Genomic DNA, 57,671 nt, shown 5'->3' on the forward strand with positions numbered 1-57,671 from the left:
CGGCGCGGCAGACATCGGTGGACCCGGAGTGCAATGTAAGGAGGCGGCATCATCTCCACGCGCAGGTCTATAGTGATGCGATTAAGCGGGCGGCGGCGGAGGTGGGAATCGAGAAGTGGGTAACGAGTCACGCGCTGAGGCATTCGTTTGCGACGCATCTCTTGGAGGCGGGGGTGGATTTGAGGAGGATCCAGGAGTTGTTGGGCCATCAGGACATTACCACCACAGAAATCTATCTGCATGTGGCGATGGGGGTGAGCGGTTTGGGCGTGACGAGTCCGCTGGATGGGTTCGAGGCCGCTGTGCGGCAGTGACGAGTGAGAAGTGAGAAGTGAGAAGTGAGAAGTGAGAAGTGAGAAGTGAGAAGTGAGAAGTGAGAAGTGAGATCTTGGTCCGATTCCTTCCTCGCGCCTTTTCCTCAAGCAACGGTGACTCGGCGATAAGTTCGAAGACATCTGAGAATCACTCTCGGTGATGGAGGCGGATGAGGAGACAGCCAAAGTCGATGGATTGGCGGTCATCGGAAAGCAGGCCAGAGGCGATCACGTAGCGGCCATGCTTGAAACTCACGACGCGCTGCCGATAGAGAACACTGAAGTGCTTGGAAATGGCGGAGGGGGTGGTGCGCAGCCTCCTAGCAAGCTCGACATTTGGCAGTGATTCTCCCTTTGCAAGCTCGCGCAGGATGGCGCAACGGACGGGACTGGAGATCGCGGGCAGGACTTGAGCGAGGGGAAGCCCCTTGGAGGGAGTTGGTGAAGATGCGGAAGCGCTCATTGGCTTATCTGGGAGGAGGGTTGGCGATTTAGGGATGGTTTTTCGTTCGGGGAAAGGAACCGGATCTCCTGTCTCAGGAGTGAGTTCTCTTGTAAGAGGAGTAATGACTCCCGTGCGGAGAATGAAAGCACTCGTAAGAGGAGGCAATCCTCCCGTATAGGGAGCCATTCCTCCAGTAAGAGGAACTTGGTCTCTCGTCTAGGGAGTAGGAACTCTTGAAATTCTTGTCAGGACACTTGGAAATCGTGGCGGGCACTGCCAAAAACTCGTTGCTTTGTGTAAAAGGCTGCGTCTCACGCGGTTCCCGCGTAAAAGGCTGTGCCTCACGCGGTTTCCCGCGGTTCGATCTGAATATTTTCGGACCAAGATGGATGGGATGGATGGGATGGATGGGATGGATGGGATGGATGGGATGGATGGGATGGATCGGATTCTCCGCCGCTAAGGCTGTGGAGGGACAGGCGGATCGGATTTTGGAGCCGTTGAGCTCGGCTTCAGGAGGGAATTGAGGTCGACCATGATGATCATTGCGATCGTTGGATTTCGTTGCCTTTATCCTATCGATCTCATTCATCCTGGTCCCATTCCTTCTCTTGCTTGATCGCTTGAGGGAAAGGCACGGGATTGGGGGGGCTTGGTTTTACATGCCGACTGAAGTCGTCGGTCCGTTTGGGCGGTCGCTTCTGGGGCTGCGCGGAAAGGCACGGGGTTGGCCAGCGACAGTCAGGTTGCTGCTCCGGAAGGGCTGCTCCTCATGGGGTTTCCGCGCGAAGGGCTTTGACTTCCTTGATCGTAGGGAGCTTGGGTCCATGCGATTCATTTGCGGGAGATGCGGGAGGCTGTCTGGGACGGGCTTTAGTCGAGCCTCGGTGCGGTGTGGTCGCTGGCGCGGATCTCTTTGAGTCTGGCTTGGAGTTGGGCGACCTTTTCGGGGTGTTTGGCGGCGAGGTTGTGGCGCTGGCCGAGGTCTTCCTTGAGGTTGTAGAGTCCGACAGGTTGATCTTCGGCGGGGGTGTTGTGCTTCTCCAGCCAGGCTTTAGGAGTCTTTTTCTGGGCACCGGACTTGGCGTCGATCAGGACCCAATCGCCTTGTCTGAGAGCATAGGCGTTTTTGTAGGTGTTGTGGACCATGGTGGTGCGAGGTCCGCTGGCTGTGTCTCCTTTAAGGTAGGGGAGGAAGTCGAAGGAGTCGGCGGCGGAATTACTAGGGAGATCGTAGTTCAACTCGGAGGCGAGGGTGGCCATGATGTCGGTTTGGGAGATGAGGGCACTGGAGGCGCTGCCGGGTTTGATGAGGCCGGGCCACTTGATGATGAAGGGGACGTGGTGGCCGCCTTCGAAGATATCGCGCTTGGAGCCACGGAGGGGGGCGGATGACCAGTGGTCGTATTTTTCATCGCGCGCGTAGGCGTACTGTTCGGGGCCGTTGTCGGCGGTGAAGATGACGATGGTGTTGTCGGCCTTTCCGGCTTTCTCCAGGGCTTCGAGGATGCGGCCGCAGATGTGGTCGGTCTGATAGACGAAGTCGCCGTAGGGGCCGGCCTGGGATTTGCCGTCGAATTCGTCGGTGGGGATGATCGGGGCGTGAGGCGAGGGGAAGGGGAAGTAGAGGAAGAAGGGTTGCGCGGAGTCCTTGCGGGCTTCGATCCAGGCGACGCCCTTGTCGGCGAGGGTGGGGAGGGCTTGATAGAAGTCCCAATCGGAGCGGGCGGGGCCGGGGCGGACCTCCCAGTTTCCTTCCTTGGTGGTGGCGGTGATTTCTCCGGGGAGCAGGGTGGTGTCGGGGACTTGGGTGACTCTATTGTCCTCGATCCAGCAGTAGGGGGGGAAGTTGATGACGGAGTCGCCGAAGTAGTGGTCGAATCCTCGGTCGAGGGGGCCGCCGGGGATGGGCTTGGACCAGTCGAAATCCTCGTGGCCCCAGACCGGGGTCTTTTTTCCCCATTGCTGGGTGCTGCTGGTTTGGGCGTCGGGGCGTTTGATGGCATCCCAGTCCCAGCCGAGGTGCCACTTGCCGATGCAGGCGGTGGTGTAGCCATTTTTCTGCAGCATGGCGGGGAGGGTGAGTTGGCCAGGTTTGAAGACAGGGCCTCCCATGGCGTTGACGATGCCGTGGAAGTCGCGCCAGTGATGTCTGCCGGTGAGGAGGGCGTAGCGGGAGGGGGTGCAGATGCCGGACGATGAGTGACCGTCGGTGAAGCGCATGCCTTCGGCGGCGAGGCGGTCGAGATTGGGGGTGGGGATCTTCGATGAGGGGTTATTCGCGCGGAGGTCTCCGTAGCCCATATCGTCGGCATAGAGGATGACGATGTTAGGCTGGGCGGCGTGGAGCAGGGGGGCGGCGAGCAGGGCTGGCAAGACGAGGAGGGCGAGCATGGTCGGACGATACTGGCGCTCCGAGTCGGAGTTTACAGGGTGATTGCATCGATGACACCTTACTCTCGTGTTTTGGAATGAAGAGGGCATTTTTTTCGAAACCTGTGAGTTCTCTATTTCTAGTGGGGCTCTTGACTGATAGATAAATCCACCGATGAATAAGTTGTTTTTTTGGTCTCTGACGTCTGCGCTGGCGGGCTTTCTTTTTGGTTTCGATACGGTGGTGATTTCCGGGGCGGAGCAGAAGATCCAGAAGCTGTGGGGATTGAGCGAGTATGCGCATGGTTTGGCGATCTCGGCGGCCTTGTGGGGAACGGTTCTCGGGTCGTTGATCGGGGGGATTCCTACGGACGCCTTCGGACGGAAGAAGACGCTGATTTCGGTTGGAGCGCTTTACCTGATTTCGGCCCTTTGGTCGGCGTTGGCGAATGATCCCTACTCGTTTTTTATCGCGCGCTTCATCGGTGGGGTGGGGGTCGGGATTTCGACGGTGGCAGCACCGCTGTATATCTCGGAGATTTCGCCTCCGGGGAGGCGCGGTCAGCTGACGGGTCTGTTCCAGTTCAACATTGTTTTCGGGATTCTCGTGGCGTTTTTGTCGAACACCCTGATTGGAGGTCTGGGTGAGAATGCGTGGCGCTGGATGCTGGGCGTGGAAGCGATTCCGGCGCTGATTTACGCGGCGCTGTGCTTTACGATTCCGGAAAGCCCCCGCTGGCTGATTGGCAAGAAGGGTGATCGGGCGGCGGGAACGGCGGTGCTTGGGATGGTGAATCCGGAGAGCAGCCGTGCGGATCTGGAGAAAACGGCGGATGAGATTGAGGCGGCGGTGGCGAAGGAGTCGAAGGTTCAGGGCTTCTGGAGTGCCCAGCTCAAGACGCCGATCTCGCTGGCCTTTCTGATTGCGTTCTTCAATCAGCTTTCGGGAATCAATGCGGTGCTGTATTTTGCTCCGCGGATTTTTCAGATGACTGGGCTTGGTGAGCAGGCGGCTCTGCTGCAGTCGGTGGGGATTGGGGTCACCAACCTGGTGTTCACCTTTGTCGGTCTGTGGTTGATTGACCGTCTGGGGCGCCGGACGCTTCTTTATATCGGCTCGGCCGGATATATTCTCTCGCTCGGGCTATGCTCGTGGGCCTTTCAGACGGAGAATTTCACGATCGTTCCCTACTGCATTTTTGCCTTCATCGCGGCGCATGCGGTGGGGCAGGGGGCGGTGATCTGGGTGTTCATTTCCGAGATCTTCCCGAACCGATTCCGGGCGACGGGTCAGGCCTTTGGCTGCGGGACGCACTGGGTTTTCGCGGCGCTGCTGACCCTGTTCTTTCCGAAGATGGTGGAGGCTTTTTCTGGCGCTACCGTGTTCGGGTTCTTCGCGGGAATGATGGTGCTCCAGCTGATCTGGGTGAAGCTGATGGTGCCGGAGACCAAAGGGGTGCCGCTCGAGGAGCTGGAAGCGCGGCTGATGAAGTGAGGAGGCGATGGCGACTGAAGTCGCCGCTCCTTGTGCTAAATCAGATGCGCGCCGCGGGATGGGCGTGAGGCGAAGATGTCGGGCTGGATGCCGGTGGCGGCTTCGTATTCGGCAGCGAGGGTGGCAGCGATGGCTTCAGCCTTGCCGGACTCGCAGAGAGTGACGGTGGAACCACCGAATCCTCCGCCGGTCATGCGGGCGCCGATGACGCCGCCGGCGCGGCCGATCTTGTGGGCGATTTCGACCATCAGATCGAGTTCCTTGCAGGACACCTCGAAGTCGTGACGAAGTGATGCGTGGCTGGCAGCCATCAGTGGGCCGAGGGCTTCGAAATCGTTCGCGGCGAGGGCTTTCGAGGCGGAAATGGTGCGCTCGATCTCGCCGACGACGTGGCGCGCCCGGCGGTTCACCGGATCACCGAGTTTGTCCCAGGCGGCTTCGACATCGGCTGCGGTGACATCGCGCCACGACTTCTTTCCGATGATGGCGAGGCCGTCTTCGGTGTTTTTTCGGCGGGCGGCGTAGCCACCGTCGGAGAGTTCGTGGCTCACCTTGGTATTGGAAACGAGGATGGTGAGATCCGGGTTTTCAAAGGGGACGAGCTCGGGCTCGCCGGTCTGGCAATCGATGAGAACGAGGCGGTTTGCCTGTCCGAAGGCGGAGGCGAACTGGTCCATGATGCCGCAGGGGACCATGGCAAAATCGTGTTCGGCTTTCTGGCAGAGCAGTCCCTTTTCTCGGGTTTCGAGAACGGTGTCGAGGAGGCCTTCGAGAACCGTGGCCATGGCGCACTCGAGTGCGGCGGAAGAGGAAAGGCCGGCACCGAGAGGGACGGATGAGACGATGAAGGCATCGAATCCCGGGATGTGGTGGCCGCGGTCCTGGAAGCCACGGATGACGCCTCGGATGTAGTTGGCCCACTTCGGTTGTCCGGGCTCCTTGCGTTTGTTGAGATCGAGGGTGACGGCTTCGTCGAAGGTGGTGCCGATGCGGCCCTCGCGCGAGTCATTGCTCGTGGCGGCGATCACCACGTAGCGATCGATGGCGAAAGGCAGGACGAAGCCATCGCAGTAGTCGATGTGTTCGCCGATGAGGTTGACGCGACCGGGGGCGGCGGCGGTGACGCTTGCTTCGGCCTGGAAGTTCTCCCTGAGGAGGGTGGCGGCGTCGTTGGCGAGATCGGCGAGAGGTGGATTGAGTTGCAGAGACATGGGTTTCTGGGGCTAGGGGATCAGAAATCAATTTGCTGGGGAAGAAGAAGGCGGGGCATCCGGTGTCTTTGGCTGCGGGAGGGTGCCGGGACGGCGGGGAATCTGCCGCGGGATGGGGCTGATCGGCCGGCTGGCAGGTTTGGCGGTGACTTCGCTGCTCAGCAGGAAGGACCACTGATATCGGCCCTTTGGTTTGATCTGATACTTTTCGAGTGGCTTCTGGCCCCACGAGTTGGTGCCGCCGACACCCATGTTCTTGTGATCGATTCGAAGGGTGATTTCCTCGTGGTTGAGGAGGTCGATGCCGTGTCGGGCGAGTTCGATATCGAGGGGGTCATAGGGGATGGCTGCGATGTCGAGAAGGGAGTCTCCGGTGGCATCGACGCGCCATCCGGCACCGCCCATGGGTGAGGTGAAAGTTGCCCAGCGGACCTCGGTGCGGATGCCTGCTTCCTGAGGGTCGAGGTAGCGATTGAAGAGGGTGGAGACGGGGCCGGAGTGGACGGCGGTCCATGCGCCACTACGACGGTCCTCGTAGTTCTCCTGGGGACCTTTTCCAAACCAGGTCCACTTGAGGTTTTTCTGACTGATGCCGCAGCGCATGCCGATGCGGGGGATGATCGGGAGCTGCCCCTTCGGTTCGAATGTGGCATCGACGGCAATTTGTCCGGAGGGAAAAATGGTCCATTTGACGGTGGCGGTGCTGGAGCCGGCGGGGATGCGGAGCTCCGAGGTGACCACGACACTTGACCCCTGCTGGCTGACCTGCACCGAGGTGGCGTGGGCATGGGCTCCGGCATTTCGCCAGACCTTGAGATTCCGCTGGAAGCCGGCCCCTTCGTCATTGTTGGTCATGGGTCTCCAGAAATCGAATCGCATCGGCGAAAGCATGAGTGACTCGTCTCCCAGGTTCCAGCGACTCAACATTCCGGTTTGCTTGTCGATCGTGGCGCTGAAGGTTTTGTTTTCGAGCATCACCTCGGTGTCGGTCTCGTTGACAACGACCGCCTCCCCATCGCTCCTGGGGGTGGGAGGAGTGCGCTTGCCCCAGGGAAGTTCCAGTTCGTTCCAGGCCATCGGGTAGCCGGCGGGGTGCCACTCGGTCTTGTCCTTGAGGTCGAAACGGACGCGGATGAGGTATTCGGAAGTTGAGTCCGGGGTGACTCCGGTGGCGATGGTGACCTGGTGTTTCTGCTGGGGAGCGATGGCGGGGAAGTCGATCACGCCTTGGGCGATCTCCTGGTCATCCTTGAGCAATTTCCATGATCCCTTGAAATCGTTGAGAACCTTGAAGAAGCGTTCGTTGAAAATGCTGAGCTTGATGTCAGGCGTGCTGAGATCGACCGGGGAGACATGGATGTCCTGATGGACTTTCTTCACTTCATCGAACTGCGGTCCGGGAGCGTTGTTCGGGAGTACGATGCCGTTCAGGCAGAATGAACGCTGATTCGGGCGGTCATTGAAGTCGCCGCCGTAGGCAAAGTAGGGACGTCTTTTGGGCTTCGCGGCATCCTTGGTGAAATCGAGTTCGAGCACGGGGGCGGGGTGGGCATCTGATTCGGCTGCGGTGTTGAATGCCTCGGCATAAATGGCGACCTGTTGGATCGATCCGTCGAAACGGCGGGTGGGTTCTTCGGTGTTGAGGCCGACAGCGACAGCGTGGCTGTTACGATTGATTTTTCCGCTGGCAGCTTTGGAAGCGACTTTCTCGCCATTGATGTAGATGGCGATTTCCTTGCCGTCATAGCTGCCGGCGAGGTGGTGAAATTCCGACCGCCAGTTCTCGGGGAGGGGTGCGCTGACGGTCTGCCACTTGTCGGTGTAGATGAAGAACTCCAGGCCGGTGCCGGAAGCGTTGATCTTCAGCGAATAGGAGGTGTCGCCCTTGGTGAGGATCGGGTAGCCGTCCGAGGCGTTGCGGTTGTTGTCGCCTCCTCCATTCGCCTTGTTGCCGCCAAAATTCCCGCGCACGACGGCGCTCAATGTTAGAGAGCTCTCGAGTTCGAGTTTGTCGCTGTTTTCCACAATGAGTCCACCGCCGAAAAGTCCTTCGCTGGGGGAAAGGGAGCCCATCAGGCTGGTGGTGAGTTTGTTAGAAGAGCGGTCCTCCACGCAATCGGATGGGTGGCTGAGGGTGAGGATTCCCTGGTCTTTCCAGTCCCAGATGAAGCCGCCCTGAAGGAGTCTTTCGGAGCGGAAGAGCTCCCAGTAATCGGCGAGGTTGCCGGACGAGTTGCCCATGGCATGGCTGTATTCGCACTGGATCATCGGACGTTGCTGATCCGCAGGTTTCTTCTCCTCCTTCTGGGCATATTGGCGGGAATGATGAATGGGCGCGTACATCGGCACGAAGAGGTCGACGTGGGGGCGCTGTTGCGCTTGTTCGTAGTGCACCGGTCGTGATGGGTCGCGTTCGCGGAGGTATTTCGACATCTCCTGGAAGTTGATGCCGTCACCCGCTTCGTTGCCCATCGACCACATGATGATGCATGGGTGGTTCTTGTCTCGTTCGAGGCAGTTTTTCATGCGGTCCATGTGGGCGGGTCCCCAAGCGGGATCTTTGGCCATGGAGTTGGCATTTGGTCCCCAGCCCATGCCGTGGGACTCGATGTTGGCTTCATCGACGACGTAGAAGCCAAGTTCGTCGCACAGTTCGAGGAGGCGGGGATCGTTCGGGTAATGCGAGCAACGGACGGCGTTGATGTTACCGCGCTTCATTTGAAGGAGGTCGGCGCGCATGTCCTGCTCGGTGACGTAGTGACCGGTGGTCGGGTGGTGGTCGTGACGATTGACCCCTTTGATGAGGATTGGCTTTCCGTTGTGCAGGAAGTTGCCGTTTTTGATTTCGTTTCGGCGGAAGCCGGTCTTGCCGGAGTGGACGGCGAGGGTTTTGCCGCTGCGATCGCTGAGGGTGAGGATATAAGTATAGAGTGTCGGGATTTCCGCGGACCATGCGTCGACTCCGGGGAGATCGGGAAGGGAGAGCTTGAGTGTGGGGCCGGAAATGTCGCTGGAGGTTTCGCTGACCTTCTTGCCTGCTGGATCGAGCAGCTCGAAGCTGAGTTTTCCCTTGGCGTCTTCGCCGGAAAGGTCGCGGAGATGGGCTTCGACTTCGAGGGTGCCGGTCGTGTAGTCATCGGCGAGTCCGGCCTTGACCCAGAAGTCGCGGAGCTGGAGCGGGGCGGAGGACCAGAGATAGACATCGCGGAAGATGCCGCTGAGGCGCCACATGTCCTGGTCTTCGAGGTAGGAGCCATCGGAGTGCTGATAGACTTCGACTGCCAGCAGGTTCTCGCCGTCCTTGAGGTACTTGGTGAGCTCGAACTCGGCCTGGGTGCGTGAGTCCTGGGAGTAGCCGACTTTTTGGCCGTTGAGCCAGATGTAGAAGGCGGAGTCGACACCGCCGAAGTTGATGAAGGTGTGGCGATCCTTCCAGTCGGCGGGAATGGTGAAGTGGCGACGGTAGCTGCCGACGGGGTTGCGATCGGCTTCGGGAAAGTTGGTGAAGTGGCCGGGAGGCGTGTCCATCACCGAGGGTGGATTCTTTTCGAAGGGGTATTCGGAATTGGTATAGATGGGGAGGCCGTAGCCGTGGATCTGCCAGTTCGAGGGGACGGGGATGCTTTTCCAGCCGGAGGCATCGAAGTCGGGTTTGTAGAAATCGACCGGGCGGCTGGATGGGTTTCCGCTGTAGTGGAATTTCCATGGGCCATCATCGTCATCCAACAGGACGGGCACCGCGCTCATGCCTTGGGTCTCGGGGCGATGATTGAGGGATTGGAACCAGGGGGATTCGCTGCGGGATTTGGCAAGCGCTGTGTCCCGATCGGGAAAGGGAAGACTGGTGGCTCGGGGAGCCTCCTTATTGATACGGAAAACGGCGGGGTTCTGCCAATCCAGGGATTCGGCGGAAGTCAGGCCCGTGAGAAGGATGGCGAGGGCTGGAAAAGTTGGGTGGGTCATGGGTTGTTCGGAACGTCAGCAAACTGAAGGAATGCGTAGGCGAGGCAAAGGGAAAAGCGGCTTGAAACGGGCAGATTGACAGCGGCTTGCTCGCTGCGGAAGGGAGAGTTGCGGGCAAATCGAACTTGATCGTTCTTGCGGATCGGAAAAGCTGCGCGGGTGGACGGCGCACTGGACGGCAGAAGATTCGAGGAGCTGGGCGAAATGCTTGCAGCGGACGGGGTGAATCATAGCCACACGCTGCCGCTCTTCCGCTGGCTCCAGCGGGATATCGAAAAGGACATGCGCCCGCCGCTGATGCGCTGGATCGAGGCCTGGAAGGGAGATCTGAGGACGGCGGTGGAGCGGGTCGCCGAGACGCCGAGCGGTGATGGATGGACCAACAAGTTCCTGCTGAGGCTGCCGGACGGAGCCGAGGTGGAATCGGTGCTGATGGGATTTCCAGGACGCTTCACGGCCTGCCTGAGCACCCAGGTGGGGTGCGCGATGGGATGCGTGTTCTGCGCGACCGGGCAGATGGGTTTTTCCAGACACCTGACGGCGGGCGAGATCGTGGCTCAGGCGAAGCATGTGGCGGCTGAGGTGGAGGTGAAGCATGGTGAGAAGATCCGCAATCTGGTGATGATGGGGATGGGTGAACCGTTGCACAATTTCGACGAAACGATGCGCGCGCTGGACATTCTAACCGACACTCGCGGGATGGGGATCGGTGCGACGAAGGTCACGGTTAGCACCGTTGGTCACATTCCCGGCATCCTCAAGCTGGCGCGTCATCCGCAGAAATATTCGCTGGCTGTTAGTTTGCATGGGGCGACGGATGAGGAACGCGGAAAGCTCATTCCCGTGAACCGGCGCTGGCCGCTGGCGGATTTGATGGCGGCGTGTCGCGAGTACACCGAGATCAAGGGGCTTGAGGTCTTCATTGCGTGGACGCTGATCGGGGGCGTGAATGATAGTCTGGAGCAGGCCGAAAAGCTGGCGAAGCTGCTGAAGGGGATGACGGTCCACGTGAACCTGATTCCTCTGAATCCCACCGATGGCTACGGCGGCGCGGCTCCGGAATGGGACAAGGTGGAGGCATTTCAGAAAGTGCTGCTCGACTCGGGCCTGCCGGTGACGGTCAGGCAAAGACGCGGGATCGATGTGGGTGCGGGTTGCGGGCAGCTGAGCACGACGAGGAAGCGGCGGGCTTCGGAGGTCTAGCAGCCACTTCGAATGGCTTCAGACAATCCGTGAATGCGGCGGCATTCAGCAGGGGATGAAGAAGTCAACATTTGCAGGGCTTGGTGCGTTCTCATGTGGGGCTGCAATGGTGAGCGTGATCTACTATAGCGGAGTGATGTCGCCGGTCAGTGGCACCGTGCATCGCCGGATCCCAAGCGACTGGATTTCCATTGGTGCCGCGCTTCGGATGTTTGAAATCAACATGGGGCGATTCCCGGAAACGGCGGAGGGGCTTTCGGTATTGGTGAACAGGCCCGCAGGCATGGCGGCCAGTGATCGCTGGGTAAGGCTGATGGATCGGATTCCGCTTGATCCGTGGCAGAAAGAATATCGCTACATCAATCGAAGCAAAACGAGTGTCGAGAAACCCTTTGAACTCCGGTCGTCGGGACCTGATGGGGTGTTTGATACGGAGGACGATATCAGCTCACTGGAGGATTGAACCCCGGATGTGATGACTTGAACTCAGGTCGATGATGCGCGATCAATGGGGCGTGGAATCGGTGCGACTCGACAAGTGGCTTTGGGCGGTGCGTTTGTTTAAAACGCGCTCGCTCGCCGCTCAGGCCTGCGAGAGTGGTCGGGTGAAATCGAGTGGCCGAATCCTCAAGGCCGCCAGTCCGATTCGTGGGGGAGAGTTGATTGAACTTCCCTTTCAGGAAGGACCAGGAACCCGGGTGGTGCGGGTCTTGGGACTGATCGAGCGCAGGGTTGGCGCTGCTGATGCACGCATGAATTGCGAAGATCTGACGTCCGAGGACGTGATGGAGCTTCGGCGTTTGTGGTCCGTGGATCGAACGAGTCGGAAGGAAGGATCACAGGGGCGGCCCACCAAGAAAGACCGTCGCGATATCGATCGGCATCGATTTTTCGAATAAGTGGCCGGATTGGAATCGATGGAAAGCGGGCCCCACCTCGCGATCGGACGATCCTCAGAGTTCAGATTTCCGAGAACGATAAAATAGTGGGGTGGAAAGATGGGATGGTGATGGATCTCAAGCGAGTTCTCCGATGATTTTTAAATAATTGGATCGATCAGATGAGACTCTCAACAATGCCTAACCATTCGTCATCCAGCGAGGCGTCGGCGGCGGGCGCAGGTTTTCCTGCGCGGGAATACCAGTAACATGCGTTCCCATAATCGCCTTCCTGACGGTGGAGCCAGGCGTGGATCCAGGAGCCGGCGCTGCCGGGGATCTTCTGGCAAAGGTCGTGGGCCTTGTCCCATTGTCCGTTTCTAGCAAGCCACATGGCATGGAGTTCCGGAGCGATATCATCGGGCGCTTGGCGGTCGTTGTCAGCTGAGTGAGCTAGTTTTTCGGCATTCATGTAAGGAAACCACTGGCAAAGATTGAAGTCCGAGTCTTGACTACAGCACGTCATGAAAAAGTCAATTGCTCTACTTCTGCTGACATCCGCCTCCGTTTTTGCCGGAGAACTTCCTGAACTCTTCGAGAAGCCGTGGACTGCATGGTATTCCGGTTATGAAGGGAAGAAGTTCCATTTCGGGGTGAATCCCGACGGCGAGGCTTCGTTGATTCCGATTGATAACAAGAGCAAGGAGCGGGTTTCCCAGCATGGCTGGATTTCGATCAAGCCGGTGATCCTGGAAACGAGCTCGAGTGGTCGGGATATTGTCAAAAAGCCGCTGGAAGACGGCTGGGAGGCCATTACTCCCGAGTCGAATGAAGCAGAAAAAGTCTCATTCCGTGGCACGGTGACCGGTGGTGCAAAGTATGAAGTGCACATCGAGATCGATGGCGATGAAGTCTACTGCAGTGGCCAGCTACTTGATAAGGGCGAGTTGACCGAGAATCCGATCCGCTTTGCCGTTCGCGTCACGGTGCCGAACTCCTATCGCCACACCAAGGATGAGGAGGAACTTATGGAGCGGGTCGAGGATGACCGTTTCGAATTTGTGATGGTGGACAAGACGAAGGCCAAATTCAAAGGGGAAGTCCCCGAAGACGTCGTGGCGAAGCAATGTCAGGCGATTCGCTGGGCGGAAGCGGACATCAGTTACTACAAAGGTGACAAGTTTGAGTTTGATGCCGGAGATATCGGATCTTTTGAGATTGAGAATCCCAAGACGAATCCGATTGCCCAGGGTTTTACACTGGTTTGGACCCCGGACCCTGCAAAGAACGCGGGCGGCAAGGGCAAGTTGATGATCCAGTATAAGTGAATTCTCCCGGAGCAATGTTTGATGCTTCAGGGAAAATATCTTCGATATGTAAAAAAAACATTGCTTGAGTTCATCTCTTACCCGTAACAGCTTTGGCCATGGCTAATAAGAAAAGCACCAAGGGCAAGCGCTACACCGACGAGGAGAAGCAGGAGATCATTGATTTCGTCAATGAGTACAATGCGGCTAACGGACGTGGCGGCGCTGCTAATGCATCAAAGAAATTCGGAGTAAGCCAACTGACGGTTGGTGCGTGGCTGAAAGGCGGCGCCAAGAAAGTCGGCAAGGCTTCTTCGAAGGTCTCCAAGAAAGCCGGTAAGGTTGCCCGTCGTGGACGCCCTCCAGGTAGCAAGGCCAAGGCCTCGGCTACTGGATCAGGTGGACGTTCCGAAGTGCTCGCCGCCATGGCCCAGGCTGACAAGGAAATCGCAGCTGCCCGCAAGGAGCTCGCGGCCCTCGAAGCCAAGTTTGAGCAGCTCAAGGGAAGCCTCTAACTGATATTTCAATGGCCGCCGCGGGACCTCTGGTCCTGCGGCGGCTTTTTTTGTGTCCGGATGTCATGTGCGCGGGGTTGCATGCGGCGATAGCTTGGCTAGGGTCCGCCCCCTCATGAAGATCACCCGTATCCTGACTCACCCCGGCGGCGCCCATAAGGACGAATTTCTTGCCTGCTGCGTGCTCGCATCCGTCCATGGATGCGAAATCGTAAGAAAAGAGCCGGAGCAGGCGGAGCTTGATGATATCTCGACGGCGGTGATCGATGTCGGCGGAGAACACGATCCAACACGATCGAATTTCGATCACCATCAGTTCCCGAAGGATCATGAACCGATTTGTGCACTGAGTCTGGTGCTGATGGATCTCGGGGTCTACGAAGATGCACGTAGTTTCTGTGAGTGGTTGGAAACTGCGGAGCGTTTTGATGTCACAGGACCGATCTCGACGGCGAAGTGGCTGGGCGTGGAGCGCGAGGTTCTTTCCCGGCTGATTTCCCCCATTGATATCACGCTGCTGCGGCGCTTCGCCAAGTCATCAAAACTTCAGGCTGGCGATCCCCTTTATGAAGTCATGCGCTGGATCGGAGAGGACCTTCTGGACTTTGTTCGGTCTCTGCGTGAGCGTCTTGAGTTTGTCGCTGGCAATGCATCGATCTGGGAAGTGGGCGGATTGAAGATCTTGTTCATGCCTCGCACGGACCCGATGCCGGAGGAGGCATCCGCCGGACTTGGTCGCTACATTGAGTCGATCGGGTTGAAGGACGAGGTGGCCGGCATGGTTTATCCTGATCGGCGTGGATCAGGTTATGGCATGTCTCGATTCAATGATGATCCCCGTTTCGATTTCACCCGGATCGAGACTCAGGATGATGTGCATTTTGCGCATGCGCGCGGATTCGTGGCGAAGACTTCAGCCAGCGAGGAGACGAGATTGAGAGAGTTGCTACTGCTGGCAAAGGTGTCTCAAGGCTGAGACAGGAGGCCGAGCAGTGATCAGTCGACTGGGATCAAACGAAGGATCTCCGCAGGGTTCCAAACGATCTGATCCGGCTTCAGGTCATCACCGTCGAAGCTGGCGAAGACGGCCAGAGCCAGTGTCGCACAGCCCATCGGGGTGGGGTGAAGTCGGTCGGCTTGAAGGAGTTCTCGGGTGCTGCCTTGCTTCAAGCTGAGCGGTCCAACGGTGATCGCGGCGTTGGCTTCGCAGGACCGGAGGAAGGAGCTGAGGGAGATGACTGAAACCTGAGGTCGCTTGGCGGCCCACGCCGCCAGCCGGCGATTCGCCTCAGATCTGGTCTCGGCATCCGGGACCATGGCGCGGGCAAGCATGTGGCCGATCGAGGCCGAGGCGTCGGGGATGTCCCCGATGATCAATGGCACTTCGATTTTCGAAAGCGACTCCAGGCCGCGATCGAAGAGCTCGAGCCGGTCGCCGGTGTTCTCCGGGTATCCGTAGAGATACCAGAAGAGGTAATCGATGCCGATGACGAGCGTAGGTTTCCGGTGCCTGAGCCGCTCGAGTTGCTTCGCCGATTCCTTCTCAGGTGAGACAAAGAAGAGGTGATTGGAGTCGTTGACGATCTTGCCGTGTGGAGCCCTCAGGGCGGCGTCAAGATAGCGATCGAAGCGCAGGAGCTTCGACTTCTCACCACCGAATGGTTCGCTCTCGGTAAAGCCACGTGAGACGCTGGCGCCGATGACGACGATGCGATCGAGGGACAGCGGATCCTTTGCCTTGAGGGGCGAATAGGGAAGGACGATCAGAAGGAGGCAGAGCGCTCGGATCAGCATGGATATCCGGCCGGTTTCCTTCATCGGTTCCGATTGGCTACTGAGGTTTCGAATGGGTGGCAAAAATCGCAAAGGTCTTTTTCTGAAGTTTGCTCGCAGCGGCGTCAGCCATCCCGAAGAGGGTGTCGTGAAGCGGGCAGGGGTCGCCGACACCGCACCATCCTGGACCAAAAGGACAGGCGCTCGGATCGCGGTGGCCTTCGAAAAGCTCGACCACATCGTGAACGGTGATCTGGGAAGGGGGCCTGGCGAGCCGATAGCCACCACCGGGACCGCGCGTTCCTACCACGAAGTCCGCTTGAGAAAGCACCGTCAGGACCTTGGCCACCAGGGGCTGCGAGAGGTTTCTCGATTCCGCAATCTGCTGCGAACTCAGCCGCTCACCATTCTGGTGATGCTCGGCCAATGCGCTCATCGCCGCGACGGCACAGCCGCTCATTTTTCCGTATCCAAACATTGCATCGGCCCGGTTCGAGGGCCTTTCAGGATGATGCATCACCACCAAAGGTCCACAATTTTCCCCAAAAAAGAAAAATCTTTCTTGAATAGGGGGCAGGTTCTTTCTATGAGCGGTCTGGCTGGGTAACTTGGACTCGAGTTTCGAATGATGAGCAGGACTGATATTCTCGGACGCGATGAGATCGTCCGCCTTGTGGATCGCTTTTACGAAAATGTCAGGAGCGACGAAAAGCTTGGCTTCATTTTCGACAAGGTGGCAGGCGTCGACTGGGACGCGCATTTGCCCAGGATGTATGCCTTCTGGCAGACGGTGCTTTTCCGCGATGGCGGATTTCGTGGGGATCCGATTGGCAAGCATGCACGGCTCGTCCTTCTAACCATGATGGGACGCGAGCAGTTCGATCGCTGGTTGGAGATCTTCGAGTCGACCGTCGATGAGCTCTTTGTCGGCGAGAACGCGACCCACATCAAGGCCTGCGCTGCTGACATGGCGAATGTGATTCACTCGAAGATCAACGGCCTTCCCAACGAGAAATTCGATCCCGCGAAGCTGAGTGATGAGCAGCGTGCGAGGTATGCGGCCTACCGAAAGTCAGCTGACTGAAGTCTGTCCGGCTTGCACGGCTGTTAGGGCGATGGTGTAGAGGATGTCATCGACGGAGGCACCGCGACTGAGGTCGTTGACCGGTTTGCGCAGACCTTGGAGCATGGGGCCCATGGAGACGACGTTGGCGGAGCGTTGGACGGCTTTGTAAGTGGTGTTGCCGGTATTGAGGTCGGGGAAGATGAAGACGTTGGCGCGGCCGGCGACCTTGCTGTCAGGTGCCTTGGTCCGGGCAACTTCGCGGATGCTGGCGGCGTCATACTGAAGCGGGCCATCGATCACGAGTGAAGGGTCGCGCTGACGGACGATTTCGGTGGCTTCCTTGACCTTGTCGACATTGCTGCCGCTGCCGGATCCGAGGGTCGAGTAGCTGATCATGGCGATGACGGGTTCGATGCCGAAGGCTTTGGCGGAGGCGGCGCTCTGAATCGCAATGTCGGCGAGCAGTTCGGCGTCGGGATCGGGATTCACGGCGCAGTCGCCATAGACGAGCACCTGATCGGGAAGGCACATGAAGAAGACCGAGGAGACGGCTCGCGCGTCGGGGCGGGTCTTGATGAGTTGCAGCGCCGGACGGATGGTGTTGGCGGTGCTCTGGACAGCACCTGCGACCAGTCCATCGACCTCGCCGAGCTCGAGCATGATGGTGCCGAGCACGGTGTTGTCGCGGAGGCTTTCGACGGCGTCCTTTTCGGTCATGCCTTTATGGCGGCGTCGTTCCAGGAGGGGTTCGAGGTAGCGGTCGCGGACGGTGGCGGGATCGATGATGCCGACCTCGGGGTGAAGGCTGAGGTTGTTGACCCGGGCGACTTCGGCGATCTGGGCGGGATCGCCGATGAGTTGGCAGATGGCGATGCTTCTCTCCGCGCAGCGGATGGCGGCCTGGATGGTGCGGGGCTCCTCGCCCTCGGGCAGAATGATGCGCTTCGGGGAGCGCCGGGCGATGGTGGTGACGCGATGGCGGAAGGCGGGCGGCGATAGTCTTTTTTCAACGGTCGTCGAGCACCGCTTGCGGAGCCAGGAGGTGTCCATGCCGAGAGCCACGGTTTCCATGACGAGGTTGACGCGCTCGATGTCTTCGACGGGAAGTTCGGGGTTGAGATTGAAGAGACTGCGCGCGGTTTCGTAGGAGGAGCTTTCCACCTGAATGACCGGCAAGCCGCCGTCGAGGGCGAAGGCATCGCGGCAGAAGGCGATCGTCGCTTCGTCCGGCTTGCATCCACCTGTTAGAATCAAGCCGGCGAGCTGGATGGATCGGGTGGCGGCGAGGGCGGCGGCGGTGATGATGTCGGAGCGGTCGGATGGCGTGACGATCAAGGTTCCGGTCTTGAGCGCGCCGAGCATGTTCGGCACGGTGCGCGCGCAGAGGGTGATTTCCCGGATTCGGCGGGATTTCATGTCGCCGGGGAAAATGATCCGGCCGTCCAGCTGGGAGACGATGTCAGCGACGCGGGTGGCCGCGAGGTCGGGGCTGGAGGGGACGAGTCCGATGAGGTCGTAGGGAAGGTGGTCGGATGAGATTTCCTCCTGAAGGGCGAGGAGGGCCTGGTGGGCCGTGGCCAACTCGAGATTGAGCCTTTTTCTCAGGGCAGGAAGGTTGACGTGATTGAGCACCACGGCGGGTCGCACTTCCAGAATGGCGGGAGGAAGGGTGTTGAGTATCTCATTGAGCTGTCGGATAAGCGCTTCCGGTCCGTTCTCGTGAGGGCGGGTGACCAGAATGACTTCGGCATTCAGGGCCCGGGCGAGGGCGGCATTGATCGCCTGGGCATTGGGAAGGTCCGGCGTGGCCACGAGGCCCTCGACGATGATGGATTCCTGCTCTGCGGGAATTTTTTCGAAGTGGCTGATGACTTCCTCCATCAGGTCATCGAGGCGACCGCTGGCGGTGGCGTCCTTGACTCGCTCGTAGGAGATGGCGGCGCTTGGTTCGAGGGTGTTGGTGACCTCGAGGTAGGCGGACGAGCGGTCGAAATCCTCCCCGGCATGCGGTTGGCTCAGTGCCTTGAAGAAACCAACAGGGGCTCCGAGCCGGTCGAAGGTGCGGACGAGGCCGATGCTGACGGAGGTGAGGCCGACGCAGTTGCCAACGGGGATGGTGAGGAAGGTGTGACGGGGCATGGTGCTGGTCAGAATGGGCAGAGGGCTGCGGTGGCGTGGGCGATGGCAAATTCCTCGTTGGTAGGTACGACGATTGCCGTAGGTCCGGAGCCCGAGGAAATGATGCCATTGGTATCCGCGCCTGCGGTTTTGTTTCGTTCTGGATCGAGTTCGAAGTTGAAGGCGGAGAGGTGAGAAAGGGTCAGACCACGGACCAGGCAGGAGTTCTCTCCGATGCCACCGGTGAAGATCAGGGCATCCGGCATGCCTCCGAGGGCCACGGTGAGGCCGGCGAGTTCGCGGGCAAGGCGGAAGCAGAAGACATCGACGGCGAGTTTCGCGGACTTGTTTCCCGCGTGATACTCATCGGTCAGCACTCGAAGATCGTTGGAGATGCCGCTCAGGCCTGTTAGACCCGACTTCCGATTGAGGAGATCGGTGATTTCATCGAGGCTGAGACCCGCCTGCTGGGCGAGGAAGTTGTGCAGGTTGGGGTCGACGTTGCCGCTGCGCGTTCCCATCACGAGGCCTTCGAGCGGGGTGAGGCCCATGCTGGTGTCGACCGACTCGCCATTGAGCACGGCGGTGGCGCTGCAGCCGTTTCCGAGGTGGGCGGAGATCAATCGACAGTTCTTGAAATCCAGTCCGAGGCGGCGAGCGGCCTCTTCCGCGACGTAGGCGTGGCTGGTTCCGTGGAATCCATAACGACGAATCTGGAAGCGCTCATAAAGATCGTCGGGAATGGCGTAGCGGTAAACCTCCGGCGCGATGCTCTGATGGAAGGCGGTATCAAAAACGGCAACCTGAGGGACTCCAGGGAAGAGCCGGGTGGCGGCTTCGATGCCGAGCGCATTGGGAATGGCGTGGACCGGTGCAAGCGGTGCCAGCGCCCGGATCTCGGCGAGTACTTCGGGATCGACAAGGGCGGGTGCCGAGAACTTTTGTCCGCCGTGAACGATACGATGGCCGACAGCGCTGACCCTTAGATCGTGCAATGCGGGTTCGGAGCGGAGTCCGCTGAGAGCGGCGTCGAGCGCGGCGGCATGATCACCATATGCCGGGCAGCTGAGGGCTTGTCGTGGTCCGTCTCCGATGCGGTAGCTGCCTTCGATGGCATCCGTGGCGACGCGGTCGACCATCGCGGTGGCGACCGGCTCAGATCTGTCTCGTTCGAAGAGGGCGAGCTTCACGGATGAGCTACCGCAATTGATGATGAGAGTCAGCATGGTGGGTGGGGCGACGCTAGCTCATATGAGCGCAAAGAAGGAGTCTCGATTGCATCATTTTTCCGCCATCAGTCGGTAAGGGGGGGCAGGTCGCGACGCCGATGTTCAAAGCTCGGATCACGAGTTGATTGATACTTCTCCAAGCGGGAAAGTCATCGCGACGTACTCCGCTTAGAGGGATCATGAAATAAAAAGAAAAAAACTTCTTTAAATATTGCGGGGCCGGGGATTTGGGGGCATGGTTCATTTGCCATGAGTCATCATACGATTACGAAATCGCCAGCAGGGACGCCTTTACTCGATCGGACGGTGGGAGAGATCGTCGCCGAGCGGCCGGCGCAGTCGCGGATATTTCAATCCTACGGAATTGATTTCTGCTGTCAGGGAGGGAAGACCCTGCGGGAGGCCTGTGAGAAGAAAGGGGTGTCCAGTGAGTCGGTGGTGGAGCAACTGGAGGCTGAGTTGCGCGACAAGCCGGAGCCGGGGGTGAATCCGGCGAGTTTTCCGCCAGGCGAATTGGTCGATCACATCGTCAGCACTCATCACCGTTTTCTTCGGGATGAGCTGCCGCGGATTCACCAAATGGCGGAGCGGGTGGCTCAGGTGCATGGGCCTCGCCATCGATCCTTGGTCGCGGTCTTTGAAACTTTCGAAGCGATGGCGATGGAGCTGGCCGATCACATGATGAAGGAGGAACAGATTCTCTTTCCTGCAATCAAATCGATGGCTGGTGGTCAGCGAGTAGAGATGCCGCTGGACGGTCCGATTGCCTGCATGCTGCACGAGCATGATGATGCCGGTGCTGCCTTGGCAAAGCTACGGGAGCTGACGCACGATTTCGAGCCCCCTGCGGAGGCCTGCAACACCTACCGGGCCCTGTTCGCAGGGTTGGCGGATCTCGAGGCGGACCTTCATGTGCATATCCATCTGGAAAATTCGGTGCTCTTCCCAGCGGCTAGAGCGATGCAGGAAGCGTGATCTCCATGGATGGGTTTCCGGTGGATTCCCATCGACATCGATGAGATGATACCAGGGATGTGCCGGGAGGCGCGCCCATGGCATGGGTGAGAACGTGATGCTTTGCCGACGAACTTCGATTATCCGATCGGTTCAATATGATAGCGATTGGAAATGCCCTCGATGTCGTGATGGAACCAGAAGGCATCCGGTGACCGGCTGCGGATCGCATCGAGGACCTGGGGAAGCTCCTCGTGGGTGACGATGGTCCGCACCAGTTGGACGGGTTCCTCGCTGAACCCGCCGACGGCATCCTGGACCGTATAGGTGCGGTGGGGCGTCGATTCGACGATGGCATCGCCGATCGGTTTGTAGTCCTTGGCGAAAGCCGTTAGAACGACGAGTTTGAACTTGCGGAAGAAGTTGTTGAGGGTTTCTGCTGAGGCAAAGATGAAGATCGCGGTGTACATCAGGGTGTTGACCGCTTGTTCGATTTCGCCGGATTTGATGAGTTCCAAGGCGACGCCGTAGGTGGTGGAGACGGCACCCGCAGCGATGCCGATGCGGCCGACGGGTTTGAGATACTTCATCGCGAACCAGGCTGCGAGGATGTCCTCATCACCGACGGAGCCTCTGAGGCGAAGCGCCATGGCTTTGGAAAGTCCGGCGAGAATTCCGCCGAAGAGCACCAAAATGATCCGCTCGTTCTGAGGCTCCGGGCTGGCGAATTCCATTTCGGGAAGAAAAACCAGAGCGGCGGTGACGGTGCCGACGGTGAGAAAGGTGCGAAAGGCGAAGGTTTTGCTGATCTTGAGAAAGGCGAAGATCAGCAGCAGGGTCTGGGCGATCGCGTAGATCCAGAGGAACAGCGAGGGGTCGTCGAAATAATAGGAAGAGGCGGCGGCGATCCCTTCGAAGCCCGTCAGAATGACCGTCGAGGGAAAGACGAAATATTTCAGGGTGATGGCGTACATCAACCCCGCACCAATGATTCCTAGGCACTGAAGGGTGGGGAGGAGGCGATTGATCAGGCTGGATTTTGGCATCGTATGCTGGCGGGCACTACGTCGTCTTTAATGAGTCCACTTTCAATGATTTCCTCGGATTTATCGGGAAATTCCCTTTTCAGGTGCTGTTGGATGGCCGGCTTTTCCCGAACGGGTCGCTGCCTGTCTGCGCCTCGGACACCTGGATTTGATCACGCCTTCTTCGAACGGGGGTTGCTTGAGCTCGCGACGGATCTTCCATGACCAGAAGGCGAGAATGAGGACCCACAGAATTGCAGCGTAGATGAAATGGGTGATGCGGACTTCCAAAACGAAGTCCGAGGTGAGTCGGGTGGCGGCCGTAAAGATCAGTAAACCCCAGACCCAGTGAAACCATTTCAAGGGGGAGGCCAGGCGATCGTGGCGGTCGTGGTGACCGAGAATCACGCGGCTGGCGACGGCGAGCATGAGGAGACCGGCGCTGCCGATGAACATCAGATGGAGCATTCCGATGCGGAGTGGCGGGAAGACCACGGCGAGCAGCCATCCGCCGACGGCGCAGGGCAGGACCCAGCGGACGGCAAGACCCAGCGCATTGACCTTGCTCCAGGCGACGAGCCCGGGGACGGAGCGAGTGAGGTGAAGCGCGACCACCACGCTGCGCAGGATCATGCCGAAGGGGCCGGGCCTCCAGGCTTCCAGTGCGAAGCTGGCGATCAGCAGGAGACCGGCCACGATGGACTCGATGAAGGGGCGCATCCAACCATCCGGAATGGTCGTGCTTTCGGGAAAAGAGTGAGGCGATGACCGGCCGAAGAAGCGGGGCAGGAGATAGGGAGCCACAGCAAGGATGGGTAGCCAGAGGAGACCCTGGAAATAGAGCAGGCGGAGGAAGAGGTAGGTCGGAAGCGAAAAGTTGAGGGCGCTTCCCATGCTGAGGGCGATACCTGATAGACCCGCACCTGCGATGCCGAGGACCGCCAGCGGAAGTCCCGGTGGCGGGATGTCTTCACGCCCGAAGAATGTACGAACCAGCAAGCTGCTCAGCACGCCGAGCAGCCAAAGGCCGGCGAGCAGGTCGGCGGTCGGAATGAGGTTGAAGAGAAGACTGCCCATCATGGCGAGGGCCATGATGCTGTGGAGGACGAGTTCAGGAACACTCCACGGTTTGGTTCCTAACAGGCGAGGGCCTGCCGTGCCGAGGAAGCCCACGATGAAGCTGCCAGCAAAGCCGAGCACCATCCAGCGGGCGTGGGCCTCGAGCGGATAGTAGTCGATCCAGCCCTGAAAGGTCGCAGGCCAGAGCAGCACGCCGATCATCGAGGCGATGATGCCGAGCGGGAAGAACAGCCGGAACGGTTCGGTGGCAATGCGATCGAGTTTCTCGGTGACGTTCATGTCTCGGGTGCGCGACCGGAGTCACGCGGACCATGTCTTAACAGAGCAGAGCTTCGGTGCCGATCTCTTGATCGCTGAGGTAGCAGGCGGGATCGCTGCCCCAGAGGTCACCATTGGCGAAGGCGGCACGGGTGCGGAATCCGCCACCGCAGGAGCTGAACCATTGGCAGCCGGCGCAGCGTCCATGCATCAGGCTCTGCCGCTGGTCGGGGGTGAGGTCGCCGACGGAGCGGATTTCATCGAGTAGCGGCGCGGAGAGCGGGTTGCCGCCTTCCCAGATGGCGGAAAAAGGCGTTTTCTTGACGTTGCCGAGCTGGACGTCCTGCCAGAACTGGTCGGGGTGGACGTTGCCTTGGGTATCGATGTTGGAAACGGCGCGGCCGGAGCTGTTGGCACCGCCACCATTCCATTTGAGGAGCTGACGGGCTTGTTTCAGGTTCGGATGGTTTTCCTGATCCATGCGGTGGAGAAGGTAGGCTCCGTCGGCGGGCTGGGTGACGGTGAGGACTTCGCGGTTCTGATGGCTGGCCTGCCAGTGCTCGACACGGCGGATGATGGTGTCGATGGCGTGACGGGACTCGGCGGGATCGAGCACTTGAAGCTCGCTGCCACGTCCGGCGGGCACGAGGTGATAGAAGCAGGTGCGCTGGATGCCCTGCTCTTCGATGAAATCGAGGATGCGGTCGATGTTGGCGACGTTGTGTCTTGTTAGAGTCATCCGCAGTCCGGTTTTCTGGCCCACATCTTCGCAGTTTCGGAAGCCCTTCACGGCGGCATCGAAGGCGCCCTTTTTTCCGCGGAACTCGTCGTGGACCGCCCCGATGCCATCGAGGGAGATTCCGACGTAGGCGACGTTGGCTGCCTTCAAACGAGCTGCCTTTTCCGGAGTGATGAGCGTGCCGTTGGTTGAGATAGTGAGCTTCAGTCCTTGTTCTGTGGCGTAATCGACGAGGTCGAAGAAACGTGGGTGAATGAGCGGTTCGCCACCGGAGAGGAGCAGTGAGGGGATCTTGTAAGCGGCGAGGTCATCGACAACAGCGCGCATCTGATCCCAGTTCAGCTCGCCAGGATATTGCTGGGCCATCGAGTCCGAATAGCAGTGTACGCAGCGCAGGTTGCAGGTGCGGGTGATGTTCCAGACGACGATCGGCTTGCGAGCACGGGAGTTTGGCGCGGCGCCGTGTCCTTGGCCGTAGCGGAGGTCGTCGGCGGGTTGTGCTTCTCCCGTCCAGAGTCGGGTGATGTTGATCATTTGCTGAGCGTGGTGATTTAGTGAAAGACTTGCGGACTAAAGTCCGCGCTCCGATCGGAGGGTTGGTAGGAGCAGGAGGGATCCTCGGCGAAGGCATCCCCGAAGACGCCATAGGCGCGTGCGCGGGAACCGCCGCAGATGTTGCGGAATTCGCAGCGGCCGCATTTGCCGCCGAGGGCATCGGAATCGCGCAGGCTGACGAAGAGCGGATGCTTGCGGTAGATCCAGGCAGGGTGGCGTTGCCGCACATTGCCGCAATGGAAGGGGAGAAATCCGCTTGGGCTGACGACGCCGGTGTGGGAAATGAACATCACCCCACGGCCATCGCGGATGCCAAGTGGCGAGCGCATGCCTTGCCGGCCTTTCCTGCCGCCCTTGCCTCGCTGGGCGAGGACTCGGCGGAAGTGATGGCCCTCGGTGGTCTTGATGGTGAAAGGTGCTTTGCCCACCAAGTCGGCCAGGCGTTCAAAGACTCCCTCGAGATCTTCAGGATCAGGGACGTCGGCAGCTTGGGCTCGGCCGGTGGGAACGAGGACAAAGACGCTCCACATCGCCGGTCTGAGCTCGAACATGAGATCGCGAAAAGCATCGAACTCGTGAAGGTTGGAACGTGTTAGAGTGCTGTTGATCTGGACCGAGAGTCCGGCTAGATGAGCCATCTCCACAGCCGCGATGGTGCGATCAAAAGTTCCGCCGACGCCACGAAAGGCGTCGTGGGTTTGCCTGGACGCACCGTCGAGACTCAGGGAAATACGCTCGATTCCGGCTTCGCGAATCGCATTGAAATCGAAGTGCATCAGGCGGGCGGTGCCTGAAGGACTGAGGCCGACACGCATGCCGGCATCACTGGCCCGGCGGGCGATGGCGAGCACGTCGCGCCGCATCAGCGGATCTCCGCCGGTGAGGATCAGCATGGGGGGCTTGAGCTCGGCAAGTTGATCGACGAGCCTGAAGGCTTCTTGTTCGCTCAGTTCGTCAGGGTGCCGCTGGGGCTGGGCTTCTGCTCGGCAGTGCCGACAGGCCAGGGCGCAGGCTCTGGTGACTTCCCAGAAGACAAGAAAGGGGCGCTCCGCGAAGGGATCATTGGCAGGCGTCGGTGATGGAAGGGCTCCGACCATGGGATTGCATGAATATAGGACTCTATCGGCCTTCTGGCTCAACGCTCGCGGTGTGACTCACTCCGCATTTCCTGCTTTTCCTGCTTTTTCATAAGGAGGCAGCATCTGGCGGATGGCTGCGATCATTTCCTTGGGATCGGTGCCGAGGCCTTCCTGATTGTGAAGGATCACACCGTCCGGGGAGAGCAGGGTGAGGCGATTCGAGTGGGCGAAGTCGTTGTGATCGATCTTCCGGTAGCGGGTTCCGAGGGCGACGGAGAGCTCAAGTACGGCGTCTTCCGTACCACGCAGGCCGGACCAGCGGGTTTGGTCGAGATTGTATTGTTTGAAGAAAGCCGCGAGTTTTTCAGGCGTATCACGCTGTGGGTCGATGGACACGAAGACGATACGAATGGCCTTTTTCTGCTCGGCGGTAAGACCGCGTTCAATGGCCATCAGGTCGGCGACGAGGCGGGGGCAGGCGAACTGGCAACTGGCGTAGCCCATCGTTAGAAGCACAGGTTGGTCTTTGAAGTCGGCGAGGCGGACCTGCTTGTGATGTTGATTCGTCCATGTCGCATCGAGTTCATAGACCGAGCCTTCGGCCTCGCCTGCGCTCTCTTTCTCGGCGCAACAAGGAGGGAGAGCTTCTTCGGCCTTCACGGCAGCAGATGCTGTTAGAAGGAAGAGAAGCGTGAGAGCGAGTCGTGCGCCAAGGGGCGGGACGACGATCAGACCAGGGCGGACTTTCATGGTTTGTTTGGGTTTCTTTCGACATCGCGCGCGCCGCGAAAGCCGAGGTTGTTGGTGGTGTAGTTGCCTTCGAGGCTGGAGCGGAAGGCGTAACGCATGAAGGCGGCGTAGTTGGCGGCATCGGTAGCGTTGACGGCACCGCCGGCACAGAAGAGGGAGCGGTCGAGCGAGGTGTCGCTGCGCGCGGCACCGGTAACCATCTGCTTGTTGAAATCCATGACCCATTCCCAGACGTTGCCGTGAAGACCGGCGATGCCGCGGACATCGCGGGGTAGGGTGGAGACCTCGGCGAGGCGTTGAGGCGTCGGTTTGCCATACCAATCGAGGATGTGTTTGAGAAAGGCGGGGTCCTTGCTGGCATCGGTCTGATTCTCGTCGGCGAGGGCTGCAAATTCCCACTCGTCTTCACGCGGAAGGCGCTTGCCAACGCTTTTCAGGTAGGCGCGGGCAGCGAACCAGGAAACACGGATGACGGCGGCATTCGGCGGCGCGTTCTCTCCGAGATCAAGATCGCCCGACCAGTGGGAAAGGTAACCCCGGTCGGCGAAAAGCTGTTTCGCGTTTGAACGTTGCCACTTCGGGTGCTTGCGGACGAATTCGAGAAACTCGGCATTGGTGACGGGTCGGCGGTCGATGAGAAAGGCGCCGACGGTACGGGGTTCTTCAATCTCGCCGAACATCGGAGTGAACACGCCGCCCTCGACCAGCACCATCTCGGCAGGAATCGCAGGATCCGGATCCCCACTGGCCACCGCAGTGAGAAGAATGAGGATGAGGGCGGAGAGTTTCATGTGGGAAGGGGCTTCGGATTACTTCGATGCGCGAACCTTGGCGACCTGATCGGGCGTGACCTCGACGCCAGAGTTATCCCATTGGGAGTAGACGTAGCTCAGGACGTTGGCGACTTTCTCATCATTGAGTCCGAGGATCGGCATGACGCTGTTATACTTTGCGCCATTGACGGTGATCTCACCCTGCAAGCCGTGGAGGACGGTGCTGATGGCACGATCAACATCGGCGTTGAGGTAGTCCGACTTTGCCAACGGCGGGAAAGCTGCCGGCACACCGCTTCCGGTAGGCAGGTGGCAAGCGGCGCAGTTCTGGTCGTAGATGAGTTGACCCGCCTTGATGCGTTCTTCTTTGTTGCTGGCCACAGGAGCGGTGGCCGTGTCGCTCGGAATGGTCTGGATCGCACCCCCTTCCGGAAGGTAGATCTCATCCTTCTTCTGACCGGAGAAGACCAGCAGATCTCCATCGCCATCGGCGTTCAGGATGCCGAGTGCTCCCTTGTTGAAGGCTCGGAAGATCGAGTGATCGACGAGGATGAATTCACCTTTGGTATCGAGCTTGAACTCACAAATGGTCGACCCGCCGGCAGGGATCAGCGTTGTCTGAACGTTCTCCTGATAGAGGGACCCGCCTTCCTGATAGACGCGATCGAAGATTTCGCCGATCACGTGAAAGGATGAAACGAGATTCGGTCCGCCGTTGCCGACAAACAGACGAACGGTTTCACCAACGCTGGCTTTCAGTGCTTTCTCGCCGGTCATCGAACCGACTGAGCCATTGAAGACCACATAGTCTGGATTCTCCTCGATGGCCTTTTCCATGCTGAATCCCTGGAGGCCGGGTTCGCCATACTTCCCCGACGTGTAGAAGTCGCCCTGGACCACATAAAACTCCTTGTCGACGGGGGCCATGCCTTCCTTCGGTTCAACAAGAATCAAGCCGTACATGCCATTGGCGATGTGCATGCCGACGGGAGCGGTGGCGCAGTGATAGATGTAGAGACCGGGGTTGAGGGCCTTGAAGCTGAAGTTGGTCTGGTGGCCGGGGGCGGTAAAGGTTGCCTTGGCTCCGCCGCCGGGCCCGGTCACCGCGTGGAGGTCGATGTTATGAGGCATCTTGCTCGACGGATGATTCTTCAAAACAAAGTCGATCTCATCGTTCTGGCGCACGCGGATGAACTTGCCGGGGACGCTTCCGCCGAAAGTCCAGAAGGTGTAGTCGACGCCATCAGCCATGCGCTTGACCAACTCCGTGACCTCAAGTTCAACCTTCACCTTGGTAGGGTGCTTGCGAGTGATCGGAGGTGGAACGTTCGGGGCGTCTGTTAGAACGGCAAGCTCTTCACCCTGCACAGGCAGGTCCTCCGCCTCCGCTGCAGGGGTCGTGGGAACCGTGATCGTGGTCTGAGCGGTCGCCAATGGGGGTAGGGCCATCGCAGTAAGAGCGAGGGTCAAGAGAGTGGTTTTCATGGTGATGGATGGTCGGAGGTTTCGATTCTGCCAAGACTGTCTGGCTCGTACAAAGTAGGTGGACCGGCTGAAGATCACAATAATAAAAGACAAAGAACTCCGGAATAAGAGAATGAGGTGGAGGGATGATGGGATTTGCTTGGTCGCTCACGGAGAGCCAAGCCGTGTGGACGAAGGGAGATCGTCGCCCGGTGCCAGCTCGCGGGCTCAGCGACGATTGGGCCGCCGATGTTCATCGAAGGCGCACGGGGCGCGGAGGCATGAAAGATGATTCCGTTCGAGCGGTGATTGGACTGATCGAGCTGGATCTTGCGGAGAGATCTCAGAGCGAGGTGGAGCGGACTGCTGATCCTCCAACGCAAAACGCCCGCTTCCTTTGCAGGAGGCGGGCGTTTGAGAGGGGATTGAAGATCCTTATTCGCCGAGGCCGAAGCGGACGAAGCGACGGACGACAAGCTTGTCGCCGATCTTCTTGCCGGCATCTTCAACGAGGCCCTTCACCGTGGTGTCAGGGTCCTTCACGAAGGCTTGCTCAAGAAGGCAGCTTTCGGAGAAGAACTTGCCGATCTTGCCTTCGATGATCTTTTCGATGATCTGCTCAGGCTTGCCTTCGTTGGCAAGCTGGGCGCGGAAGACTTCTTTCTCCGCTTCCACGACGCTGGCATCGATGTCCTCGCGAGCGAGGCCTTTCGGTGCAGCTGCGGCGATGTGAAGGGTGATGTCCTTGACGAGGTCGCGGAACTCTTCCTTGGCAGCGGTGTCACCCTTTTCGGATCCGACTTCGACGAGCACGCCGACCTTGCCACCCATGTGGATGTACTGGGCGATGGCGCCGTTGTCAGCGATGTCGAAGCGCTCGAACTTGCGGAGCTGGAGGTTTTCACCCACTTCGATGACCTTGCCTTTGACGAAGTCGTCGATGGTGCCGTCTCCCTTGGAAACCTTGAGGGCTTCTTCAAGATTCTTGGCGTCGCTGGCTGCGAGGGTGTCGGCGATGTCGTCGACGAAGGCGACGAAGCCTTCGTTACGGGAAACGAAGTCGGTCTCGCAGTTCACTTCCACGAGGATGCCGGACTTGCCGTCGTCGGAGAGACGGGCAGCGATGATGCCTTCGGAAGCTTCGCGGTCAGCTTTGGCAGCGGCCTTGGAAATGCCCTTTTCGCGCAGCCAGGTCACGGCGGCGTCGAGGTCGCCTTCGGTGGCGGTGAGGGCCTTCTTGCAGTCCATCATACCCGCGTTGGTCTTGTCGCGGAGCTCTTTAACGAGTGAGGCGGTGATCATGATAATTTTGTTCTAGGGATAGGTTTGGATGGGCGCATGACACACAGAGGAGACCTCGGTGTGCAGCGCCAATTAGGTGACGATGACGTGATGAGAGCTTCAGCGCTTCTTGCCGACGACGAGGGCGTCAACGAGGTTCTGAAGGATCACGCGGATCGAGCGGACGGAGTCGTCGTTACCCGGGATCGGGTAGTCGACCTTGGCCGGATCCGCATTCGAGTCGACGATGGCGACGATCGGGATGTTGAGGCGGCGGGCTTCGGCGACGGCGATGGACTCGCGAGCGGAGTCGACGATGACGACGGCGTCGGGAAGGCCATCCATGTTGCGGATACCTTGAAGGTTGCGCTGAAGCTTTTCCTTTTCACGGGTGAGGGCAGCGAACTCCTTCTTGGAGATCATCTTGAATTCCGGGCTTTTCTGAAGGTTCTCGAGCCACTTGAGGCGCTCGATGGACTTCTTGACGGTGCTCATGTTGGTGAGCATGCCGCCGAGCCAGCGGTGATTGACGTAAAATTGTCCGGTGGCTTCCGCAGCCTGTTGGACGGCTTCCTGGGCTTGGCGTTTGCAGCCGACGAAGAGAATCTTCTTGCCCTTGCCTGCGAGTCCGGTGAGGAAGTCGGAGGCTTTGTCGAGGCACTTGACGGTCTTATCAAGGTTGATGATGTAGATCCCGCCTTTGTCCTTCATGAGGAAGGGCTTCATGCGTGGATTCCACTTTTTCGTCTGGTGCCCGTAGTGGACGCCAGCGTCCACCATGTCGTTGATGAGTTCGTTAATCATGTTGTTTGTCCCGCCTTAATTCAGGTCAGGCGATGGTTGAGAAACTGCCGCGTTGGGATCCCTCCGGTTTCTCGATGGTTGCCAGCGGCGTGAGAAGGGACGCGCGGGATAGGGGCGGAGCTTCCCTTTATCAAGGGAAAAGTCCGAATTCAGGATATTTGGGGGCCGGCTGATGGGTCTCGGCTTTTGGGGTCAGGGGACGGGATTCAGGAATCAGAAAGGCGGGAAGAGTGGTGCACCGGCGCGCATTGCCTTTCTGACCACTGGCCTCTGGATCCGCCACCCCAAAGCCCGAGCAATCGTTATCGGTGGCCGACATCGCAGGCCTTCAGAGTGCGAGGCCGTGTCGGTTCCAGAAGGACTGGAGGTCGCGGAGGTCTCCCCGGAAGACGTTACGCTCCATGGGGTGGGCCATGTTTCCGAAATAGCGGGGGCTGCGCCATGAGCTGGTGTTGTAATGCTTGGCTTGGGAACGGCCATTTCCCCAGATCACGCCGCCGTATTGCCACATCGCCCAATCATCCCAGACGCCATACTGGCGGGTGAGTTCGTCGGGGGTGAGGTCGCCGCCCATGCTGCGCTCAGTGCCCGCGGGGCCGTAAAGGGCAAGCCAGAAGGGGGAGCGACGCATGACGCGCTTTTGTGAGGGGCTGGCGTTGTTGAGACTGGTGCGGAGGGCGGCGCTGTTCTCGAGGTAGGTCACGGGGGTGACGCCGGTGAGCTGCTCGACGCGGGTGATGAAGTCGACCAGGCGGTCAGGCGATGACTTGGTGTCGAAATCACCGACGAGCAGGATTTTCCTGCCGGTGATTCCTCGGGCGCGGGCGACGGAGCGGACGCGGCTGACGAAATTCTCTGCCTGTAGCTTGGCGGGCTGTTCGAGGGTCACGAAATGGTAGGCGCCGAGAAGCAGTCCTTCGCGATTGGCGGAAGCCATGAAGTCGGAGAACTTGTCATCGAGGAGCGGGCCTTTGGCGGAGCGGGCGATGAGACCGAGCGCTCCGTTGCGACGCATCGCGGAGACGTCGTGCTGAGAGAATCGGTCGCCGCCGCGTTGGACTTCCTTGGGATCCCAGCCGGAAACATTGAGCACGGCTGGCGAGTCCTTGACGCTGGTTCCGCCAAATCCGCCGCCGCATTGACAAAGGAGGGGGACGACGAGTAGCAGCAGCAGTTTTTTCATGAGTCGAGGCGAACATGGATGATCTGGGGAAGCAAGCGCGGGAAAGCTTGCCGGATTGGCATGAGGAGGATTGAAAGGACGGGAGTGGTCGAGCCAGATTTCAATCCCTACGCGGCACCGTAATCCCAGGAGCCCGGAACCGTGCAAGCCGGCCTGTGGCAGGTGAGGGAGTCGGTGCTGCTGTTCCGAGACGGAGCGCGTCTGCCGGAGATCGATCTTTTCACGGGACGTGATGACCTCCCTCTAACACCGGCCTCAAGTGAGTTTTCGGTGGCCAAGGGGGCAATGGCGATTTGCTTGCAGTGGATTTGGCTACCCTTGGTTCTGGGGGCGCTGCTCGCTAGCAGTCCATGGGACTATTCGCCCTTTCCAATCGCCTTCGGGATCATGGTGGTGCTGAAGATTGTGGCATTTTTCCACCGGGGGCATGTGGTAAGTGCGCGGCTGCGCTGGGCGGTCGCCTCGCAATTGGAGAAGAAGAAACGAGGAAGGTTTCGACTGCGAGTCGCGGTGGCCTGTTCAGGAATCGCAGTATGCTTGGTCACCGCGTTGATCGGTCCGCTGGATATCAGGCTGTTTGGATTCTGCGTGATGACCCTGTCCCTGATCTGCGTCGTCGCCATGGGGCAGTGGCCGAACAAATTGGAATGCTCGGGGGAAAGGGATGGATGGTTCACATTGAAAGGAATTCCCAAGACGGGACTTCAGGCACTTGCCTCACGTCAGTCCGAGGCGAATCGCGAACTCATGGAGTCGACACCGCTCATGCGGATGCGGAAAGTCCATGCATTTCGCGGGTATCAAGCTCCATTGCGGGATCTGCTCGGGATGAGTTGGAAAAGTCCGTTGCTCGTCCTGATCATTGCTCTCATGAAGCTGACACGCTCGAAGCGCTTGGTGCGGGATCGCTTTCACTGGTCGGAGGCGACGAAACTCGACGAGAAGAACTGGGATTCCGAGTTGCTGAAGCTGCGTGACGAGTGGCTGGCGCTCCAAGGGGATTCCGAGTGGAAATTCCTGAGTGCGGGATGGATCGATGCCCCCAGCGGCGACACCCTCACCCAGTGCTTCACCTATGTTAGCGAGGACGGGAAGCAGTCCATGCTAGGAGCTGTGGTCCGGGTGGCCACGGCCCATACTTCCGGAGTGATCGGCGAGGTGACTTTCCGGTCGTGGCGCCCAGACGGAACGCTCCGCCTGACAAGCAACCAGCGAGTGCAACGACCCCTGCCGGAGGGATTCGATCTAACGGTGGTGGGTGGAGGGCTTGCTGAGGTTTTCAATGCGCATCAGAACGCCATTGCGGAGGAAGATATCGAAGCGCTGGGATTCCCTGAAGCATGGGATTCACGCATGTCTGAAGAGGCCGAGTGGAGGCGCCGCTGCCTGGAGGAGGCCGGGGTTTACGGGCCTGTGCGAGAGGAAGCCTTTCCCGAAAGACCCGCCATTTGAGATCCACGCGACCGCAGCTTCTGGAGATTCGGTCCACCTGAAAATGCCTGAATCGGTAGAGAATGGGCGGCTCTTGTTAATTTATCCAAAATTTGACCACTGAAATTCTTGACACCCCCGGGTATTTTTCGCTTTCCTCCGCCCGCGCCGCGAGGCGCGACACCACCAAAGCACCCGTAGCTCAGCTGGATAGAGCGCCTGACTACGAATCAGGAGGTCAGGGGTTCGAATCCCTTCGGGTGTACCACTTTTAAAGCCCTGCAAGTCGTCGACTTGCAGGGCTTTTTGGTGTCTGGGTAGGGGCGATCCGCAAAAGGCACGGCCATGAGTGCCTCCTGTGGCTCCCCCTGTGTGCCAGTGGTGACAATGAATTGCGTTGGATGGTGATCCGGAGCTATCGGCCTCTTGAAAAGCGACGAATTGCCAGCAGCCATCGATCACTTGCCGATCCTGAAGCCGGTGACGGCATGGTCGGGAAGGGTTTTGGGAAGGCGGATGATAAGGCCGTCTTCCTTTCGCTCCCACTGGATCTGCTCATCGCTACCCATTAGGGAAATGCTCTTGATGTCGCTTTCCAAGAGACCTCCGGTGGCGAGGGTCTTGATCACGATGTCGTCGCTCGGCTTGGCCAGCACGAAGGCGTAAAGCACGTCATCCTTGGTGGTGAAGCGGATGTCCTGCTGGGAATAGGTCTGCTTGTTCTCGCCCTGACGGCCGGTCTTGATCTTGAGCGGGCCTTCACCGTAGGTCTTCCAGGGGCGGGTTCCGTAGATGCCTTCGCCGCAGGTTGTTAGAACCTCTCCGAAGCTTGTGAGATAGGCAGCCTGCGTGTCGGGAATCGTGCCGTCGCCCTTGAGCGCGATGTTGAGCATGACCACGCCGTTCTTGCTGATCGCGTCGATGGCATTTCCGATCATCACCGGAATCGACATGCGGTTGACGGCGGTGGCGCGATAGAACCATCCACCCGAGAGATCGGTCGCCCAGATCCAGGGCTCGGGTTGGATCTCGCCGGCGCTGCCGCGTTCGAGATTGTAGGTGAAGGCCCGACGGTCGGCTTTGCCGTCCTTGCATGAGAGCACGACGGTTTGCCGGCCATCGTTCTCCTCGAGATCACGTTTGATGTAATTCGTGAACAACTTGATGCCGAGTCCCTTGCCGGTCCGCTCGCTCGGGTAAGGGCAGTCGTTGTTGAACATGTCGGGATCGTATTTCTCGATGATTTCCCAACAGCGAGCATACCAGTGCTCGTTCCAACTGTCCTGACTGGCGTATCCGCTTGGATCATAATCCATGTTGAAGAGGCTCCACTCCGGAGTTCCCGGCTTCTGATATTTCCGGGCGTCCGCGAAGAAGCGGGGCGACCAGTATAGGTGGGTGGAGACACCGAACTTGAGTCCGTGTTTCGTGGCGGCGGCTTTCCATTCCTTCAAGGTATCTCGTTTCGGCCCCATTTTGAGGGAGTTCCACGGATGGGAGGAATCATACATGTCGAAGTTATCATGATGGGTCGCCACCGGCATGATGAATCGCGCGCCCTTCTCCTTCACGAATCTGACCAGCGCATCCGGGTCCCACTTCTCGCCCTTGAAAAGGGGAACGAGCTTTTCATAGCCGAATTCCTCGATCGGGCCGTAGCGCTCGATGTGCCATTTCGTGAGCGTCTCGCTCATGTCGAGCTCTCTGTCCGCTTTCCCTTCGGGAGGAGGCGAATACATCCGTCGTCCGTAGTGGGAGCCGTCGTTGGGGCGGTTCTCATCGGCCGCCGAAGGAATCCCCCAGTGGAACCAGACCCCGAGTTTCCCATCGACGAACCAGTCGGGCACCTGGTAGTTCTCCGCAAGGGATTCCCAGCTGGCTTCGATCTCCTTGGCAGGAGAAAGTGCAGCTGTCAGGGAGGCGACGAGCGAGCAGATCAGAAGGCCTTTCATGCGGGCTTTGGCAGGCATCATTCCTGAAGTCCGATTTTTGAGAAGTCGATGGGCTTGATGCCCATTTTCAGGGCAGGGGAGTCCGGTTTGAAACGGAAGTCGCCGTTCTCGGGGTCGACGAACAGGGGATCGACCGCGCGACTGTTCGTGTCTGCGCCTTTGCTTTGGTTGTTCTTGAGCGTCTCCTCGGCCAGGCCGGGTCGAGCTGGGCAGAAGTAAATGTTGTGATCGACCTCGATGTCTTCGATTCGCGCCACTTTGCGTCCTCGCCGGTCCTCGCCCTGGCCGCCCTTTACCGGCAGGATGTTGATAAAATCGGTTTCCTTGTTGGTGGAGTAGAGGATGTTGCGCTTGATCGTGGCACCGGTCATCGGGCCTTCGCGCAGGGAGAGGTAGTAGCCTCGCGGCGGGGCGATGATATCGGCGACGATGTTGTTTTCGCAGCGCGTGTTGAGCTTGAGCATCATGCCTTGCGAGGTGCATTTGTAGATCAGGTTCTCGGCGAAGAGCGTGTCCATCTGGCCGCCGTCGGTGCGGACGGCGCACTGCATGATCATCGGCGCGACGAGGTGATGGATGTAGTTCCGGCGGATCACGTTGCCCGCGCCGGCGCCACGAATGTAGACGGCGTTGCCATCGCCCATGGTTTCCATGGCATGATGGATTTCGTTGTACTCGATCAGGTTGTCGTGGGTGTGCAGGAAGGGGCGCACGTCGTCGATGCTGAGCCTGGCGGGGAGATTGCCGATCTCGTGATGCCTGAGGGTTCGGCCCAGTTCACGGCCCTTCTTCTTGAAGAACTCGGTCATGCAGCCGGAGAGAATCACGCCGGTGTAGGGCGTGTGGTGGACCAGATTGTTGGCCACCCGGTTCTCGCCGCTCTGCCAGAGCATGATGCCGGGGGAGTGCCAGTAGATTTCGCCGACGTGATGGATGTGGTTGTTTGAGACGAGGTTCTTGCGGTTCACGTCCTTGGTTCCGGGGCCGTAGCCGCAGAGCAGGATGCCGGCGCCGCCCATGTGTTCGATATGGTTGCCGGAAATGCGATTCTCCATGCCATGCAGGTCGACACGGATGGCGCCGCTGCCGCTGTGAAGGAAATGGCATTTTTCGATCGCACAATGTTCGGTGCCGCGGAATCTAACAAGCGCGTTGTCCTTATCGAGCATGTCCCAGTCGTGCTGCAGGCCGGCGTCGTCCGGCCCGAGCAGGTAGCGTTCACCGTGCATGAAGGTGAGGCCCTGAAAGCGGAGGTTTCTAACCGGCGAGTCTTTCGGGCCCTCCTTGTCGACCTTTCCCTCGACACGGAAGTATTCGGTCAATGCCGGAGCCAGCACCGGCAGGTCGTTTCGTGGCCAGAGATAGAGTTTTCCCTCCTTGCTGTTGAGCACCCACTCGCCGGGTTCGTCGAGACCCTCGAGCGTGTTCTCGACCCAGCACGACTCGGTGCCTTTCAGGAAATGGAGCTCATTCATCGCATAGGTTGCGTCGATGGCGGTGGTCGCGGTCCCGGCCTTTTCATCGACCGATTGGAGTGGCAGGATGTTCAGGATCCAGGCGTGGTGGGGGCGCACATGGATCTCGACATCCTCGACATTGCTCCACTCCTTGAGTGCACCCTTGGGGAAACGAAGTCGGTTGCGGCTGCTTCCTTTGAGGGGCACGAATCCTTTCGAGCGTGCGCGCGGAAGCATGCCCTCCGTATCATAGAGCGTCCGGAATGTTCCGGACACCTCCGCCACCATCACATGATCCCGCGCCGCCGCCGGAAGACCGGGAAGCTCTTCGGTCGGTTTCTGCCAGCCATTGATCTCGCGGCCGGAGGTGAAGATCGGAGTTTCGCCGGGATAGGCGGTGTAGGTGATGGAGGCTTGCTCCGTCCCTGAGTCCTCAATGCTGAAAACGAGTGTCTCCGTGAGTTGATAGGTGCCTCCCCGAATCTCGACGACGAGCTCGCCGGACTTCCTTGTCTTTAAGGTGCGGACCGCATCACGAGCGCGTTTGAGGGTGGCGAAGGGACCATCGGTGCGATCCGCATTGGCTTCTGCCAAAGTTCCCGACCAGGCGTCGGAGCCTTGTGGCGAGATGTAGTAGTCCGCCGCGATCGCCGTGTGGGAAAGGCAAATCCCGACAAGGAATGTTGTGAGGGTGCGCGTCATGGTTCTGTGGTTTTCCGGGATGGCTTCGCTTGGACCTGCTCGATGGCAAAGTTCGCGGTAATCTTCTGGATTTCCTTCACGCCGGGTTCCGGTGACCCCCCGGCCTTGCGCCAGTTGTGTCCGGCGTTCTTCACCACGACCAAGCTGAGATCCGCACCGATCTCGTCGGCTTTCTTTTTAAGATGAGGGGCGTGGGCGAAGGGAATCGTGGTGTCCTTGTCGCCCTGGAGCAGGAGCAGCGGCGGGCTGTTCTTGCGGAGCCAGAAATAGGGGCTCATTTCCTCGTAGGCTTCGCGCTTCGAAGTGACGCTCCGGGCATGGCCGACGATCCTGTTTCCAAAGCGATCCGCCTTTTTGTCGGTGTCGTCGGTTTTGAAAAGCTCGAGGTCGGTGAAGTCCGTCGGCCCGTACCAGGAGATGCCTGCCAGTGGTCTGACATCGAAACCGGCGAGCGCGGGGTCGCCCGGAAACTTCGCAGGATCTGCGAGCGCCAGCATCTGCGCGATCTGTCCGCCTGCGGAATCCCCCCAGACGACGATCCGCTGCGCGTCGATTTGATAGCGTTCGGCATTCTTCGTCAGGAAACGCAGGCCGTCGAACGCATCGGTCACACAGTCGCGCATCAGCACGCCGTTGTTTTTCGAAAGGCGGTAGTTGATCGACACGCAGACGAATCCCTGTTTGGCGACCATTTCAAAGACGGGACGCATGAGCGGCAGGCCGCCCTTGTCCTTGCTTCCGGCAGCCCATCCGCCGCCGTGCACGTAGTAGAGGACGGGTGCTGCTTTTGAATGATCTTCCTTCGGCTGATAGATATCCATGCGGATCTCTCTTCCGCCGGCTCTCTTGTAGGGAACATCGAGAAGGCTCTGGCCCTGCCATTCGACCTTGTTTCCGCCCTGTGCTCGAGCATCGGTCGGGAGGAATGTCGCGATTGCGAGGGTGCCTAACAGCAAAGGGAGCAAGTTCATTGGCGTGGTTCATTCCTGGCTCTTTGCCTTGCCTCGTTTCGGAAGCTGCGCGGCGCGTTCTTCCCAAGCGACGGTGCGATCAAAGACGGTGCCGTAGGGCTGATAGTTGTGGTAGGGCACCGCGTCCTTCTTCCAGCGTGAGAGATGGGTGTCGTAGATCTTGCGCATCTGTTCCATGGCGGGCGCGGACTCCGGGTTGATCGCCTGGTTGGTCAACTCGAGCGGATCCTTGCCGAGGAAGTAGAGTTCCTCGGTGACTTCGAATCCGGGAGCGGCGTATCCCCAGTGGATGTATTTCCTGTCCTTCGTCACCACTGCCATCGCGTGGGTGGGCGCCTTGCCCCAGACGTTGATCAGGGCGATGGAGTCATGAATCGATGCCTTGGGGTCATCGTAGATCTTCATCAGGTCGCGGCCATCCATGTTTTCGGGAACCGGCAAGCCTGCGAGCTTCAGCATGCTTGGCGCGAAATCGATATTGGCTGTTAGTGCGTCGGTCCGCAGCTTCCTGCCGGAGTTCGGGTTGCGGGGATCAAAGATGATGAGCGGCACCCGCGACGCCTCCTCGTAGGGAAGAACCTTCGAGCCATAACCGTGCGAGCCACAGAAGAAGCCGTTGTCCGAGGTGTAGATGATCACGGTGTTGTCAGCGAGTTTCTGCTCCTTGAGCGCATCGCGGATCATCCCGACGGCGACGTCAATTGCGTGGATCTGCTGGTGGTAGGTTGCCATGACCTCGTCATACCTGTCCGAGTAGTTCCATGACTCGAAGCGGTCGTACTGGCGGTCCTGCTTGCTCTGTTTGGAAAAGTGCACTCCCTTCTCGCGACCATAGTTTTCCGGCTTCTTGAAGGTCTTGCCCTTGTAGACCTCGTTGAACTTTTTGTCCGGGGTGGCCGGTTTGTGGGGTGCCTTGAAGCTGATGGAGAGACAGAAGGGCTTTTCCGATTTCGCGGCTTCGCAGATGAAGTCGCGGCCGAAGGCACCGTAGGAAAGCGTCGAGTGCGGATACTCCTTGGCATAGGCCGCCATCGATTTGTTTTTCCTCGTCTCGTAAAAAGTCTGCCCGGGACCGCCGCCCCATTTGTCGAAATCCTCGGCGGGGAGGGGGAGCTTTTGGCCGCCGGGTTCGTCGATCAGATCGAAGCCGAACTTGCCGGCGAAGGCGGTCAGGTAACCGGCTTCGCGCAGCAGCATCGGATAGGATTTCTCCCAGGTTTTTTTCAGCATGTGGCCGTGGTCGAAGTTGCAGCCGGTCTTGTACTCATACATGCCGGTCATGGCGGTCGCGCGCGAGGCCATGCAGATCGCGGTGGTGACGTAGTGATTGTCAAAGATCATGCCCTCGGCTCCAAGGCGGTCGAGGTGGGGCGTCTTCACATCCGCATTGCCGTAGCATCCCATGGTGTAGGTGCTCTGGTCGTCGGACATGAGGAAGATGATGTTCGGTTTCCCTGCGGCCGCGAATCCCGCGGAAAGCAGTGTGACGACGGCGACGATGGTTCGGGTCATTTTGGTTGGGATAAAGGGTTAGGATGCCGAGGGAGGGGAATACGGCAGGATATTCCGGCTATATTGCGAAGAAAACGCTCATTTGGTTCTTTGTTGCGAGAGCCCGTCGGGTGATGGTCTGGCTGGCAGTGTCTTTTCCCAGGCTTCGAGCTTCCTTTTCAGCATTTGGACCGTTTCAGGCTGCTCCGCGGCGAGGTCTTTGGTTTCCGCCCCGTCCTTCTCCATGTCATAAAGTTCGAGCTTCTGGGTCTTCTTGTTGTAGAGCATCTTCCACTTTCCATCCCTGAGCGCCTGGGACGGCCAGGTGAAAGCCTGATTGTCTCCACCCCGCCACTCCCAGAAAATGGGCTTGGTCCTCTTGAAATCCTCGCCCTTGAAGGCGGCGAGCACGCTTTCGCCGTCGGGTTCGTAGCCCTCCGGCAGCTTGGCGCCTGCGATCTCGACAAAGGTTGGAAGCAGGTCGACGGCCGTGACGACCGAGTTCTTGTCGACCTTCCCCTTTGGCACCACGCCGGGCCAGCGGACGATGAAGGGCACACGGATGCCGCCGGAAAAGAGCGAACGCTTCTCGCCTTTCAGGCCGCCGGTTTCTCCCACCGAGTAGAATTTCCCCATGCCTTGTCCCTTGTGACCCTTGTCGTCGGTCGAATGCTCCGGACCGTTGTCGGTCGAGAATACGACCAGCGTTTCATCGTCGATGCCGAGCTCATCTAACAGGCTCAGGATGCGCCCGACCGCTTCATCTCCCTCGGCAATGACCGCAGCGTAGACCCTTTCGGCCTCACTGAGGTCCTTGAACTTTTCCATGTAGCGCTCCTGCGGAAGGTGAGGGGTGTGGACCTCGTGAAGCCACAAATTGACGAAGAACGGCTGTCTAGCTTCATTCGAACCAACAAGGTCGCGGATGAACTTCTCCGCGTGATCGACCGAGGACAGCCCGCCCTTGGAGATCTCGTTCTTTCCCGAGCCGTTGAAGGTCGCGAAGCGGTCGTAGCCGTAAGCGTCTTCGGTCGGTGAATCCTTCACGCTGCCGAGATGCCATTTACCGAAATGACCAGTGGTGTAACCGGCCTCCTGGAGCATGCGCGGCAGCATCGGCGCCTGGCTCGGGAGCCAGTCGGGCATGCCGCGATTGATGTGCGCCTTGATGCTCTGGAAATGCTGGTGAATCGAGTGGCGTGCCGGAAACTGACCGGTCATCACCGCCGTTCGGCTGGGCGAGCAGACCGGGCTGTTGACGGTGAAGTCGGCGAAGTCGATTCCCTCCTTCGCCATGCGGTCGAGGTTCGGCGTCTTGCAGAAGCTGCTACCGTGAATTCCCACGTCGCCGAAGCCCCAATCATCCCCAAAAATGAAGATGATGTTAGGACGGTCTGCGGCGAAGGTCGTGACTCCGCTGAGGAGCCACGCCAGCGCCAGACATCGCAGGGGCTTTGCGCTCATTTATCCTCGATCGCCTCGGTGAATGTCAGTTTCACGACCGTGTCGTATTCATCCACGGGCTGATCCGGAAGCGTGAGCTTCAAGTTGGCACCTTCCTGGGAAATCTCCGCCTTCTCTCCGTTCGCGAGGAATGTCGCCGAGCTTGCCTGAGCGGGCAGGCCGCCCAGCGAAAGACTGCCGGACTCCGGCCATTCGAGGATGTGCAGGTAGAGTGACTTGCCGTCCTTGCTGGCGGAAATGTCGCCCCATTCCGGGCGCGATGCCAGCGGGTTGCGGCGTGTCGCATAGATCGATTCGCCATTCGCCTTCAGCCATTTCCCCATCGCCTCATAGATTTCGACCGCTTTGGGGTCGAGTTTGCCGTTGCCCATCGGGCCGTTGTTGATCAGCGCATTGCCGCCGGCACACACCGTGTTCACGAAACGTTGGATCATCTCCTTGTTCGTGTGGTAGTGGTGATTGCCCTTGGTCTTGTAGCCGAAGGAGGTGCTCACGCTATCCGGCGACTCCACGTAGAGCGGCAGCTTTTTGGTCGGCACCTCCTTGTCACCAATCGACACATAGTCGAAGAGCGACAGGTTCTCACCGTTGATCTTGTCCTTGCCGCTGTGGATGATGCGCGAGTTGATCAGGCAGTCGGGACGATACTTGCGCACCACGTCGGCGAACTGCTTGGCCCGTTCGAAGGTCATGTCGACCGGAGTGTCGAACCAGATCAGGTCGAGCTCGTAGTTTTTCACCAGCTCCTCGACCTGTGGCAGGCTCTTCTTCGCGAGGTAGCGGTCGAAGTCCGGTTCGAAGTCGGCAGGCAGATCGGGGTGCAGGACATTTCGCTTGGTCCGGTTGTTCAGGTAGGGCGCATCGGGCTCGTCCCAGTCCTGCGCGTGCGAGTAGTAGACGCCGAACTTCAGTCCCTGCTTGTGGCAGGCCTCGCTCAGTTCCTTGATGATGTCGCGCTTGAAAGGCGTGTAGTCGACGATGTTGTAGTCGCTCACCATCGAATCGAAGAGCGCGAAACCATCGTGGTGTTTGGAGGTGATCACGACATACCTGATCCCGGCATCCTTGAAGGTCTTCGCCCACTCATCGGCGTCGAACTCCGCCGGATTGAAGCCCTTGGCGACCTCGTGATACTCGGCCACCGACATCCCGGCGGAGACCATGATCCACTCGGAGTAGCGAAAGCCGTTGCCGCCGCCTTGGTATTCGCCCTCGAGGGTTGAATACACGCCGAAGTGGATGAAGGCGCCGAACTTGGCGTCGCGGAACCATTTCTCCTGACGCTCGATCGAGTCGGGGGTTTGCTTGAGGCTGTCGTCGAAGCGGTGTTCGAAAGTTACATTTCTTTTCTGGGCGAGGCCGATGGTGGTGCCCGCCAGGAGGGCGAGAAGGGAAAGGTGGATGGGTTTCATCGATGTCATGTGGGAAGTGTTTAAAACTTGTCAGGCGCCCATTGCGGGATGCCCTTTTCCTTGAGTTGCTTCTGGTAGCGGATGTTGAGTGGAAACTCCTCCTGATCGAGCTTGGGAAGGTCCTCATTCACCATCAGTGGCAGAACGGAGCTCCACCATTGATCGTAGGCTTTGCGAAGTTCCGCGACGACTTCGGGATGGGAGGCTGCCACATCGGTGGTCTCGGAGGGATCCTTCGAGATATCATGAAGCATTTCATTGTTCACAAAACGCCAGCGTTCGGTGCGGACCGCGCACTTCTTGTATTTGAAGTCGTCGCGCTTTCCGGGATTCCAGCGTCCGCAGTGGAAAAACAGGTTCCTATCCGCCCACTCGGCCTTGGGGTCCTTGAGTAGGGGTAGCAGCGAACGGCCATCGATCTCCTGCATCTTTTCAGGCAGCTTGACACCGGCCAGTTCACAGAAGGTCGAGTAGAGATCGGTATGCGCTGTTAGGGAATCGACATCGATGTCCTCGCCCAGCACGCCTTTCCACTGCCAGAAGGCGGGGACGTGAGTGCCACCTTCAAATGGCGAGTTTTTTCCACCGCGCAGCTTGGCGTTGAAGTGCGTGACCTTCTTTCCGTTCAGGGTGCCCTTGAGGTGAGTGCCTCCGTTGTCCGTCATGAAGATTACAAGCGTGTTGTCGAGTGCGCTCCACTCGGAAAGCTTCTTCATCATTCTGCCGAAGTTCTCGTCGATGTTTTCGATCATGCCGTATCGCCCGGCGGTGCCCTTGTCGTAGCCAAGATCGAGAAAGCGTTTCATGTTTTTCTCCGGAGCGACCAGTGGGGCGTGCGGCGCGTTCAGGGAAATGTAGGCGAAAAATGGCTGCTTGGCCGCATTCTGCTTTTTGATCCAGGCCAGGCCGGCATCGAAGAACAGGTCGGTGCAGAAGCCCTTGGTTTTCACGATTGTGTCGTTGTGAAGCAGGACGTTGTCGAAATAGAGGTTCTCTTTGTTCGGAGGGAAATCTCCGAGGTTCACCTGTCCGATGCCGCCTGCACCGTGAATCAGCACCTCATCAAAGCCGCGGCTTCCGGGGAGGTATTCCTCCTCGTCACCCAAATGCCACTTGCCGAAAATGCCGGTCGCATAGCCGGCGCTTTTCAAAGCCAGGGGCAGGGTGAAGGTGTCCAGAGCCATGCGTTCACGCTGGAAGATGGTATGGGTCACGCCATTCTTGAACGGGGCACGTCCGCTCATCAGGGCCGCGCGAGTCGGCGCACAGGTTGGGCTGACCTGAAAGTCGGTGAACCGTGTGGCCTTGTCATGAAAGCGGTCGATCTCCGGTGTTCTAACAACCTGATTGCCCATGCAGGAAAGGTCGCCCATTCCCTGGTCGTCCGTCATGACCAGAATGATGTTAGGTCGGCTGCCTTCAATTGTCTTGGCAGAGGCGCTGCAAGGCAGCGCCACTGCGAGTATCATGCAAAAAATGGTTCTCATGTTCTTTTTCTCCGCTGGGGAGGCATGTGAGCGATACCGTCTACTCACCCTTCCAGCTTTCAAGTTTGATGTAATAGCCCGCCGATGGCTTGTCGTCGTGGCAGGAAAGGAAGAGATACTCGGGCATGCCGTCTTTCCAGAGGATGCTGGGACGTTCGCTCCGCGCCAGTTTGTCGCCGAAGTAGATTTCATTGGTCTGATAGCCGACCATGGGTTTTCCCCAGTCGATCCCGTCCTTGGACTGATAGATCAGCCCCGGCCGGAATCCCCCGTTTTTGATCTGATCCTGCGGAATGGGGTTTCCCTCCAGAAGATCCTTCACGCCTCGGCGGTCCTCGACGATCATGTAATAGTGGTCATTGTAGTAAAATGCGTAGGGGTCCTCGATGTCCACCTCGTCTTCGAGATAGCTGATGACCGGGTTCCCCTTGTAGTTCCGGTAGGGGCCTTCGATCTTGTCGCTTTCCGCAAATGAGATTTCCCGAAAGCCCTTCTTGATGGGAAATTGGTCGGTCATGGACTTGTAATAGATCCGGAACTTGCCCTCCGGTGTCCGGACAAGGGTTGGGTTGGAAGCGTGAACGATGTTGTGCTTGCCCAATTTTCCAGATGCCGGGATCACGGGGTTGAGCGGGCTCTCCTTCCACGGGCCGTGAGGCGATTTCGCGGTGGCGATTCCGACTTCCTGTTTCGAGCCGTTGGCATCGCTGTGGCGGTTCAGCAGGAAGACGAGCACGTAGGTGTCATCAATTCTGGAGATCTGGGGGTTGTGGTAGCTCGCTTCGTCGCTTGCGAAGACATCACCGAGCCGCTTGTAGGGACCTTCGACGCTGTCGGCGACCCAATGCACGATTTTGCTGTTCTTGATCCAGCTGCCATTCTTTGGGATGACCGAATTGAAGATGTGGAGCTTGCCGTCTTCGTCGTAGATCGGAGCCATGCCCCAGGTCCACTCGCCCTCCTCGGCATCCAGAATATATTTTCCAGGCGATTGGGATTTGCAAAAGGATGACGTTTCAATGGCCGCAGCGTTGAGGCATAGAAGGCCCGCCGCAAGAGCGGCTGGCAGGAACTTGATTGGATTTCTCATGAGTGGTTCATGTGGGCTGGGAAAGACCGCCGCCCGTCGGTCCTCCGAGACTAACTTTGCCAAGAAATTGGTATCCCCCCTTTTTGGAGGGTGGACCGAGCTGAGGCGTCTTCCTCGCTGCGGTGGTGTCCATCGCGCGCTGGATCGTTTCGAATCGTCAGAGCTTCAGCCGGAATGAGGCGGTGTTAGGCCGGGAGATTCCTCAGAAAGTCGGCGATCCATCGTTGAACTTGGATCGTTCGGCCCAGATTCCTTCTCCGGCTCGTGTCGCCTCGGCGTGTCCGTCGAGAAACGACATGTTGCAGTAGCCGTCGTGTGGGAAATTCTTCTCATTCGCCTCACTCTCCGGCCAGGCGCGATGGACTTTCCAGTTACTGGTGAATGATCCGTCCATGAAGTAGGGAATCTCCGACAAACTGGTACCTCGTCCTCCAGGACGGCTGAACATGATCAACTTTGCAGGTCGCGTCTCGGCACCATTGGCAGTAGCGCCCTGACGTTTCGCATCAATTTGTCGGTTGATGGCATAGGTGCGGCTCTGCGGGAAGATTCTAAACTGAGTTGGACAGCACTTCACGCTTTGCTCCGCGAGGAATGGTCGTTCCTTGCCGAGCCCAGAGGCCAGCGTGTCCGGCCATGTCAGGATGCCCGCGGCTTCGGTGGGCATGGGCATTTCGCCATTGTTATCGGAGGCGTAGGCGAAGGCGACCGATGTCAATTGCCTGAGATTGCTCATGCATGCGGCGGACTCCGCCTTTTTCCTGATCCTGTTTGCCAGCGGAAAGAGGAGGGCTGCAAGTGAGACGATGATCACAATCACCACAAGCAACTCCGTTAAGGTGAAGCCGGCGCGGGCACGAGGGCAACCGTGAATGGTGGGCCGATTGGTTTGTCCGCATGACGCTCGGAAAGCGCTCGGCACTGATGTCCGGTTCTTATTCATAGGGTTGGGTTTGATGGGTTTGGTGGATCTGCTGAAGGACGCGAAAATGTCGTCCTTCCAAGAATCGACCTTATCATGATGATATATTTCCATTGGGTTTGGATACCCTCTCTTTGAAGGATGCGTCTTGGGACAAATGGAAGGACAGTGGGGGAAGATTCCGAAAGGAGGTTCGGCCAGTAGTTTCGGGATACCCTGCAAAAGGGGGATGGTCGGTTCCTGATAACTGATCAATCCTCGCACTATCATCGAATCGAGAGATCATCAAACTGATGCCGCGCTGTGGATTCTTTTCGTGCCTTCATCTGAAGTTCCTGCGACTTCCTATCTGAAGGTCCGTGGAGAATGAGAGCAATGACCTGCAGCCAACCCCCAGTTTGATGATGATCTCTCCAGACGATTCCCCAAAAACCCAGATCCATGAAAACCACTATTAGAAATCGAACTTGGCGCTTTTTTTCCGCTTGCGGTGCCTTGCTGCTACCCTTGGTCTTTGCTGGGGGCGCTTACGCGACCACGCTTACCTTTGGCACCGCTGGAGCCGGTGGTGCTGGCTCCACCGAATCATGGACGGTTCCGGAGGGCGTCACTTCAGTTCAGGTCGAGTTGTGGGGTGGGGGTGCTTCAGGCGGGAATCAGAGATTTGCCAATGCCAATACCGGCGGTGGAAGCGGCGGCGGTGGTGGCGGCTATTCGGTGACGGATGTGGCGGTGACGCCGGGTGAAACCATTTCCTTTTATGTCGGTGGGGGTGGTCCCGTCAGCGGTGGAAACAACGATGCGGGGCAACCAGGAGAAGACTCCACCTTTCCAGGAGCTACCACGGCCACGGGGGGTTCCCCATTCAGTATCACCGAGGGCGGGGGCAATGGCGCTTCGAATGGCGTCGGTGGTGATGGAGGCACAGGCACCTTTCCCGGCGGATCGGGAGGAAAAGGAAGCGCTGCGGGAAGCGGTGCCGGCGGGGGCAGCGGGTCTGCCACCGAAGCTGGCAACAGCACCGCCGGTTCCACCGGCCCCACCGATCAAACCATCGTCGGAGGGTCTGCCGGGGCGGGCGGCGGCGCGGGTGCCGGTGGTCAAACCGTTGCAGGTGCCGGCTTTGCCGGAAGCTATCCGGGAGGCGGCGGCAGCGGCGGATTCAATCTAAATAGCGCCGGAAAGAAAAATGGTGGTCCAGGCGGAAACGGACAGGTGGTTCTGACCTTTTTTGTCGATGGTGCCAATAAGTTGGTGGTCACGTCCGTGCCGGGCAGTGTCACGGCCGGTGCTGATTTCTCGGTGATCGTTCAGGCTCAGAATAGCAGCGGAAACCCCATCAACGTGACGGCGGACACGGACATTTCCCTGACAGCGCTGGGTCATGGGAGCTTGAGCGGCAACACCGCAACGATTCCGATGGGCTCTGACTCGGTAACCCTGAGCGGTGTCCAGTATACCAAAGTTGAGTCCATCACTTTGACGGCGCATGTCATCAGTGGCGATGTGCTTGAAGACAGCGTGGCAAGCTCCGTCGTTGCGGTCGAACCAGCTGCGGCCAGCCAACTGGTGTTCACGAGACAACCATCGCCGGCCTCCACCATTTCCGTCCCCTTCGCCAGCCAGCCGGTTGTGCAGATCCTGGATGCCTTTGGCAATTTGATCACCAGCGGAGCGGATGCGAGCGCGACGGTCGAGATGAACTTGAGTTCCGGCACCGGTAATCTGGGCGGAACAACTTCTGTGGCAGCTGTGGACGGTCAGGCCGACTTTTCGGACCTTAGCATCGATGACTTTGGCACCGACAAGGTGCTGACGGCTACCGCGACGCTGAGTGGTCCGGGTGTTGTGGCCGTGGACACCAGCCCGGCGTTCGCGATCATCCGCGACCCGGCAGAGCAACCGCTTCGTTGGGCGATTGATATGAGCGGTGATTGGGACACGACCACTCTTTGGAAGGATACGTTTGGCAACGACGTCGTCGCCATTTCCACGGATCAGCTGAGGTTCGATGACAGCTACCTCACGGATGACACCACGGTGAGCGTTTCCGGCACCGTGAGCTCGGGGAACGTGCAGATCGCGAATGATGTCTATAACTACATCTTCGATGGTAGCGGAGATATTGCCGGCACGACTTCGCTATCAAAAAGTGCCTTTGCCGAATTGACGATGGCCGGTGCCTATAGCTTCAGCGGAGGGATGACCCTCAACGGAGGCATATTGAACATCAACAATGGCGGCAGCAGCAGCGCCAACTCGGCAATCGGCACGGGTACTTTCACCATCAATGGTGGGATCATTGACAACACCAGCGGGGGGGCGATCACCTTGATGACGAACAACCCGGTGTCGCTCGGCAACGCGGACTTCGAGTTTGATGGCACGCAGGACTTGAATTTCGGAACGGGCCCGGTCTCGCTGGCTCTTCCCGCCACTGGCATGAGCCGAACCATCTACTTGAATGGTCCCGGAAGCACCCTGACCTTCGGCGGAAACGTTCAAGGATCCAACCGCGCAGGGGGGCAGACAATCGTGGTGGACGGAGAATCGAGCACCCTTGTGATGGGCGCCTTGGGCTTGAACGGAAACCCATCGGGCGCCAGAACCAACAGCTGGGCTGGCTCGGCAGATGTCACCGTCCTCGGCGAAGTTTCAGGCTTGGCGATCGATGGAGGTGGTGGTGGAAAGAACAACCATGCTTTCACTTACGCTGGCACCGGCACCTTCACCATCGCAGGAGCAGGCACCTACTTGGGCGCGACCACGATCAGCGAGGGAGGCACGCTGCAAATCGGCACCGCAGGCACGACCGGTTCGCTTTCACCCTCGAGCAACATCACGACCAACGGGACCTTGGCATTCAACCGAAGCGACACCATCGCGCAGGGCACTGACTTTGCCAGCGTGATCGGGGGGAGCGGCGGAGTCACCCAACTCGGCGCGGGCACCCTGATCCTCAATGGCGCGAACAGCTACACCGGAACCACGGCGGTAAACCGCGGAATTCTGGCACTCGAGGTGGGTGGAAGCCTCGCCGACCGATCCAGCGTCGCGATTGATGGTGGAGTCATCGACCTCGCTGACGGCGTCATTGATACCATTGCCTCCCTCACCATCAGCGGGATCAATGGTGATGCCCCACTTCCCGATGGCGAGTATGGCAACAGCGCTTCCGGAGCGGACAATGGCGGACTTGGTGTCGGTGCCCTCGATGCCTTCCTTACCGGTTCAGGAAGTTTCATCGTCACTGCCGGCACTGCCTTTCAAATCTGGGCCGGAGGCGAGTTGTTCGACGAAGATAGCAATGACGACGGCGTGGACAATGGCATCGCTTGGATTCTTGGAGCCGCCGACCCGAATGCTGACGCCGTTTCCTTGTTGCCAGCTCCTGTGGTCAGCGGCGGGGAAATGAGCATGTCTTTTCCCGTCGTCGACGCAATCGCTCCGGCCCGGCTCTTCATTGAATACAGCAATGACCTTGGTGCCACGGCTCCTTGGAACTCTGTGGAAGTCCCGGCCACCAGTGGCACGGTTTATGATGTCGTCTTCGTTATCGCTCCCGGCTCCGTGTCGTTCACGATCCCGGCATCCAAGTCGGTCGACGGCAAACTGTTCAGCCGCCTCAGGGCGACGGAAAACTAACAGAAGCTTTGCGGACGTCGCTTCGTGAACCTTCAGTCGACTTGCCAGGTGGGATGTCCGTCGTGTCAGCAGTGGAGCGCGGCGACATCCCACCCAGCAACCCAAAGCATGAAAGCCTATTTCAGAACCCGGCTCCTGAGCCTTCTTGGCAGCGTTTTAGCCCTTAACCACGCCAGCGCCGAGCTTCCGACCATCATGGATGGTCCCACGATGGGAAACTTCGCCAGCCAGGAGGGCGAGACTTTCCAGCTCAGGGTTTCCAACGACGGCCTGATCACCATCAATCCCGTCGACAAACAGGGCGAGCCCACGGCTTACCTTCGACTTCGTTTCAGGTTCAGCATTCGCGAAACGCTGCCCAATGGAAAGCTGCGGCAACTGACGGTGGATCCAGCGAGCCTGAATTCAGACGACCCTGCGACAAGCGACTTTAGCGAAACCGTTATTCGCGGTGTCGCAGGTGATGGCGCGACTTTCGAAATGTCTATCGCACTCAAGCGGGATGTCCTCACTCTTGGCGGACGGATCACCGCTGCGGGCAATGAGACCAGATTCCCGCTGAGTTTTCACTACGAGACCACTCTCAGTCATTTTCGGGGAAGACTCCTGCAACGGCTCGATGGGGATAAAGAGGAATTCGAGCGGATTGTCGGAGAGGATTGGTTCGAACTGCAGCAACTCGATGGCAAAAGGTTCAAACGGCAACTCACGGATATCTGCGAAGGCACGACCGAGAAAGAGCTCAACGGCGCTGGTATTCGGAAGGTGGAGGTCCAGGCGAACATCGTCGATAAGAACAAACGAATGCTGCTCTACGAAGCGACGGGCTCATCGACGTTCACCTTTTCCATCCGGAAGAAGGTCCCTTTTACGAAGGCTACAGCCTCGACTGGACCTCGGACCAGGCAAAGGACCCGACGGGTGAGTCACGCCTCGTCTTCGAGATCCGCGAGAAGTGAATCATCCGGTCCGTAATCTAACACGATCTAACGGAATACCTTCAGGCGTCCGAACAAGCGGCCATCGACAGCCATGTCCTTGCGCAGTGTCACGGTCACCTCCTCATTTCCACCGATTTCCTCGCTGATGCTCACTTCGGCTGCTGTTTCCTCCGTGATCCTCAATTCATTCCAATCAACGAGGTTCGTGCTGTACTGGAATATCTGATCCGTATCATCGGCGGATTCGGCGAGCCGGGTAAACTTGAAGATAAAGTGATCACCCGATGCCTCCGCTGTCGGCAGAATCAGGCGATCATTCACCAAGGGATTGCCACCCAGGAGATACTCGAGCAGCAGGGGGATACCATCCCGATCATCATCAGACGATTCGCCAATGTCCAGCAAACCGGAGTAGCGGCTGAGCCAGGCTGCGTAGCCCTTGTAACTTTCGTGAAGTTCGGCCACTTCCCGCGCGCTGAGAGCGACATCGTAGAGCTTCACTTCATCGATCGCGCCATCATAACGGGCCGCGCCGACCCCGCTCCCGAGGGCGATCTGGGAGATCCCCCCGACCGCCTTGATCATCCCGACATCGCTGTGCCACAGCAGCCCATTAAGGTAGATTTTCATTTCCCCGCTGCCCGCGTTCTTTGTGAAGACCCAGTGGTTCCAGCGCCCTATGATTTCATGGAGAGTCGCGTCTTTCGAAATGCGGTCATAGGGCGACCCTCCGCTCCCGGCATCCCAGAAGACGCGTGAGTTTCCCCATGGCAAATGTATGTTCAGCACCCGATTTCCGTCGCTGTCGATGGCCTGCAGCACCGCATCGTTCGAGGGCTGCGTGGCTCCACCCTTGGCCCACATGGCAATCGTGATTTCATCATTCAGGGAGGCGAAAGCCGCCGCCGGCAAGCTGACTTCGGCATCGGTTCCATCGAATGCCAGAGCGCCACCGACCACGCCGGGAACCGGGAGAGCTCTGGCTTGCGTGCCGTGAAAGCCGTTACCCGAAGCATCGGCGACAAGGGAACCCGTTGCATCGTCCAATGGCCAATCCGCCACAAGTCCCGATCCTGGCAGGCCTGCAACCGCGAGCCGCAGTGTCCTCGCCGACTCCCCGTTGCCATTGGTGATCCGCAGTTCGAAGCGGTGTTCGGTCGCGACTGATTCGGTGGGAGTTCCGCTCAGCACCCAGTTGCCTGAACCGGGACTGGATTCCGCCACCGTTAGCCAGGATGGCTGATTCTCCAGGCTCATTCCGGTGATGGATCCTCCTGCGGGGTCCCAGAAATCCACTCCGTCTGTCAAGGTGTGGCGGTAGGCGGCCCCGCTCGTGGCCTCGGGCAGGGGAGTGTCCGCCCGTCTCCAATTGGGCACCCCCGGATACTGGAGTTCGCTGAAATGCGCGTCCACCAGTTCGAGTTGAGTGAGCGCATAATCCCGGAGCTCGAGAACCGGCGAGTTCTCGAGGTTTGTTCGAACGAGTGGAGTCCCCCAGGTGATCGCCCCTCCATTGATGCATCCTTCAGCGGTCCACTCCACGAACTGCTCGTCGGTTAGACAGGGTGCGGCGCCGGCATTCCATGACGTGGTGCTCTGTTTGGGGAAGAAATGCGCAACCACCGCATCGTTCCATGGCCGATTGTCGGTCGTCGCGAAGGGCAGGCCCTGGTGTTTCTTCATGAACGAGCAGATGGCGAAGTTCCTCGTGTAGAGGATTTCGGGAACCACCATGTTCCCGGCGCCGCCGAAGGGATGGCCAAAGGCGTAGTCGTCGAAAAGGGTCGGCGTGGCGAGGGGAGCCGCATCGGTGCCGACACTATTGTTGAATGAGATCGCGGCATTGGGGTTTCCTGCGTGGCAGGCATTCGCGAAAGCCTCATAGATTCTCTGATCATTCAGGACGCCGCTGCCCGCATCGTCGCCGCAGGCCTCCATGATGTTATCGGCCGAATCAAAGCACCAGGCGTCGATCAGATTCCCGTAGCGAAGCGCATACGCCTTAAGGATGAACTCCGCATAGCAGAACATGTATTTCCGCCGTTCAGGATCACCTTCCTGAAGATGCGGGTGCTGGTCGATGAAAGCCTGGACGGTGGGATCGGTGTCGCAATAGGTCTCCCAGCGTGCCGAAAGATCGGGGTAGGCAGTGGGGATGTTTTCCGGAATCCGTGCCAGCAGGTTGTAGGAATTCACATAGACCTCAGCCTTGAGGCCCGCCGCATCAAGTGCCTTGAGCCAACTCAAGAGTGGGTCTGGAGAAGACGCCCGTGGCACCACGAGGTTGATGGGATTGCCGTTTGAGTCAGTGTCACCTTGCCAGAGATTCTCGATGATCGGATGAGGTCCGGTGTGCACCGGCGAGAAAATGTTGGGGCTGGTGAGGGCGACCTGGACATAGTCGATGGTCCTGAGATGAGCAATCTGGGTGAGGAAACCATCGATGGTCACCCCCTCAATATTGCCGTTGTAATTTCGCTCCGGAAGCCACAACGCGCCCCATGCCCCCCTCATCCAGTCCGCCCGCTCACCCTGACCGGGAGGCAGGGGACCGGTCTGGGCCTGAAGGCCGACTCCGGAAATGAGACACGCGCCGAGCTGAACCAGGATTTTCATTGAAGGAGTCTGTCTGCCGTTCGCACAGGTGTTAGGGATCTTTGGATTATGATGGATCGATCCGTTCTGAGGACGCTTACCAAAGCGGAAGCGATCTTTGCGAGGGCTTACCAGTGTCGTCGATCGAGCCAGTGCTTGTCTCCTCCCTGTTTGGAGGGTGTGCGGCTGATGAATGGTGCAATGGATCTTGCTCCCCCTGATCACCCTTCAAACAGGGGGTGGGCAGGGAGGAGATGGCTTTTTAGGCTGGTGACTCAAGTGCTCCTCGTGGGCTCTTCCGCCAAACCCGAAGAAACTCCGATATGAACAAAATCCATCTCTCGTCCATTGCCGGCCTGCTCGCAGCTGGTGCGGCTTCTGCCGCGACCATTGTTCCCCTCGACATGCCTGCGAGTGGTAGCCACGCGAGTGGGGCAAGCTTCATTACGTCCCAGAGCATCGCGGGTGTGACTTTTGATATCAGCTACACCCTGAATGCCTTCGCCGCCATTACGGATCCAGCTCCATTCATCAATTCTGCGGGGAGCTATTTCGGTGTGGGGTCTTCCAACGACGGTGCGGTAGTGGGTCAGCAGCAATCGCTCGATGCCGATGACAACGAACAACTGTCGATCACCATTGCGATCACGAATTTCAACGCCGGTTCCAGTGGACTTACCGTCGGGGATATCACGGATTTCCAGTTCAGCGAGCTCACCATCATCAATGGCACCGCGGGCAATGACGGGATCTTTGTTTCCTTTACCGGCTTCGGGGATAGCGAGGTGGGTGTTGACAATCCTACCACGATCGATCTGACGACTCTTGGCAACTTCAGTTCGGCAGCCTCCACGCTCTACATTCAGCCGGACGGGAATCAGTCGAATAACCGCTGGTCCGTCGGTGGGATCTCGGTGTCTTACAACATTCCGGAGCCGAGCAGCGTCACGCTGATCGGCATTGGCATCGCCGGCATGGCGTTCCGTCGCCGGAGGTTGTGAGCTTTTTGGAGCGATCCGATTCATGGCGGTGATAAGCCTGTTCCATTTGGAGCATGGTAAGATCCCTTGAAACGAATCAGCTTCGCCTATGGTGGGATTTTGGTCGCCACAGAGCCCTGGGATTCTGCTAGAAAGACGCATGTCTCTCGTAAGGAACCGTTGGATCTCGTTCCTGATAGCAGCTCTCCTCTCCCACAACGACGTGGGAGCAGGGCAGGAGGGCGATCTTGGCACCCACTCATTGCAGGCCCTTGAAAAGCGGCTAGGGGAGATCGATGCCGAGCTCAGTCATCTCGCCCATGACAGCCTGCGCGGCGGGGTTGGGTCGATCGGCTACCGCTCCAAACCTCACCCGACTCCCAGCGCCGAAGAGTGGGTGGAGATCAGTTTTGATCGGGCCTATCCCATCGATGAAGTCATCCTGGTCCCCACACTCTGGCGGGACTCGAACGAGGGCTTTCAGGCCGACGGCTTTCCCGAGGGTTTCCGGATCATCGCGGGTAGTGGAAGCCGCGAGGAGGGTGTCGTCATCGCGAGCTACGACGGCACGGACCATCTGCTTCCGAGGATTGCTCCGGTGGTGGTTCCCATCGACGGCTTTACCGCCTCCTGGCTGCGGGTTGAGGCGAGCCAGCTGACTCGTCGCGCATTTGATGACAGCTTCATCTTCCAGCTTTCGGAGCTCATGGTTTTCAGTGGTTCGCGGAACGTCGCGCTGCGTCGGCCAGCGAGGTCCTTCTCAAATCATGGAAGAGATCTCAGTCACGCCTGGGATTTGCAGTTTCTCGTCGATGGTCACATTCCCTACCTGATGGCTGCTGCTCAAGGTGAGCCAAGCGTGTCTTACATTGCCTCGGTGCAGAAGCACTCGGCGTTGATCGTTGATCTGGGCGAAGTAGTTCCGCTTTCGGGCATCAGTCTGCATGCCGTCGACCAGAGCGACACGGTTCCCCAGGCATATTCCGGCAATCTCGGGATTCCGCCGAAGTTGTTGATTGAAGGTGCCACCAAGCCCGATTTTTCCGATGCCGTCGTTCTGCTTTCCGAAGATCTTGGTGAGTTCACCGACACGAGCCCGATCAACATGTGGCGGCTGTCGGATCCTCTGTGCCGCTACGTCCGGATCAGCACTCCTGACGAGGCAACTCGTGCTCGCTTCGGCTTCGCCGAGATTGAGATTTTCTCAGGAGACAGGAACGTTGCCTTGCACCGAAGTGTGGTTCCGAACGTGCAGCCGGTGCAGGAGGTCGAAGGCACCAAGCGATTCCTGTCGTCCCTGACCGACGGTCGCAATCTATACGGCGAAATCCTCTCCATCCGCGAGTGGATGAACCAGCTGGCGCGTCGCCACGATCTTGAAACGGAGCGTCCGCTGATTGTGGCGGAGCTGAACCGTCGCTATGCGCGACAGAAGCGGAATCTTCAGATCATGAGTTGGGTCGCAGCACTGCTGGCTGTTGGAGTGGCCTTCATTATTCTCATCGACCGAATGCTGCGCATGCGTCAGACCGCGAAGATGCGGGAGCGCTTCGCCGCTGATTTGCACGACGAGCTCGGAGCAAACATCCACACCATCGGCTTGCTCGGTGATTTGGCCAGGGATGCGAACTCGCGCGAGGAACTCATCGAATTGCTCGACCGATCGAGAATGTTCACCGAGCGCAGCGGATTCATCATTCGCAACTGGGCGAAGAGGCTGGAAGCCCGCGGTCTGTGTGAGGATCTGGTCAACGACATGAAAGTGGCCTCTGCCAGCCTACTTGCGGACCTTGATCATGAATTTTCGATCGAGGGCGAGGAGCATCTCGAAAAGCTCAGTCCGCGCAAACGGATTTACATCTTCCTTTTCTACAAGGAATGCTTGAGCAACATCCTTCGTCATTCCGGTGCCACAAGCGTCGTCACTCGCTTGAAGTCGACGCGCAGCGACTTGACACTTGAGGTTTCCGACAACGGCATTGGGCTTGAGGGCGAGGTGCCACGTTCTCTCAAGCGACGAGCCCGACTGCTCCGAGCAAATGCTTGGAACGAGAAGTCGACGGATTCCGGAACCTGCATCACCTTGCATCTCAGAATCCCCCGGCTTCTCGGATTTCCATGAAGTTGATCCCTAGGAAAAACCCACCGTATCATGAAAGAACCCATCAAAGTCATGCTTGTTGAAGACCACGCAGGTTACCGCGAGGTCATCACCCGCACCCTGGATTCCGCTGGGAACATCCAGTTGCTCAGCCAGTTCGGAACGGCCGAGATCGCGCTGCGGAACCTGCAGAGCTCCAAGCGTGCGGATGTTCCCGATCTCGTGCTTCTCGATCTGAATCTGCCCGGGATTTCCGGACTCGAGGCGATTCCCTGGTTTCTCGATTATGCTCCCGAGATCAAGATCATCGTTCTGACCCAGTCCGATAAAGAAGCCGATATCCTGAGCGCCGTGTCGCAGGGGGCTTGTGGCTACCTGTTGAAGTCATCGACTGCGGCTCAGATCAAGGATGCCATCGTGACCGTGGCGAATGGCGGGGCGACCATCGACCCCAGCGTGGCGAAATTCATTCTGAACACCTTGGCAACGCGGTCCCCGAAACCTGAAAAATCGCTGTCGGCGCGCGAAATGGAAATCCTCCAGCTGCTCGGCGAAGGGTTGGTGAAAAAGGAGATCGCCGAGCGCCTTGAGATTGCGGTGACCACGGTGGCCTACCACATCAAGCACATCTACGAGAAACTTGGAGTCCAGAACGCCCCCGCAGCCGTCGCCAAGGGCTACAAGTCCGGACTTCTCTAGCAGGCTGACGAAGCTTCCCGCGGCGTCCGTGCCGGTGAGTCGTCGCCCGCTGGGCGGCAGTGTGGGAGACAGGGCCGCGGAAAGCCGAGAGGACTGTTAGAAATCCCGGATCGGCGCGCTGTAGTAGGTTGCGTAGTGGGGAGGTGGCTTCGGTAGAACAAAGAGGACCTTGCGGATGTTGTCATCATGGCCCCACATCTGTTTGATGAAACGTTGGGGTTTCTCGCCCTTCTTGATCTGGGCGTAGAGGATCGCCGGGTAATAACCATCCTTGGCGGAGGGGCTCTTGACGATCTGGACTGATCTTGGTTTGAGATCGAGCTCTTTGTTGCCGAGGGTTCCGCCGATGCGGATGGTCGAGAGGTTCATCATGTAGATGCTTCCGGGACCGAAGACATTGTCACTGGCATCGATGGCCATGAGTTTGATCGGCATCGCCGCGTTGGACTTGTCTTCCTGTACCAGCAGCAGAACCTTGCTCCAGTTCTCTGAAATC

Annotated in this window: 46 protein-coding genes and 1 tRNA gene (1 of these 47 running past the window's edge); 17 read left to right on the forward strand and 30 right to left on the reverse strand. The window is 58.8% G+C overall.

All coding sequences use genetic code 11. From position 1 onward, the window contains the following. On the forward strand, positions 1-314 hold a 314-nt coding region (locus tag ACFQY0_RS15860; protein WP_379714288.1), incomplete at its 5' end, for a tyrosine-type recombinase/integrase. A 148-nt stretch (positions 315-462) separates the two neighbouring features. On the opposite strand, the gene ACFQY0_RS15865 is transcribed toward ACFQY0_RS15860, so the two are convergent. Together ACFQY0_RS15865 and ACFQY0_RS15870 are read right to left on the reverse strand one after the other, a co-directional pair. Continuing rightward, a complete protein-coding gene (locus ACFQY0_RS15865) occupies positions 463-777 on the reverse strand; it encodes an ArsR/SmtB family transcription factor (protein WP_379714291.1) in 315 nt (104 codons plus the stop codon). Positions 778-1,632: 855 nt separating this feature from the next. Beyond that, positions 1,633-3,153 (reverse strand): sulfatase family protein, encoded by a 1,521-nt coding sequence (locus ACFQY0_RS15870; RefSeq protein WP_379714294.1) that lies wholly within the window; start codon positions 3,151-3,153, stop codon positions 1,633-1,635. Between the two features lie 154 nt (positions 3,154-3,307). Here ACFQY0_RS15870 and ACFQY0_RS15875 point away from each other — a divergent pair, with 154 nt between their 5' ends. Continuing rightward, positions 3,308-4,627 (forward strand): sugar porter family MFS transporter, encoded by a 1,320-nt coding sequence (locus ACFQY0_RS15875; protein ID WP_379714296.1) that lies wholly within the window; start codon positions 3,308-3,310, stop codon positions 4,625-4,627. A gap of 35 nt (positions 4,628-4,662) precedes the next feature. Here ACFQY0_RS15875 and galK read toward each other — a convergent pair whose 3' ends face one another. After that, positions 4,663-5,838, reverse strand: a complete 1,176-nt coding sequence (gene galK, locus ACFQY0_RS15880; RefSeq protein WP_379714299.1) for a galactokinase — start codon at positions 5,836-5,838, stop codon at positions 4,663-4,665. Positions 5,839-5,865: 27 nt separating this feature from the next. Further along, a complete protein-coding gene (locus tag ACFQY0_RS15885; protein WP_379714301.1) occupies positions 5,866-9,801 on the reverse strand; it encodes a glycoside hydrolase family 2 TIM barrel-domain containing protein in 3,936 nt (1,311 codons plus the stop codon). A 135-nt stretch (positions 9,802-9,936) separates the two neighbouring features. Between ACFQY0_RS15885 and rlmN the strand changes: the two genes are divergently transcribed. The 3 genes from rlmN to ACFQY0_RS15900 are packed head-to-tail and all read left to right on the forward strand — an operon-like array spanning position 9,937 to position 11,903. Then, positions 9,937-11,004, forward strand: a complete 1,068-nt coding sequence (gene rlmN / locus ACFQY0_RS15890) for a dual-specificity RNA methyltransferase RlmN (protein WP_379714304.1) — start codon at positions 9,937-9,939, stop codon at positions 11,002-11,004. A 55-nt stretch (positions 11,005-11,059) separates the two neighbouring features. Further along, on the forward strand, positions 11,060-11,467 hold the full coding sequence (locus tag ACFQY0_RS15895; protein ID WP_379714307.1) for a type II secretion system protein GspG: 408 nt from the start codon (positions 11,060-11,062) through the stop codon (positions 11,465-11,467). Between the two features lie 31 nt (positions 11,468-11,498). Beyond that, positions 11,499-11,903, forward strand: coding sequence for an RNA-binding S4 domain-containing protein (locus ACFQY0_RS15900; protein WP_379714310.1), 405 nt, complete (start codon positions 11,499-11,501; stop codon positions 11,901-11,903). 157 nt (positions 11,904-12,060) lie between these two features. Here the strand turns inward: ACFQY0_RS15900 and ACFQY0_RS15905 are convergent, their stop codons facing one another. Further along, a complete protein-coding gene (locus ACFQY0_RS15905; RefSeq protein ID WP_379714313.1) occupies positions 12,061-12,354 on the reverse strand; it encodes a hypothetical protein in 294 nt (97 codons plus the stop codon). A gap of 52 nt (positions 12,355-12,406) precedes the next feature. On the opposite strand from ACFQY0_RS15905, the gene ACFQY0_RS15910 reads away from it, so the two are divergent. From ACFQY0_RS15910 to ACFQY0_RS15920, 3 genes are all read left to right on the forward strand, one after another. Beyond that, positions 12,407-13,210 (forward strand): hypothetical protein, encoded by an 804-nt coding sequence (locus ACFQY0_RS15910; protein ID WP_379714316.1) that lies wholly within the window; start codon positions 12,407-12,409, stop codon positions 13,208-13,210. Positions 13,211-13,308: 98 nt separating this feature from the next. After that, positions 13,309-13,704 carry a hypothetical protein gene (locus tag ACFQY0_RS15915; protein ID WP_379714319.1) on the forward strand — a complete coding sequence of 132 codons (396 nt, stop codon included), beginning with the start codon at positions 13,309-13,311 and terminating at the stop codon, positions 13,702-13,704. Between the two features lie 115 nt (positions 13,705-13,819). Further along, on the forward strand, positions 13,820-14,680 hold the full coding sequence (locus tag ACFQY0_RS15920; protein WP_379714322.1) for an MYG1 family protein: 861 nt from the start codon (positions 13,820-13,822) through the stop codon (positions 14,678-14,680). Between the two features lie 20 nt (positions 14,681-14,700). Here the strand turns inward: ACFQY0_RS15920 and ACFQY0_RS15925 are convergent, their stop codons facing one another. Beyond that, a complete protein-coding gene (locus tag ACFQY0_RS15925) occupies positions 14,701-15,498 on the reverse strand; it encodes a hypothetical protein (protein WP_379714325.1) in 798 nt (265 codons plus the stop codon). A 37-nt stretch (positions 15,499-15,535) separates the two neighbouring features. Further along, complete coding sequence (locus ACFQY0_RS15930) at positions 15,536-15,937, reverse strand: RrF2 family transcriptional regulator (RefSeq protein ID WP_379714327.1); 402 nt, start codon at positions 15,935-15,937, stop codon at positions 15,536-15,538. A gap of 168 nt (positions 15,938-16,105) precedes the next feature. Here ACFQY0_RS15930 and ACFQY0_RS15935 point away from each other — a divergent pair, with 168 nt between their 5' ends. Next, a complete protein-coding gene (locus tag ACFQY0_RS15935) occupies positions 16,106-16,561 on the forward strand; it encodes a group III truncated hemoglobin (RefSeq protein ID WP_379714329.1) in 456 nt (151 codons plus the stop codon). Here ACFQY0_RS15935 and pta read toward each other — a convergent pair. Next, positions 16,550-18,682: a phosphate acetyltransferase gene (gene pta, locus ACFQY0_RS15940; RefSeq protein WP_379714332.1), complete on the reverse strand. Its 2,133-nt coding sequence runs from the start codon at positions 18,680-18,682 to the stop codon at positions 16,550-16,552. The two genes, ACFQY0_RS15935 and pta, sit on opposite strands and share 12 nt — an antisense overlap. 8 nt (positions 18,683-18,690) lie before the next feature. Next, entirely contained in the window at positions 18,691-19,887 is a 1,197-nt protein-coding gene (locus ACFQY0_RS15945) for an acetate/propionate family kinase (protein ID WP_379714335.1), read from the reverse strand. A 252-nt stretch (positions 19,888-20,139) separates the two neighbouring features. Here ACFQY0_RS15945 and ric point away from each other — a divergent pair, with 252 nt between their 5' ends. Next, the gene (gene ric, locus ACFQY0_RS15950) at positions 20,140-20,865 is read left to right on the forward strand and encodes an iron-sulfur cluster repair di-iron protein (RefSeq protein WP_379714338.1); all 726 of its coding nucleotides are present in this window, start codon (positions 20,140-20,142) and stop codon (positions 20,863-20,865) included. Between the two features lie 119 nt (positions 20,866-20,984). Here the strand turns inward: ric and ACFQY0_RS15955 are convergent, their stop codons facing one another. The 10 genes from ACFQY0_RS15955 to ACFQY0_RS16000 all read right to left on the reverse strand — a co-directional run bounded on the left by ACFQY0_RS15955 (position 20,985) and on the right by ACFQY0_RS16000 (position 31,835). After that, positions 20,985-21,890, reverse strand: a complete 906-nt coding sequence (locus ACFQY0_RS15955) for a YitT family protein (RefSeq protein WP_379714340.1) — start codon at positions 21,888-21,890, stop codon at positions 20,985-20,987. 60 nt (positions 21,891-21,950) lie between these two features. Next, complete coding sequence (locus ACFQY0_RS15960; RefSeq protein ID WP_379714343.1) at positions 21,951-23,228, reverse strand: NnrS family protein; 1,278 nt, start codon at positions 23,226-23,228, stop codon at positions 21,951-21,953. A gap of 37 nt (positions 23,229-23,265) precedes the next feature. Beyond that, positions 23,266-24,480, reverse strand: a complete 1,215-nt coding sequence (locus ACFQY0_RS15965) for a radical SAM protein (protein ID WP_379714346.1) — start codon at positions 24,478-24,480, stop codon at positions 23,266-23,268. 17 nt (positions 24,481-24,497) lie between these two features. After that, positions 24,498-25,598 carry a TIGR04053 family radical SAM/SPASM domain-containing protein gene (locus tag ACFQY0_RS15970; protein WP_379714349.1) on the reverse strand — a complete coding sequence of 367 codons (1,101 nt, stop codon included), beginning with the start codon at positions 25,596-25,598 and terminating at the stop codon, positions 24,498-24,500. A gap of 57 nt (positions 25,599-25,655) precedes the next feature. Beyond that, the gene (locus ACFQY0_RS15975) at positions 25,656-26,330 is read right to left on the reverse strand and encodes an SCO family protein (protein ID WP_379714352.1); all 675 of its coding nucleotides are present in this window, start codon (positions 26,328-26,330) and stop codon (positions 25,656-25,658) included. Then, positions 26,327-27,121 carry a formylglycine-generating enzyme family protein gene (locus ACFQY0_RS15980; protein WP_379714355.1) on the reverse strand — a complete coding sequence of 265 codons (795 nt, stop codon included), beginning with the start codon at positions 27,119-27,121 and terminating at the stop codon, positions 26,327-26,329. The genes ACFQY0_RS15975 and ACFQY0_RS15980 overlap by 4 nt, the downstream gene beginning before the upstream one ends. Positions 27,122-27,139: 18 nt before the next feature. Next, the gene (gene nirK / locus ACFQY0_RS15985) at positions 27,140-28,552 is read right to left on the reverse strand and encodes a copper-containing nitrite reductase (RefSeq protein WP_379714621.1); all 1,413 of its coding nucleotides are present in this window, start codon (positions 28,550-28,552) and stop codon (positions 27,140-27,142) included. A gap of 450 nt (positions 28,553-29,002) precedes the next feature. Further along, the gene (gene tsf, locus ACFQY0_RS15990) at positions 29,003-29,869 is read right to left on the reverse strand and encodes a translation elongation factor Ts (protein ID WP_379714358.1); all 867 of its coding nucleotides are present in this window, start codon (positions 29,867-29,869) and stop codon (positions 29,003-29,005) included. A gap of 99 nt (positions 29,870-29,968) precedes the next feature. After that, positions 29,969-30,652 (reverse strand): 30S ribosomal protein S2, encoded by a 684-nt coding sequence (gene rpsB / locus ACFQY0_RS15995; protein WP_379714361.1) that lies wholly within the window; start codon positions 30,650-30,652, stop codon positions 29,969-29,971. Positions 30,653-30,980: 328 nt separating this feature from the next. Further along, positions 30,981-31,835, reverse strand: a complete 855-nt coding sequence (locus ACFQY0_RS16000) for a GH25 family lysozyme (protein ID WP_379714364.1) — start codon at positions 31,833-31,835, stop codon at positions 30,981-30,983. 141 nt (positions 31,836-31,976) lie between these two features. Between ACFQY0_RS16000 and ACFQY0_RS16005 the strand changes: the two genes are divergently transcribed. Further along, positions 31,977-33,287: a hypothetical protein gene (locus tag ACFQY0_RS16005; RefSeq protein ID WP_379714367.1), complete on the forward strand. Its 1,311-nt coding sequence runs from the start codon at positions 31,977-31,979 to the stop codon at positions 33,285-33,287. A gap of 170 nt (positions 33,288-33,457) precedes the next feature. Further along, a tRNA-Arg gene (locus ACFQY0_RS16010) sits at positions 33,458-33,534 on the forward strand. A 190-nt stretch (positions 33,535-33,724) separates the two neighbouring features. Here ACFQY0_RS16010 and ACFQY0_RS16015 read toward each other — a convergent pair. The 9 genes from ACFQY0_RS16015 to ACFQY0_RS16055 form a co-directional block, all read right to left on the reverse strand. Beyond that, positions 33,725-35,218, reverse strand: a complete 1,494-nt coding sequence (locus ACFQY0_RS16015) for an alpha-L-fucosidase (RefSeq protein ID WP_379714370.1) — start codon at positions 35,216-35,218, stop codon at positions 33,725-33,727. A 17-nt stretch (positions 35,219-35,235) separates the two neighbouring features. Beyond that, positions 35,236-37,377: a right-handed parallel beta-helix repeat-containing protein gene (locus tag ACFQY0_RS16020; protein ID WP_379714373.1), complete on the reverse strand. Its 2,142-nt coding sequence runs from the start codon at positions 37,375-37,377 to the stop codon at positions 35,236-35,238. After that, positions 37,374-38,348 (reverse strand): prolyl oligopeptidase family serine peptidase, encoded by a 975-nt coding sequence (locus tag ACFQY0_RS16025; RefSeq protein WP_379714376.1) that lies wholly within the window; start codon positions 38,346-38,348, stop codon positions 37,374-37,376. The genes ACFQY0_RS16020 and ACFQY0_RS16025 overlap by 4 nt, the downstream gene beginning before the upstream one ends. Positions 38,349-38,357: 9 nt before the next feature. Next, the gene (locus tag ACFQY0_RS16030) at positions 38,358-39,860 is read right to left on the reverse strand and encodes a sulfatase family protein (protein ID WP_379714379.1); all 1,503 of its coding nucleotides are present in this window, start codon (positions 39,858-39,860) and stop codon (positions 38,358-38,360) included. Positions 39,861-39,938: 78 nt separating this feature from the next. Then, entirely contained in the window at positions 39,939-41,303 is a 1,365-nt protein-coding gene (locus tag ACFQY0_RS16035; protein ID WP_379714382.1) for a sulfatase family protein, read from the reverse strand. Next, the gene (locus ACFQY0_RS16040; protein WP_379714385.1) at positions 41,300-42,715 is read right to left on the reverse strand and encodes an alpha-L-fucosidase; all 1,416 of its coding nucleotides are present in this window, start codon (positions 42,713-42,715) and stop codon (positions 41,300-41,302) included. The genes ACFQY0_RS16035 and ACFQY0_RS16040 overlap by 4 nt, the downstream gene beginning before the upstream one ends. A 20-nt stretch (positions 42,716-42,735) precedes the next feature. After that, entirely contained in the window at positions 42,736-44,184 is a 1,449-nt protein-coding gene (locus ACFQY0_RS16045; RefSeq protein WP_379714388.1) for an arylsulfatase, read from the reverse strand. A 58-nt stretch (positions 44,185-44,242) separates the two neighbouring features. Continuing rightward, the gene (locus tag ACFQY0_RS16050) at positions 44,243-45,292 is read right to left on the reverse strand and encodes a glycoside hydrolase family protein (protein ID WP_379714391.1); all 1,050 of its coding nucleotides are present in this window, start codon (positions 45,290-45,292) and stop codon (positions 44,243-44,245) included. Between the two features lie 202 nt (positions 45,293-45,494). Further along, positions 45,495-46,235, reverse strand: coding sequence for a prepilin-type N-terminal cleavage/methylation domain-containing protein (locus ACFQY0_RS16055; protein WP_379714394.1), 741 nt, complete (start codon positions 46,233-46,235; stop codon positions 45,495-45,497). 420 nt (positions 46,236-46,655) lie between these two features. On the opposite strand from ACFQY0_RS16055, the gene ACFQY0_RS16060 reads away from it, so the two are divergent. Together ACFQY0_RS16060 and ACFQY0_RS16065 are read left to right on the forward strand one after the other, a co-directional pair. After that, positions 46,656-49,859, forward strand: a complete 3,204-nt coding sequence (locus ACFQY0_RS16060) for a beta strand repeat-containing protein (protein WP_379714397.1) — start codon at positions 46,656-46,658, stop codon at positions 49,857-49,859. A gap of 108 nt (positions 49,860-49,967) precedes the next feature. Beyond that, positions 49,968-50,834 (forward strand): hypothetical protein, encoded by an 867-nt coding sequence (locus ACFQY0_RS16065; RefSeq protein WP_379714400.1) that lies wholly within the window; start codon positions 49,968-49,970, stop codon positions 50,832-50,834. Positions 50,835-50,845: 11 nt separating this feature from the next. Here the strand turns inward: ACFQY0_RS16065 and ACFQY0_RS16070 are convergent, their stop codons facing one another. Next, positions 50,846-53,416, reverse strand: a complete 2,571-nt coding sequence (locus tag ACFQY0_RS16070; RefSeq protein WP_379714403.1) for a LamG domain-containing protein — start codon at positions 53,414-53,416, stop codon at positions 50,846-50,848. A gap of 302 nt (positions 53,417-53,718) precedes the next feature. Here ACFQY0_RS16070 and ACFQY0_RS16075 point away from each other — a divergent pair, with 302 nt between their 5' ends. From ACFQY0_RS16075 to ACFQY0_RS16085, 3 genes are all read left to right on the forward strand, one after another. Beyond that, positions 53,719-54,396: a PEP-CTERM sorting domain-containing protein gene (locus ACFQY0_RS16075; RefSeq protein WP_379714405.1), complete on the forward strand. Its 678-nt coding sequence runs from the start codon at positions 53,719-53,721 to the stop codon at positions 54,394-54,396. A gap of 139 nt (positions 54,397-54,535) precedes the next feature. Continuing rightward, positions 54,536-56,497, forward strand: coding sequence for a sensor histidine kinase (locus ACFQY0_RS16080; RefSeq protein ID WP_379714408.1), 1,962 nt, complete (start codon positions 54,536-54,538; stop codon positions 56,495-56,497). Positions 56,498-56,527: 30 nt separating this feature from the next. After that, positions 56,528-57,175: a response regulator gene (locus ACFQY0_RS16085; RefSeq protein ID WP_379714411.1), complete on the forward strand. Its 648-nt coding sequence runs from the start codon at positions 56,528-56,530 to the stop codon at positions 57,173-57,175. Positions 57,176-57,271: 96 nt separating this feature from the next. On the opposite strand, the gene ACFQY0_RS16090 is transcribed toward ACFQY0_RS16085, so the two are convergent. Next, positions 57,272-57,671, reverse strand: partial view of a hypothetical protein gene (locus tag ACFQY0_RS16090; protein WP_379714414.1) — the 3' portion only. Its footprint extends 251 nt past the window's final position; 400 of the gene's 651 nt are visible here — the last part of the coding sequence; the start codon falls outside the window, past its right edge; the stop codon is at positions 57,272-57,274.

Source organism: Haloferula chungangensis (assembly GCF_042664875.1).
Taxonomy (GTDB): Bacteria; Verrucomicrobiota; Verrucomicrobiia; order Verrucomicrobiales; family Akkermansiaceae; genus Haloferula; species Haloferula chungangensis.

What these genes read in the sequence shown, in the direction of transcription:
- ACFQY0_RS16055 (WP_379714394.1), bottom strand. Translation starts at nt 46,235, where the DNA reads ATGAATAAGAACCGGACATCAGTGCCGAGCGCTTTCCGAGCGTCATGC.
- ACFQY0_RS16070 (WP_379714403.1), bottom strand. Translation starts at nt 53,416, where the DNA reads ATGAAAATCCTGGTTCAGCTCGGCGCGTGTCTCATTTCCGGAGTCGGC.
- ACFQY0_RS15925 (WP_379714325.1), bottom strand. Translation starts at nt 15,498, where the DNA reads ATGCTGATCCGAGCGCTCTGCCTCCTTCTGATCGTCCTTCCCTATTCG.
- ACFQY0_RS16060 (WP_379714397.1), top strand. Translation starts at nt 46,656, where the DNA reads ATGAAAACCACTATTAGAAATCGAACTTGGCGCTTTTTTTCCGCTTGC.
- rpsB (WP_379714361.1), bottom strand. Translation starts at nt 30,652, where the DNA reads ATGATTAACGAACTCATCAACGACATGGTGGACGCTGGCGTCCACTAC.
- ACFQY0_RS15870 (WP_379714294.1), bottom strand. Translation starts at nt 3,153, where the DNA reads ATGCTCGCCCTCCTCGTCTTGCCAGCCCTGCTCGCCGCCCCCCTGCTC.
- ACFQY0_RS16000 (WP_379714364.1), bottom strand. Translation starts at nt 31,835, where the DNA reads ATGAAAAAACTGCTGCTGCTACTCGTCGTCCCCCTCCTTTGTCAATGC.
- ACFQY0_RS16040 (WP_379714385.1), bottom strand. Translation starts at nt 42,715, where the DNA reads ATGAAACCCATCCACCTTTCCCTTCTCGCCCTCCTGGCGGGCACCACC.
- ACFQY0_RS16050 (WP_379714391.1), bottom strand. Translation starts at nt 45,292, where the DNA reads ATGAGAAATCCAATCAAGTTCCTGCCAGCCGCTCTTGCGGCGGGCCTT.
- ACFQY0_RS15945 (WP_379714335.1), bottom strand. Translation starts at nt 19,887, where the DNA reads ATGCTGACTCTCATCATCAATTGCGGTAGCTCATCCGTGAAGCTCGCC.
- ACFQY0_RS16020 (WP_379714373.1), bottom strand. Translation starts at nt 37,377, where the DNA reads ATGACGCGCACCCTCACAACATTCCTTGTCGGGATTTGCCTTTCCCAC.
- ACFQY0_RS15955 (WP_379714340.1), bottom strand. Translation starts at nt 21,890, where the DNA reads ATGCCAAAATCCAGCCTGATCAATCGCCTCCTCCCCACCCTTCAGTGC.
- ACFQY0_RS15920 (WP_379714322.1), top strand. Translation starts at nt 13,820, where the DNA reads ATGAAGATCACCCGTATCCTGACTCACCCCGGCGGCGCCCATAAGGAC.
- ACFQY0_RS16015 (WP_379714370.1), bottom strand. Translation starts at nt 35,218, where the DNA reads ATGAAAGGCCTTCTGATCTGCTCGCTCGTCGCCTCCCTGACAGCTGCA.
- ACFQY0_RS16085 (WP_379714411.1), top strand. Translation starts at nt 56,528, where the DNA reads ATGAAAGAACCCATCAAAGTCATGCTTGTTGAAGACCACGCAGGTTAC.
- nirK (WP_379714621.1), bottom strand. Translation starts at nt 28,552, where the DNA reads ATGGCCCTACCCCCATTGGCGACCGCTCAGACCACGATCACGGTTCCC.
- ACFQY0_RS16075 (WP_379714405.1), top strand. Translation starts at nt 53,719, where the DNA reads ATGAACAAAATCCATCTCTCGTCCATTGCCGGCCTGCTCGCAGCTGGT.
- tsf (WP_379714358.1), bottom strand. Translation starts at nt 29,869, where the DNA reads ATGATCACCGCCTCACTCGTTAAAGAGCTCCGCGACAAGACCAACGCG.
- ACFQY0_RS15930 (WP_379714327.1), bottom strand. Translation starts at nt 15,937, where the DNA reads ATGAGCGGCTGTGCCGTCGCGGCGATGAGCGCATTGGCCGAGCATCAC.
- ACFQY0_RS15965 (WP_379714346.1), bottom strand. Translation starts at nt 24,480, where the DNA reads ATGATCAACATCACCCGACTCTGGACGGGAGAAGCACAACCCGCCGAC.
- ACFQY0_RS16030 (WP_379714379.1), bottom strand. Translation starts at nt 39,860, where the DNA reads ATGACCCGAACCATCGTCGCCGTCGTCACACTGCTTTCCGCGGGATTC.
- ACFQY0_RS15975 (WP_379714352.1), bottom strand. Translation starts at nt 26,330, where the DNA reads ATGAAAGTCCGCCCTGGTCTGATCGTCGTCCCGCCCCTTGGCGCACGA.
- ACFQY0_RS15875 (WP_379714296.1), top strand. Translation starts at nt 3,308, where the DNA reads ATGAATAAGTTGTTTTTTTGGTCTCTGACGTCTGCGCTGGCGGGCTTT.
- ACFQY0_RS15980 (WP_379714355.1), bottom strand. Translation starts at nt 27,121, where the DNA reads ATGAAACTCTCCGCCCTCATCCTCATTCTTCTCACTGCGGTGGCCAGT.
- ACFQY0_RS15910 (WP_379714316.1), top strand. Translation starts at nt 12,407, where the DNA reads ATGAAAAAGTCAATTGCTCTACTTCTGCTGACATCCGCCTCCGTTTTT.
- ACFQY0_RS16045 (WP_379714388.1), bottom strand. Translation starts at nt 44,184, where the DNA reads ATGATACTCGCAGTGGCGCTGCCTTGCAGCGCCTCTGCCAAGACAATT.
- ACFQY0_RS15905 (WP_379714313.1), bottom strand. Translation starts at nt 12,354, where the DNA reads ATGAATGCCGAAAAACTAGCTCACTCAGCTGACAACGACCGCCAAGCG.
- ric (WP_379714338.1), top strand. Translation starts at nt 20,140, where the DNA reads ATGAGTCATCATACGATTACGAAATCGCCAGCAGGGACGCCTTTACTC.
- ACFQY0_RS16080 (WP_379714408.1), top strand. Translation starts at nt 54,536, where the DNA reads ATGTCTCTCGTAAGGAACCGTTGGATCTCGTTCCTGATAGCAGCTCTC.
- ACFQY0_RS15885 (WP_379714301.1), bottom strand. Translation starts at nt 9,801, where the DNA reads ATGACCCACCCAACTTTTCCAGCCCTCGCCATCCTTCTCACGGGCCTG.
- ACFQY0_RS15915 (WP_379714319.1), top strand. Translation starts at nt 13,309, where the DNA reads ATGGCTAATAAGAAAAGCACCAAGGGCAAGCGCTACACCGACGAGGAG.
- ACFQY0_RS15900 (WP_379714310.1), top strand. Translation starts at nt 11,499, where the DNA reads ATGATGCGCGATCAATGGGGCGTGGAATCGGTGCGACTCGACAAGTGG.
- ACFQY0_RS15935 (WP_379714329.1), top strand. Translation starts at nt 16,106, where the DNA reads ATGAGCAGGACTGATATTCTCGGACGCGATGAGATCGTCCGCCTTGTG.
- ACFQY0_RS16035 (WP_379714382.1), bottom strand. Translation starts at nt 41,303, where the DNA reads ATGAGCGCAAAGCCCCTGCGATGTCTGGCGCTGGCGTGGCTCCTCAGC.
- ACFQY0_RS16025 (WP_379714376.1), bottom strand. Translation starts at nt 38,348, where the DNA reads ATGAACTTGCTCCCTTTGCTGTTAGGCACCCTCGCAATCGCGACATTC.
- ACFQY0_RS15895 (WP_379714307.1), top strand. Translation starts at nt 11,060, where the DNA reads ATGAAGAAGTCAACATTTGCAGGGCTTGGTGCGTTCTCATGTGGGGCT.
- ACFQY0_RS15970 (WP_379714349.1), bottom strand. Translation starts at nt 25,598, where the DNA reads ATGGTCGGAGCCCTTCCATCACCGACGCCTGCCAATGATCCCTTCGCG.
- pta (WP_379714332.1), bottom strand. Translation starts at nt 18,682, where the DNA reads ATGCCCCGTCACACCTTCCTCACCATCCCCGTTGGCAACTGCGTCGGC.
- ACFQY0_RS16065 (WP_379714400.1), top strand. Translation starts at nt 49,968, where the DNA reads ATGAAAGCCTATTTCAGAACCCGGCTCCTGAGCCTTCTTGGCAGCGTT.
- galK (WP_379714299.1), bottom strand. Translation starts at nt 5,838, where the DNA reads ATGTCTCTGCAACTCAATCCACCTCTCGCCGATCTCGCCAACGACGCC.
- ACFQY0_RS15960 (WP_379714343.1), bottom strand. Translation starts at nt 23,228, where the DNA reads ATGAACGTCACCGAGAAACTCGATCGCATTGCCACCGAACCGTTCCGG.
- ACFQY0_RS15865 (WP_379714291.1), bottom strand. Translation starts at nt 777, where the DNA reads ATGAGCGCTTCCGCATCTTCACCAACTCCCTCCAAGGGGCTTCCCCTC.